Below are 57,671 nucleotides of genomic sequence, written 5' to 3'. Positions count from 1 at the left end.
CGGCACTTTTCTAGGGAACCTCTGAACAACGCACCACAGATACGCGACACTACCCGCCTGATGTTGAGGAGTGATCCATGCAACTGACGTTCGGTGACGCTGAGGGCCTGGGCAAGCGCAAGCAGACCCGGCGCGAGATCTTTCTGGCCGAGATGGAGCAGGTGGTTCCGTGGCAGCAACTGCTCGGTCTGATCGCGCCGCACTATCCGGTATCGGGCCGGCCAGGTCGGCAGCCGTACGCACTGGCGACGATGTTGCGGATTCATCTGCTGCAGCAGTGGTATGCGCTGAGCGATCCGGCGATGGAAGAAGCACTGCACGAGATCCCGACCTTGCGGCGGTTTGCCCAGCTCGGTGGCTTGGACAACGTTCCGGACGAGACCACGATTCTCAACTTTCGGCGCCTGCTGGAGACCCATGGCCTTGCCGCGCGGATGCTGGAAGCGGTCAACGCGCATCTGGCGCGCAAGGGCCAGAGCCTGCGGTCGGGCACGATCGTCGATGCGACGCTGATCGCGGCGCCCAGTTCGACCAAGAATGCCGACAACGCGCGCGACCCTGAGATGCATCAGACCAAGAAGGGCAATCAGTGGTATTTCGGGATGAAGGCGCACATCGGCGTGGATGAATTTTCCGGGTTGGTGCACCACGTCCATTGCACAGCCGCCAACGTCGCCGATGTCACGGTGATGCACACGTTGCTGCATGGCAAAGAAGACAGCGTGTTCGGCGATAGCGGCTACACCGGTGCGGACAAACGCGAAGACCTGCAGGCCTGCAAGGCTGCATTCTTCATCGCCGCCAGGCCCTCGACGATGCAAGCCCTCGGCAACAAACGCGAGCGTGCTCGGGAAAGACGTTGGGAACACTTCAAGGCCAGCGTGCGCGCGAAGGTGGAGCATCCATTCCGGGTGATCAAGCGCCAGTTCGGCTACACCAAGGTCCGCTATCGCGGCCTGGCCAAGAACACCGCGCAGGTGCTGACCTTGTTTGCGCTATCGAACCTGTGGATGAAGCGAAAGCAGTTACTGCCGACGATGGGGAACGTGCGCCTGTAACCCGGGCAACACCCTGCAAACGCGCCGGAAACGGCAAAAAAATCGAGGATCTGAGCGCCGTCAGCCTGGTCGATGTGGTTAGGCTCATCCTCCGATGCCGTTGATCAGACCATCCCTAGCGCTGCTACAGGCAGCCAATGCACTATCGCGTGTCGCGGCTACGCTCGTTCAACGCAGCGACAATGCGTGGCACAGCCTGTTTGCGTCGTGCGTGATAAGCCTGCAAGGCCGACTGCAACGCCACGAAGTCGCGTCGTTGCCAGTGATGCTCTAGCGCCACCAGCTCGTCGTCGACCGCGTCGAGCATGCCCTGTTTGGCACGGCGTATTGGCGCCAGCCGGTCGTTGGCCTGTTTGACAGCACGGTGCAGTGACCAGTGGGAGGTGCCGCGCGCGATCGCGTCGAACAGTTTCCAGGTCTGCTTCACCACATCGTCCTGCGTGGTGGTCGATTCCGGCGCTATGATGATGCGTGGCACAGGTGCCGTGCCGATATCGCAGGCCATCGACAACAGGCGCTCCATCCAGTCGTAGAGATCGCGCAACGCTACTTCGGTGAGCAACGGCACCTGCAGGCCATAGCGTGCGTGATCGGCAACCAGCCCTTCGCCGACCAGGCGATACAAGGCAAAACGCACCGGGGTAGCGCTGGTGTTGAATTCGCCAGCAAGCTTGCCTGGATCGATCCGTTGACCGGGCAGGTAGCGCCCGGATTGCAGCGCACGTCTGACCTGCTCATAGACGAACGCACTCTTGGAATGAATCGCACTCATCGCCGAACTCCTTGTCTGCGTACGATGGCTGGATCGTACATGGAATGCAGAGGTGCACGAGGGCGGTCGTGTGCGTTTTTTCAATCCATCGCAGATATAGCATTACAGGCATGGTGCAATATCACTGCACCATGCCATGCAAACGCGCCTGCACCATTGTTCAAATCTAGCTGCGATTAAATTGCGGCTTGTTCACCAATCCGTCGGCGCATAGTCCTTCAGAAACTGCCCCCACACATGCTCGCCGGTGTTGGCGCCGTGGATGATCGGGTCGACGATGCGCGCGGCGCCGTCGACGATGTCCAGTGGCGGGTGGAAGCGTTCCTGCTGCACCTTGAGCGCGGCGATGTCGGCCGGATCCTCGTCGGTCACCCAGCCGGTGTCGACGCTGTTCATGTGGATGCCGTCGTTTTGATAATCGGCCGCCGAGGTGCGCGTCATCATGTTCAACGCGGCCTTGGCCATGTTGGTATGCGGGTGCCGGGTGGTCTTGAAGTTGCGGTAGAACTGCCCTTCCATCGCCGAGACATTGACGATGTGTTTGTCGCGCTCGGGTGTGCGCAGCATCAGCGGCTTGAGGCGCGCGTTGATGATGAAGGGCGCGATGGCGTTGACCAGTTGTGTTTCCAGCAGCTCGACCGACGGCACTTCGGCCATCAGCAGGCGCCAGGAATTGCGGCCGCGCAAGTCGACTTGCTGCAGATCCTGATCGAGACGGCCTTCGGGAAACAGATGTTCCTGGGCCACCAGCTCGTCGTCCAGCAACGCGACCTGCGACAGCTCGGCGGCGCGGGTGAGGCCATCGGCATCGGCGAGGCCGCGCCCGTGCACGGCCGGCAGCGCGGTGGCCGAGGCTTCGCGCAACAGCTCGGGCGTGCGCAGGCCTTCGTAGTGACCAACGAGCTTTTGTACGGTGTCGGGTAACGCATCCAGCGCGGCGGTTTCGTTGGCCATCATGTGCGCGTAGAACTGCGGCGGGCGGCGCACGGTCTGGCAGGCGTTGTTGATGATGAAATCCAGCCTTTCGCGGGTGGCCAGCAGCTGGCTGCAGAACGCTTCCACGCTGGGGGTGTGGCGCAGGTCCAGGCCGAATACCTGCAGGCGATGGCCCCACTGCGCAAAGTCCGGCTCTTCCGCATAACGCGCGGCCGAATCGCGCGGGAAGCGTGTGGTGACGATCAGCTCGGCCCCGGCGCGTAACAACTTCAAGCCAGCCTGATAGCCGATCTTGACCCGCCCACCAGTGAGCAATGCCACGCGGCCGCGCAGGTCGGCGGTTTCGGTGCGCTTGAAGAAGTTGAGCTCTGCGCAAGCCGGGCACATCTGGTCGTAGAAGTGGTGCAGCTGGGTGAACTTCTGCTTGCACACATAGCAGTGACGCAGCTCGGGCGAATGCATCGGCTCCGGCGTGGCGGTTGCGTTCTCGCCGTTATGCGCATCGTGCAGACCAGCGGCATGCGGCGGGAAGACGTTTGGCGTGCTGAACACCGGTTTGCGCCGCAGCGCACGGATACCGCGTTGCTCGAGCAGCGCCTCGGCCTTGCGCACCTTCTCCTGATGCCGTTCGCGCTCGCGTTGCTTGAGCAGCTGCCGCCGCGCCTTCGGCTCGGGGTGATAGACCTTGGCCACCACCTGGTGTAGGCGCACGCGGTCGGCTTCGGGCAGCGCGTCGAGCACGCTGCGGTCGGCCTCGATGGCCTCCAGCAGGTCCAGCGCCACGCGCAGGCGGTCGGTGAGGGGCAGGTCGTCGGCGGGCAGGGGCGGGGCGTTGGTGTTCAAGATGGATCCGAAAAGAGCGGCAGAAAGCGAAGCGAACGCAGCGGGCAGCTGATGGCGGACCGCGATGGACAGCTGGACCAGCGACCGCGACGGCCCGGGACCCTGCTGCAGCAGGCCGGAACAGCCGGCTGGCGGCTATTTTCGCCGATCCTGGGGTGTCGACGCCAATGGGGTGCCAGGCCAGACTGCAGTTGTCGCCAGCCAGTACGCCTCCATCGTGCGCGATCAGGTCAAGCGCTACGACATGACCAAGATGATGAGCGATCCGGACACCGTGAGTGCGTTGGTCAAGCAACAAGGCCTGCCGATCCAGATCCAGAACATCACGCTTGGCCGTGCGCGTCCCAATCCGGATGTGTTGCAGCAGATGAATCTCACCGCTGCGCAGCAGCAGCGAGTCAAAACCTTGGTCGAGGCGACGACTGCAGAACGGCAGCGCGAGCAGGAACAGGTCGCCAAGGCGGATGCCGACAACGCCTACCGCAATCGCATGGAGCTGACGCCTGAGCAGTACCTCGCCAGCCAGATCGCCGAGCTCAATGCAGAGGCCTGCAAAAAGGCGCAGGCGTGTTACATGGTGCCGTCCGGCACATCTGTGATTGCTAAATAGCGTGCGGTATTGATAGACGGCAAGCCAACGCGCTTGTTGCCTTGCTGTGTGTCTTCGATATTCAACAGCGCATGGCTTGGTGCGTTTGCCCAAGCCACCAAGGCTGCTCACGCACTCTCCAAATCGGGTGAGCTAGGGTTGGTTCTTACTGTTGTTGTGGGAGAAGACACCATGGGCCTGTTGGTCGACGGCAAGTGGCAAGACGGTTGGTACGACACAGACAAGAGCGAGGGGCGTTTCGAACGCTCGCAGTCGCGATTTCGTAACTGGGTGACACGCGATGGCAGTGCAGGGCCGCACGGTGACGGTGGCTTTCAGGCCGCTCCGAGGCGTTATCACCTGTATGTGTCGCTGGCCTGCCCTTGGGCGCATCGCACGTTGATCTTTCGTCGCCTGAAAGGCCTGGAGGCGATGATTGATGTCTCCGTTGTGCATTGGCTGATGGGCAAGCACGGCTGGACCTTCGCGCAGGGCCCGGGTGTGGTGGGCGATGCGATTCATCATGCGCAGCATCTGTACGAGGTCTATCTCAGCGCCGATCCTCACTACTCAGGGCGCGTGACCGTGCCGGTGTTGTGGGACCGCGAGCGCAATACGGTGGTCAGTAACGAGTCGGCCGACATCATCCGCATGTTCAACAGCGCGTTCGACGAGATTGGCGCTGCAGACGGCGACTTCTACCCAGAGCCGTTGCGCGAGCAAATCGATGCGGTCAATGCGCGCGTGTACGACACCGTCAACAATGGCGTGTACAAGGCGGGCTTTGCGACCACGCAAGCTGCGTACGAAGAGGCGGTGGTGCCGTTGTTCGAGACATTGGATTGGCTTGAAACGCGTTTGAGCCAGCAACGCTATCTGTGCGGCGAGCAACTTACCGAAGCAGACTGGCGCCTGTTCACCACGCTGGTGCGCTTCGATGCTGTGTATGTGGGGCACTTCAAATGCAATCTACGGCGCATTGCCGACTATTCGCAGTTGTCCGGCTTTCTGCGCGAGCTCTATCAGATGCCGGGAATCGCCGGGACGGTCGACTTCCAGCACATCAAGAATCACTATTACCAGAGCCACGACATGATCAATCCCACCGGCATCGTTCCGGTGGGGCCGGTGCTGGATCTGGATGCGCCGCATGGGCGTGGTGGTTGATGTATCTCCCAGCCGCGCGCCGCCGCGCTCAAGCACGCTGCCGCGTTGACCGAAGCGCGATTGCGGCAACCGTATGTACTGCCAAATGCTCAGCGTTTGGCAGCGCTACGCATGATCAGCGTTGCCGCACCCACCGAGATGGCGTCTTCCACTACGCCGGTGCTGGTCTGGCCATAGCGTTCGATTGCGCGCATGCGTGCGTTGAAGGTGAGATAGGCCGCAGCGACGGCAGTGGTAGCGCCGAGCAGTGCAGCGATGCCGCGTTGCTCGCGTGGCGCCAGTGCCGTGCCGACGATCACACCGGTGGCGATGCGGGCGATCATGCCGGGCAGCACGATGCGGTCGGGTGCGGTCTTCATCTTGTCGCCGGCCAGCTCACCACCGGCGAGCGCGAGCATGCCGGCCGATGCGAGCGGATTGGCAAGCAGCTTCGGTGCGCCGTTGTTGGCGGGGAGGTTGCCAGTGCGGGCCGCATTGGCGACCGCCGCCAGCGGTGTCATCGAGCGCATGCCTGCAACCGCGGCCATCAGGATCGAATGAATCAGGGACATGTGGACCTCTGCAGTGATGCGCTTCAGTCGATGCAGGTTGGGATCCTGCAGCCAGCGCTGACGTGAGTGGGAGCGCAAAGCCTAGGACGTCACATGTGTGCGAGATGGCAAGGTGGTGCCCGCAATGTGCAGGCACCTGGGCAGGGCATGCAGTGCCGGCCTTGGCGTCACGCGATGTGTGGGATTACCGCGGACGCTCAGACTGCGCGATCAGACCGATAGGGACACGCCCGGGTCTTGAGCCTGTTGGCGCTGACCGAAACTGATGGCGGCCGGTACCGCCAGTCAGTGAGCAAAGTGGCGTGGTGGGTGCATTCGATGCGCTTACGGTTGCTTTGCAAGCTTGCCCGTACGCCACGCCATCCACAGAACCGTGACGCCTACGGCCAAGCACACCAGCACGCCCGGCAGCGATGCTTCTGGGCCAAAGGGGCCGCCGGTGAGCCATTCGGCGATGCCAGGGCGAGCGGTGCTACGAGCAATCGCCGGACCCATGTCGGTCCCTGACACGGCTGCACCGAAGACATAGCCCTGGGTGAAATTCCAGGCGATATGCACCCCGATCGACATCCAGACCCGGCCGGTCAAGGCATAGAACGCGCCCAGCAGGATGCCGGCTTCCAGCGCGATGCAGATCGCAGCAAAGACCGTGGCGTGCGGATTGGCGATATGGCCGAAGCCGAACAGCGCCGCAGACGCGGCGAAGGCGATCCAGGGACCGAACGCGCGCCAGATCAGGCGCAGGAAAATCGCGCGGAACATCAATTCTTCGATCACGCCCGCCTGCAAGGCCTTGCGGACTGCCGTCCATGCCGGTGCCATGCCCAGTGCCTGGATGTCGTACAGCCCGAACACCGCCATGATGCCCATGACCGTGGCGAACATGGCCGCACCGATCAGCAGGCCGACGATCACCTGGGGCAGCATCGGTCGCACGGCGAGCTCGCTGGCGCGCCGACCTTCGGCCAGGCGCACTGCAAGCACATAGACACCCAGCCCGACCGCGATACCGACAAGGCTGGCGAGCAGTTGCAGGGGGCCGGAGTCCTTGGGGAACAGGCCGCCGACAAACCTGCCGGCCATGGGCGCCAATGTGGCAACCACGACAAGCAACACCACCGCCCAGCCGATCGCGCGGAGCCAACGCAGGCGCCCAGGGTGCAGAAACTTGCGATCACCCAGTTCGATCTGGTGCGTCGTGGGTCCGTTCCCGATGAAGGAACGTCCGGCAACCGGTTGCAGTGGTGCGTGCATGTACGACTCCATGTGGTGTGGTTGCTAGAGAGTGGGTGGGTGAGGCAGGGCGGCGGCTGCCGCGGCGCCCGGTTTCAGGTGGGTGAGACGCTGTCACGCAACAGATGCTTCAGCCCATGCGTGATGCCGCGCGGCGCAACGCTCAGGTGATCTTCGTCGTTGAGCACCTCCAGTTCGATCTGCAAGGATGCATAGCCGCGTGCGCGCAAGCGCCGCACCATGGCCTGGGCATCGGTGACCATGTCGTAGTTCTGGTGGTAACGCCGTTGTTCGTACTCGCCCACATACAGGTAGACCTGCGCGGGGAGATCCTTGCGCTTGGCTGCGGATGCGGCTTCCAGCGCCGTCATCGCATGCTTGCCGTACCAATAGGACGGGCTGCCGAGGAGGTAGCCGGAAAACATCTCGGGCGATTGGAGCAGGATCTGCGTGCCCAGCAAGCCGCCGTAGGAGTGGCCGTAGTACAGGCGCTTGTGCTCGTCGGTGCGATAGCGTTTGGCAACGAATGGCAGTACGTGATCACGCAGGTAGGCGATGTAGGCGGCGCTTTTGCCATGTGTCGCAACGGGTGGAGCGCCTTCACCATCCTCGGGTGTGGGCGTGTAATCGCGCCGGCGGCCGGGCATCGGCTCATCGCCCACCGCGTACGACAGCCCAACCAGAATGAAATCTTCGATCGCCGGGCCTTCGCCATTCAAGCGGCGTGCGATCTGTCGCACCACCGGAAACGCGTAGTCGCCGTCGGTGGCGTAAAGCACTGGATAGCGACGACCCGGGTTGTCCGCATAGCCGCGTGGCAGCGCGACGAACACTTGGTAGTTGCGTCCGGAGGCCGGATCCGGGACATCCCAGACCTGAGTGTCGACCATTTCATACGGCTTGCCTTCACCACGTTGCCTGGCTGGAATCGCGGCTTTTGCAGCTGCTGCGGGAGCCGGTTTTGGTCGCTGCTCCACACGCTTGGCCGGCGGCGTTGGCGGTGCATCGGTGCAGCCAATGAACAATAAGGCGAACAGCCCTGTCAGCAGTAACTTACTCAACGTGGTCTCCTGGCCGCACTTGGCCGTCTTGCAGGCGGCCAACGTAAGTCAGCGCGGACGCGCTTGCCATGTCGTTGGGATTGGTGCCGGGCAGGCCCTGCGGAACTGCCATGCCTTTGCTGCGATAGAAATCCGTCCAATACGGTGAAATCTTGCCGGTTTGCAGGTTCTTGAAGTTCATCGGCTGCAGTGCGAAGACATGATGTGCACGGAACGCGCGTTCGATGAAATCCGAGCAGTAGTAGCTGTTGTCGTCCTGCACGTAGGTTTCGTTGTATGGCTTGCCGAGCATGCGCCGTGCCTGGGCGATGGCGTCGGGGATCGCAGCGCGATAGGGCTCGGTGAGCCGATACACGCTGATCTGCCGATGCTTGGCGTTGGCTTCGTCGACGAAGTCGCTCAGTGCTTGCTGCCGCGAGCCTTTGTCGTCGGCGTGCAGCACCACTTGTGTGTCGCCTTGATGGGCGACTAGCGCCACATGGTCGAAGCTGGGTGCGTCCTGCTTGGCGGTGGCATCGTCAATGGCGCCGCTCAGGCCGGTGCGGGCTGCGGTGACGAACAACAGATCGCCGTCCTGTAGCTGCACTGCGATGGAGGTTGCGGGCAGCAGTGCCAGTGCAAGCACGGCAAGCAAGAGGAGGGTGCGCATGGGCGGCCGGCAGGTGATGCAAGGGGCGACCATTATCGCCAAGAACGGCGGCGCGCTGCCGATGCGGTAAGCGCTCTGTAGAATGCAGCTGCCAGCGGGCGTCGCCGCCGCCATCGCGTCGCGGCAATCCTTGTCCGTCTGGAGTCTTGCATGCGTGCTTCTTCTGCGTTGTCGCCGATGGGTCGGCTGTTTGCCGTGGCTGCGTTTTTCGAGGGGTTGACCTGGGCCGGGTTGCTGCTCGGCATGTTGCTCAAGTACGGCACACACACCACCGAGGGTGTGGTGTGGCTGTTCGGGCGCCTGCATGGCGCCGCGTTCCTGTTCTATGTGGCGGTCAGCGTACTTGCCGCGTTGCGTTTGCGCTGGCCTTGGTGGGCCTGGGCGCTGAGCTTGTTGGCCGCGTTGCCGCCGTTGGTGACGGTGCCGTTGGAGATGTGGTTTCGGCGCATTGGTTTGTTGGGTCAACGCACACGCAGCGGTGTCTGAGCGCATCAAGGCAAACTAGGCACTGCGGAGAATGCCGTGCATGGCACGCGGCATGTCGCTACGCAACGCCCCCGATGTCACGCCAGACCATGGACTCAGCAAACGGCCTTTGCCACCATAGGCATACCAAGGAAGAAGCGGAGTGCAGCAATGCGTTATTGGACGATGGTGGCGACTGCCGTGCTGGCAGGCGTGATGGCGGTGCCGTTGCACGCGCAAACCCCGCAGGAACCGCTGGATCTGACGCCGTATCTCAGGAACGACCAGTTCGAGCGCATCAAGATTTCGCCCTCGGGCGCGTATTACGCCATCACGATGCCGTTGGAAGATCGCACCGTGTTGGGTGTGGTGCGGCGCGAAGACAAAGTGGCCACGGCCAAGGTGACCGGCGGCGCCAATAGCGTGGTGGACGATTTCTGGTGGGCCAACGACGACCGCATTGTGGTGTCGATGGCGCAGCGGCTGGGCTCGCGCGATGAGCCGATGGCCATCGGCCAATTGCATGCGATCGATGCCGACGGCAAGAACGGGCGGCTGTTGGCCAGCCCCTACGGCACCAACGATGAGATCAATGGTGCGCAGTTGAAGATGGAGTTGGATCCGGGCACCTTCATGCTGGACACCTTGCCGGGCGATCCACGCAACATCCTGGTGTCGTCGATTCCGTTCGTCGGCGACCCGAACATCCGCATCGACAAGCTGGACATCTACACGCGCCGGCGCAGCACGGTAGCCACTTCACCGGTGCGCCGCGCCAGTTTTGTCACCGACCGGCAGGGGCGCATCCGGTTTGCGCACGGTGCGGACGTGGAAAACGCCAGCAAGCTGTATTACCGCGACAACGACCAAGCGCCGTGGAAGTTGATCAACGACTCGGCCACCAGCCACCATCGCAAATTTCCGCTTGGCTTTTCTGCCGATGGCACGCAGGCCTATCTGGAAGTGGAGCAGGCCACCGGCACCAATGTGGTGGTGGCGTGGGACCCGGCTACCGGCAAGTCGACGCCGCTGTTGCACGACGACACCGTCGACCCCTATCGGATCCTGCAGGATCTGGACGGCACCACGCCGATCGGTGTGAGCTACATGAGCGATCGGGTGCGCAACCGCTTCTTCGATGAGAAAGCGCCGACTGCGCGGTTGTATCGCAGTCTGGAAAAAGCCTTTGACGACAACGCGGTGTACATCACCTCGGCCACCAGCGATGGCCGCTTCGTGCTCGCCTATGTGTGGAGTGATCGCAATAACGGCGACTACTATCTGTTCGATACGGTGAGCAAGCGTGCGGACCGTGTGTTCAGCCGCCGCGAATGGTTTCCGCCCGATGGTGTTCCGGCCAGCAAACAGGTGAGTTTCAAGGCGCGCGATGGTCTGCAGCTGCATGGCTATCTGACCCAGCCGTTGAATGCCGAGCCCGGCAAGCCGTTGCCGCTGATCGTGATGCCGCACGGTGGGCCATTCGGTATCTTTGACAAGTGGGCGTTCGATGACGACACCCAGCTGCTGGCTGCGGCTGGCTATGCGGTGCTGCGCGTCAACTATCGCGGTTCGGCCAACTACGGGCGTGCGTTCACGCAGGCCGGTGCCAAGGAATGGGGCGGGCGCATGCAGGACGACCTCACCGATGCCACGCACTGGGCGATCACGCAGGGCGTGGCCGATGCATCGCGCATCTGCATGTACGGCGCCAGCTATGGCGGCTATGCGGCGTTGATGGGCGTGGCCAGGGAGCCAGGCTTGTACCGCTGCGCTGCCGGCTACGTCGGCGTGTACGACCTGGACATCCTGGCGCGCGACAACGCCAGTCGCGCGCGCTGGGCCAAGAACTGGACCGGTGATTGGCTGGGCGCACGCGAGACCTTGGCGGCACGCTCGCCTGTGACCTTGGCGCGCCAGATCAAGGTGCCGGTATTTCTGGCTGCAGGCGGCAAGGACGAGCGCGCGCCGGTGACGCATACCGAACGCATGGAGCGCGCACTGAAAGTGGCCGGTGTGCCGGTGGAGTCCCTGTATTTTCCCAACGAAGGCCACGGCTTCTATACCGAAGCGCATCGGCGTGAGTACTACACGCGCTTGCTTGCGTTCTTGAACAAGCAGCTGGGCGGCCGCACGGCGAAGTAAGCGCTTGGTGGTTGCATCCGGTTTTGTCCGGATGCAACGTGTGGCCGAGCAGCGTAGTGGTGGTGCGGGATGTTCAGGCTCCGGACAAGGCTGTGCCTGGTTGGCAATGTCGCCTGATATGCCTTGCGTATTTATCGGTAAGGCATCGCGGCCAGGGCCGCTCCTACGCGACAGGGTGCCTGCGTCAGCGTGCGCAGGTCGCCGGCGCTTGGTGCGGCGCCGGCGACCGTGTTGCCTGTGCGCCGCTCAGTTCCTCGGCATCGGCTTCATCTGATACTCCGCCGGCGGCGTGGCGCCGAGCAGGTACTGCACGAAATAATCCCATCGGCGGCGTGTGACATACGGTGTGAGATCGCCATAGCCATGTTTGGCGTTGGGCAGCATCAGCATGTCGAAGTTCTTGTTGGCCTTGATCAAGGCATCGGCCACTAGCAAGGTGAGATACGGCGGCACGTTGTCGTCCAGGGTGCCGTGCACCAGCATCAGCCGGCCCTTGAGGTTGCCGGCGCGGCCGGCGTTGGCCTGGTCGTCGTAGTTGGACGTGCCATCCTTGTTGACGATGTGTTCGCCGTGATACTTCTCGGCCCAGTCGTCTTCGTAGCCGCGGTTGTCGTGGTTGCCACTTTCCGACCAGGCCACCTTGAACAGATCGGGATAGCGCAGCATCGCGGCGGTGGAGGCGTTGCCGCCGCCGGAGTGGCCCCAGATGCCGATGCGGCTGGTATCGAACCAGGTATAGCGCTGGCCGAGTTCTTTGATCGCGGCGACTTGGTCGGGCAGCGTGTTGTCGCCCATGTTGGCGTACCAGGTGTCGTGGAAGGTCTTGCTGCGCCACGGCGTGCCCATACCGTCGATGGCGATCACGATGAAGCCCAGCTCGGCCAGCGATTGATTGTCGCCGTGGCCGGCAAGGAAACTGCGGCCACGTACCGATCCGGTCTGCGGGCCGGGATAGATGTAATCGATCACCGGGTATTTGCGCGCCGGGTCGAAGTTGCTGGGCTTGAACATCAGCCCGTACAACGTGGTCTTGCCGTCGCGCGCCTTGACCGTGATCGGCTCCGGCGGCACCCAACCGGCCGCCTTGAGGCGGGTGATGTCGGCAGTGGCGATCGTGCTGACGCTGCGTCCGTCGCCGGCATTGCGCAACAGCGTGATTGGCGGGGTGACTGAGGTGGAATAGGTATCGACAAAGCGCGCGCCATCGGGCGAGAGCGCAATGTGGTGATCGGCCACTTCGGGTGTGAGCAGCACCGGCTCACCGCCGTCCAGGCTCACCTTCCACAGCTGCTGGTAGTACGGGTCCACGCCCGGCGAGCGGCCCACGCCGACGAACCACGCCGTGCGCGTCACCGGGTCCACGCGCAACAACTCGGTGACGTTGCCCTCACCGGTGGTGATCGCGCGCTTGGGTTTACCGGTGCCCAGATCGTAGAGATACAGCTGGCCCCAATCGCTGCGTTCGGAGAACCACACCGCCTCGTTGCTGCCGGGCAGGTACGCCCAATTGGCGGCGACCTGGCCGCTTTCGTAATAGGTCTTGGCGGTTTCGTCGAAGGCGGTGCGCACCTCGCCAGTGGCGACATCGGCAATGCGCAACCAGGTCTGCTTGTGGAAGCGCGAGGTGGAGGCGAAGGCCAGCGTCTTGCCGTCCGGCGCCCACTTCACATCGTCCCACAGGCCCGGCGAGCAGCTCACGTCGTCGCACAGGGTGGAGCGGTGCTGATCCGGCGGCAGTTTCAGCCGCAGCACGCTGCGCGTGGGCACGTCGATGACCACGCGCTCGATCATGGTCACGTCCTTGTCGCCGGCCAGCGGGTATTTCCACGATTGCAGTTCCGGATGCCCGAGCTTGGTGCTGACCAGATACATGTCGCCGGTCTTGCGCTGGTCCTGCTGGAAGGTGGCGATCTTGCGCGAGTCCGGCGACCAGGCAACGATGGCGTTGTCGCTGTGCTGCCAGCCGGCGTTGTCGGTGGCGTAGCCGAAATTCTCCACGCCGTCGCGGGTGAGCTGGGTTTCCTGGCCGCTGGCCAGATCGCGTACCCACAGGTTCCAGTTGCGGATGAAGGCTTCGCTGCGCTTGTCCGGCGACGGCACGCCCGGCTCTGCCTTGTCCTTCGCATAGAGCTTGCCGCAGCGCGCACGCGTGTCGCAGACCACGGCGGTATCGCGGACGTTGAGGCGGTAGCGGCCATCGGCGGTGCGCTTGACCACCGGTGCGAACGTGTCGGCCTTGAGCGGTTTGTCGCCGGTCTTCAGCAGCGTATTGAGCGAGCCGACCAGCGCGGACTGCTTGAACAGCGGCGCGGTCTTGCCGGTGGCGGTATCCAGCTGCAGCAGCCGGTTGCCGGTGGCATCGTGATCGACATAGACCACATGGGTGGCGTCCAGCCAGTCGATGCGCGTGGCTTGGTGATCGACCAGCGGTTGCGCCAGATAGCTGGTGAGGCGCTCGGCGCGGGCGTAGTCGGCCCCGGTCACGCTGGGGACCTGTGCGCTGGCCAGCGCGGGCAGCGCGGCGATCGCCAGGGCGGTGAGCAGGTGGCGCATCGGCAACGGTGTGAGCATGTGGACCTCGTCGGAAGGGGCGCGCGTCGATGCGGTCGACGCAGCCCCCTGATGCTACCTGGGCCGGCGGTGCGTGTGCCTCTGCCATAGGTCGTGCCATGGCCGTAGACCAAGCCGTTGCGACAGGCGCAACGTGCGCCGACATCCGGGGTGTGCCGCGCGGCAGGGCGTGTGGCTACTTGCCCATGCAGCGCTTCCAGCGCTCGTTCACCCGCTGCGCGAACCAGGCGGTGGTGAGCGTGCGGGTGATCTTCGGGCTTTCCAGGGTGATACCCGGCAATACGGCGCGCGGCAACGGTTTGCCGGTGCTGCGCTCGGCCAGCGCGAACACCTGGCGATACAGATCGGTGTCCTCGAAATCGGCCGTATCGCCGGCTTCCAGCGCACGGCGGAGTTGCCGGTCGCTCATCGCCAGCTGGCTGCCCAGGGCGCGTGCGGCGCGTTCGGTGCCGCCGGGTGCCTCCAGGCTGGCGCCGGGTGTGAGCAGGTCGCCGTCCAGCGCGAGCGCGATGCCGCTGGCCTTGCTCAGCGCGGCCTGGAAGGCGGCATTGCGGCTGGCGTACCAACCGGCGTTGAAGTCGGCGAAGCGGTACAGCAGTGCGTCGTAACTGGCCGGATACCCGAGCAGATGTCTGGTGCCGAACCACAGCCCGCCGCGACGGCTGAAGACTTCATGGCGCATCGAGTCGCCCGGTGGATACGGATAGCGCTCGGCGTGCTGCTCGGCAAACGCGATGCTCACCTGCATCGGCCCGGCGGTGTGCACCGGATTGAGCCCGTCGAACAGGCGCGCGCCCAACGGCACGCTGCCGGTGAAATCCTCGAAGATCTTGCTCAACTCCTGCTCGGTGCGCGCGCTCGCAATGCGCGTGGCATAGCTGCGGCCATCGGGGGAGTCGATGCGCAGGGCGGCGTCGACCATGAAGCCGGGAATGTGGTGCGCACTGGCGCGGCGGTCGATCTCCGCGCGCGAAATCTTGCCCAGGTTGGGAACGACAGGGTTGGCCTGATAGGTTGACTCCTGCTCGGTCACCGCCAGCACCGCGCAGATGTGCTCGGGGCTGGTGTCCAGCGACTGCGAGGACAGCGCCACATACACATCGTTGGCCCAGCCGGCGCGATCGGTGAGGGTGGCCGGCAGGCGCCGGGCGATATCGGCCTTGACCGCATCCGGAGAGCGCTGCGGCGCACGCGGGGCCTGGGTGGCGCAGGCCGACAGCAAGGCGACGGCAAGCAACGTGAGCAGGCGGGGCAAGCAGGATGTCACGGTGTCTCCAGATCTCGGGCGGCGGCTGCCGTGCGGCAGTTTACGTCGCTGCCGGACAGGGATCAGCAGACACCGGCATACACCGGCACACACGGGATGCCGGCAGCTCGCTGCGTCGGTCGCTCCGATTCAAGCCAGGTGCGATCAGGCCGATAACGAGCTCGATCAGGAACGTCGCGATCACGGTGCCTGGCATGCCTGCCGCTCATCATTGCAGAGGTTGCTGCATCGATGTCGCGTTCAAGCAGACGCCGACCTTGCCCAATTCCACCGCTGTCCACCCATGGGAGTGCCTGAAATGCCGCAGCAACCAGCAAGCCCGGTTCGGGTCGGAGGTGTCGCCGTGGTCACGGTCCCGGCGCGTTGTGCCTTGTCGCCGTCATGAGTCGCCGATGAGCCTTCTTGCGGCACGCTGGCAACGGGTCTTCGCAGGGATCGCATTACTGCTGAGCAGCGCGGTGGTGTGGGCGCAGCCGCAGCCGTGGAAGGCGATCGAATCGGCCGCAATCGACGACCCCAAGGCCGCGTTGCAGACCGCACAGACCTTTTTGCAGCAGGCGCGCAGCAATGGCGACGCCGACGCGCAATTCTGGGCCTTGCTGGCCCAGGCGCGCATCCTGATCTCGCTGGAAGACAACGATCATCGCCAGCTGGTGCTCAGCCAGGCGCGTACCGTGTTGGAGCAATTGCATGGCAACGCCGCGCAGGCGCAGCTGTGGCTGGATACCGTGCAGGCACTGAGCGATGTGCGCGAGAATCCCAATCGCGGCATGGTGACGCGGCTGGAAGACCTGCGTCAGCGGGCGCGGGCACTGGGTCGCAACGATCTGCTGTGCGAAGTGGAAGCGGTCGACATGTGGAGCATGCTGGCCTCCAGCAGCAGCGATGAAGCATGGAAGGCGGCGCAGGCCAGCTACCAGTGTGCGGTACGCGAGCACACCTTGAGCCTGGAGCTGGACGCGTTGACCCAGCTGGGGTCGCTGGCCAGCCGTGTCGGTGGGCGCATGGCAGAGGACAGCGAAGCCGAAGATTATCTGCAGCATGCCCTGACGCGCCTGCACGGCCAGCCGGCACGCTTCCAGCGCAGCCTGATCGAATACGAGTACGGCACTTCGCTGGCCGCGCAGCAACCCGAGGCCGCCTTGCTGCACTTCAAGCGCGCGCTGGCGCTCAGCCGCGAGCTCGGCGATCAGGCCGGCGTGGCCGCGGCACTGACCAGCGCCAGCGAAGCCCTGAGCGAAACCGGCGATGCGAATGCGGCACTGGCAATGGCGCGCGAGGCACTGCCGCTGATGCAGAAACAAGGCAATGTTGGTCGTATCGCCGCGTGTCATGCGGTGTTGCTGCAGGCATTGACGGTGTTGAAGGCAGACAGTCTGGGGGCCGAGATCATCGCGGCCAGGGCGGCGGACGACCCGAACCTGACCTTGAGCCGGCGTGCACAACTGCTCGATGCCATTGCCCAGGCGCTGGCAGCGGAAGGCCGCCATGCCGAGGCGTACCAGGAACTACAGCGCGCCAACACGCTGCGCGCACAAAGCCTGGACCGCCAACGCGACACCGTGATGCTGCGCTTGCAGGCGCGCTACGAAGATGCCCGCCGTGGCGCCGAAACCGCCGAGCTGCGCCGCCGCAGCGAGACTGCGCAACTGGCCTTGCAGGCGCGCGAAGCCGGCCAACGCACGCTATGGATCGCGCTATGTGCGGCCTGCCTGCTGTTGCTGGGCGCCTTGGTTGTGCTGGCCTTCGGTGCGCGCCATCGCCGTCAGCTGTCGCGGCTGGCGATGCGCGACGAACTCACCGGCCTGCCCAATCGCCGCGCCATTCGCTCTGAAGCGCAACAGCAGATCGAGCAAGCGTTGCGCTCGCAGATCCCGTGCATGCTGGCGTTGATCGATCTGGATCACTTCAAGCTGATCAACGATGTGCACGGTCACGCCACCGGCGATGCGGTGCTCAAGGCACTCGCCAGCGCCTCGAAGCTGGCTTTGCGCACGCAGGATCGCCTGGGCCGCCTGGGCGGCGAAGAATTCCTGCTGGTATTGCCGGGCTGCAACGCGGAAGAAATTCCTGCGGTGTTCGCGCGCCTGCGCAGCGCCGTGGCCGCCATCCAGATTCCCGGCCTGCCGGCAGACCAGCCGGTGCGGTTCTGCATGGGCGCGGTCAGTGTCACCGCCGCCACCGGGCTGGACGTGCTGCTGAGCCAGGCCGATCTTGCGTTGTATGCAGCCAAGACTGCAGGGCGCGATCAATGGGCGGTGTGCTGAGCGTGCGTGCGTCGATCGCGTATTTGCGAATCGCGCTTTTTAAATCGCTGGGGTCTGCAGTCGCGCTGCAGCATCGATCAACGATGCCACCCTAAACCGCATGACGTTTTTCATCGCAGTGCGTTGTGCATCTGCGTGTGAGGTGACCAGTGCAGTGAAGCGAGCAGACTCGATCGCGCCTTGCGGACCACGTGTCGCGGTCCGCAAGGCGCCACCGACGATACCGTCGTGCTTACTGGCTGACTTCCTGCATCGGCACCTTGTGCTCCTTGGAATACGCGCGCTGCGCGGTATTCAGGGCTTCGATATCGACATTGAGCTGGGCCGACACGGTTTCCAGGTCCTTGGCCAGCGGTGCCAGCTCGGTATTGGTGTAGCCGTTGGGCAGTGCAGCAAAGCGCTCCAGCGCGGCCATCATCGCGTCGGCGCTCTTGAGGTAGGCCGACAACTTGCCGTCCAGGTCCTTGGCGTTATCCGGCACGCCCGAGGCCACGGCGGCATTGGCCTGCGCATTGGCGGCAAGCGCCTTGCGTTGGCTGCCCAGCGCGGTCTTGTAGCTGTCCAGCGGCTTGTGCGCGATGGCATCGTTCACCAGGCTCTGCCCGCGATCGCCGGACACCCACGGGTCGATGATGGTCACCGCGCCATTCCAGACCGAGATGTTGTGCAACAGGTACTCGCTGGAGGAGAGCTTGGAAGCGCCGGTAGTGGTGCCGCCGCCGCAGGCAGCAAGCAGCAGACTGAGAGAGACAAGCAGGAGTGTGGTGAACGTCTTCAAAGCGAAAGATCCTTGAGGGAAGACTGTTGCCGCCGTTGCATGGCGTCACAGCAAAAAATCCAAGGAAGCGTCCAGACAATCCGCGTGGCAGTGCTGCCGGCCATCTTCCTTGAGACGAATGCAGCGTGGAGCGTTCCATGTCACTCGATCGAGTGCGCTGCGCGGCGATTATAGCGGCTGCGACCAGGCTGCACGTGCATAGTGTCGTGTTGCAGTTGAAGGCCGCGTCCTATCTGCGCGATCACGCCGACAGGCGCCGATGCAAAGTGCCAGCGGTAAACTGCGTCGCACGATTGCAGAGAGGCCTGCTTGAAAAAGCGTCCCAAATCAGCACCACCACCGACGCCGGTACCTGCCAATTCCCGCATCGTCGACTGGCTTGTCCGCCTGGTGGTCCTCGTGATCGCGGTGGCCTGTTGCGGGCGGCTATGGTTGTTGCTGCAGGCGGTGATCAGCGGGCGCTATGTCAGCGTCGTCCGTGGTCGGCCGGCCAGGACGTTCTATGCCGAGACCGACCCGCAGCGCTACTGGATCTCGATCGGCTGGGACGGCCTGTTGACCACTGCCCTGTTGGCGATGGTGGGTGTGTTTGCGTATCTCGCATGGAAGGATTACCGGCGCGATCGTGCCGAGGCCATGCGGCGCGGCAGACGCTGATGGCAGGCTACGCCCACCGACCATCTCGACGGGTCCTTGCCCGCCCACCATCGCGGGACCTTACGCGGCATGGATGCCGCGTAAGAGCCTACATGGACGTACTTGCGGCGTGTCCCGCGATGGTGGGCGGGCAAGGGCCATGCAGCCAGGCCGCAGATCAGTGGCTGCGCACGCCTGGCAGTTCTTGAACAGACTTCACGGTGTCCCACGCTTGCGCGAAGGTTTGGCTGCGTTGCGCTTCGGCCAAGTGTCGTAGCTGTAGACGAACTCTTTCTGGTCGGCACCGCGTGTCGGGTCGCAATGCCAGGAGCTGGCGACGATGCCGGCCTCCAGCACATCGTCGACCTCGCGCACGGATTGCGATTCGAAGGCACAGATCGCCCCGTAGAGTTTGACGTCCCAGTCCGGGCTTGCCGTTTGATGGGCATGCTGCACCAGTACGATGTCGCTGCCTTGGAAGTGGTGCACCTGTGCGCTGCGGTCGCGCGCGATGCTGAAATAGCACGGCGCACCGATGCCCAGCGGAAACACTTCATCGTCGCGCAGCACGGCGCATTTTCCAGCGTGCTCGCCCAAGCGAATCGTGCGCCCGGCCAGTGTGGCGGTGGTGACAGGGTTGGAGAGCGTGACTTCAGACATGGGCTGCGCGGGCGGTGTCTGTGCCTGCGATTGCGTCTGTGCGCCTGCTGGCGTGCACAGCATCAGCACGAGTGGGGCCAAGCATAAAGCAGTGAGATGGAGGCGCATGCAACATCCTTGTCGAGGGCGGTGCAGTATCGCAGATTCATCCGCTATCGCTGTCTGCATGGCCCACGCGTCGAGGTGTCTCAGTGATGGCGGGGGCGGTTGTACCTGATCGCGCAGACGACACTCAGCGCCGCGCAGGCAACGTCGCCAGCACACCATCCAAGGCGAGTTGCGTGCTGAAACCAGCCTTGCTCAGACGCTTGCTCACTTCGTTGGGAACATCGCGCCCGCTGGTGAATTTGTTGGGCGCGCCGGTGTAATGGAACATGCGCCCGCCGCGGCGCAGCACGCGCGCCAGCTGGTCGTAGAACACCTGCGAATACAGCTCGCCGGCAATGCCGAAGCGAGGCGGGTCGTGCAGGATGGCGTCGACCGAACCGTCTGCGAGCGTGGTGACGTGCTGCGAGATATCGGCGTGTGTCAGCTGCAGACGCCCACCGCTGGCGTCGTCGTCCGGATCCGGCGACCACGGATTGAGGGTGCGCAGCCACAGCACGTCGGCGTTCTTTTCGAACGAGTGCAGTTGCGCCACGTTAGCCTCCAGGCAGCAGGCGGCGAAATAGCCCAGGCCACCACAGGTATCCAGCACGACCTTGCCGCGCGGATCCACCAGTGCCACCTTGCGGCGCGCATCGTCGAACGGCGACAGTTGTGCCGACGGCAGCATCTTGATGCCGTCGATCTCGAAGGTGGGCGCGCCCCATTCGGTCGGCACCAGCTTGATCAACGCACCGTTGAAACGCGAGATCGGCGCAAAGTCGTCGCCATCCCAGAAGTACAGCGTGCGCTCCTTGAGCTTGCCCGGATATGGGTAGCCCCTGCCGCGCCACTGCCAGGTCTGCGCATCCAGCTGCGCAGTGCCGGTACTGCGGCCCAGGTCCAGCGACCCGGTCCATTGAGTCAGACCATTTCCGCGCGCGGCAAGCAGGGCTTGGGCGTCAGAGAGAATGAGTAGTGGGCCGGAGTAATGGGGCACGGGTGACAGGTCTGGATTCGGGCGCGTAGCGCGCGCGTCGGTGTCAAGGAAGGAATCGGCATCGTAACCGACCCATAGCGTGCCGGCATCCTGTTGCCTGCAAGTAACCCGGGAGTGCGCAAACAGCGGCTGCGCGCAACGATTCCTCCAACGCATGGCGCACCGCATACTGTGTACTGCCAGCACCGACACCGCGTCGGATCGGCGCCAACCGTGGAGTGTCGGCAATGCTGAAGGGTGTGTTGTTGGGGTTCGCCTGTTACGCGGCCTATTCGATCAGCGATGCGTTCGTGAAGCTGCTCGAAGGCACGTTGCCGGTCTACGAAGTGCTGTTTCTCGGCGCGTTGCTGATGCTGGTGGCGGTGCCGTTCCTGAAGAAGCCCGACGACCGTCTGCGCGAGCTGGTGATGGCCAAGCAGCCCAGTCTGTGGCTGCTGCGCGCGCTTACCGGCGCGATCGGCAATCTGACCTCGGTGATCGCCTTTACCACCTTGCCGATGGCCGAGGCCTTTGCGCTGATCTTCTTGATGCCGATTTTCGTGACCGTGCTGTCGGTGGTGTTCCTCAAGGAAGAAGTGCATTGGCGGCGTTGGTCGGCGGTGATCGTGGGCTTCATCGGCGTGTTGATCGTGTTGCGTCCCGGCTTTCGGCATCTCACCCACGGGCATGTGGCGGCGATCGTCTGTGGCCTGGTGGGTGCGATCTCGGTGATCACCTTGCGCATGGCCGGCCATAGCGAGAAGCGTTTGACGCTCTATGGCGCCGGCGTGATCGGCCCGTTGGTGATGGGCGGGATCATGATGTTGCCGACCTTCGTCTGGCCCACGCTGTACCAGTGGTACTTGCTGGCAGGCTACGGCTTGCTCGCGGGTCTGGCGGCGATTTGCCTGATGTACGCCACGCGCATGGCGCCGGTGAGCGTGGTGGCGCCCACGCAATACAGCCAGATGTTGTGGGCGATCGCGTTCGGCTATCTGCTGTTTCACGACCATCTGGATTGGCCGATGGCGGTGGGCATCGCGTTGATTCTGGGCGCCGGTTTGTTCACGCTGGTACGCGAAGAACAGGTGTCGCGTTGGTGGCGACGGACCAAGATTGTTTGAAGGCGGTGGAGTCGGGATTGGGGATTGGGGATTAGCAGCAGCGCGTGATACTGATGGCGCCGCGCTTTGTCGCTATTACGAATCCCCAATCCCCAATCCCCAATCCCCAATCCCGGCTTTTATCACGGAGACGTAGTGGATTCCGGGCGCGGTGCGCGCCAGGTTTCGACGATGCGCGCGTACTCGCCGCTGGCCTTGCTCAGGTGCAGCCATTGGTCGACATAGGCCTTCCATGCGTGGTCGTCGCGCGGCAGCAGGAAGGCTTTTTCGCCGTACTGCAGCGGTTGCTCCGGCGCGATGGCGCATAGCGCGGGCAGGCGTGCCTGCTGGTACAGCGCCTCGGAGGCATCGGTGATCATCACGTCGGCACGCTGGTCCACCAGCTCCTGAAAGATGGTGGTGTTGTCGGCGAACAGGCGCAGGTTCGCGCGCGGCAATTCGCGCCGCGCGAAGGCTTCGTTGGTGCCGCCGGGCGGCTCGATCACGCGCACGTCGGGTCGATTGAGTTGCGCGATGCTGCGGTAACGCGTCTGATCGGCGCAGCGCACCAGCGGAATTTTGCCGTCCACGTCCAGCACCGTGCTGAAGCTGGCCTGGCGTTGCCGCTGCAAGGTCACCGAGATGCCGCCGACTGCAATGTCGCAACGATCGGCGAGTAGATCGGGCATCAATTGCGGCCAGCTGGTGCGTACGAATTGCACGCGTGCATCCAGGCTGGCGCCAAGCGACTGTGTCAGCGCGATGTCGCTGCCTTCGAATTGCCCGTCTGCGCGCAGCAACGAATAAGGACGATAGTCGCCAGTGGTGCATACGCGCAGCACGCCGGCCCGCAGCACTGCATCCAGACGTGAGGCAGGCTCGGCAGCCTGCGCACTGCCGCAGGTCAGCAGGAATGCGAGCAGAGCGCGATAACGCATGGTTTTTGCCTCGAAGATAAGTCGTCATGATAACCATGGGCTGCACGGCTGGCTTCGGCGCGTTTTCAGCGAACGCACGTCAACAGCGTGTCAGCGCGGCGATGCTCAGGCTCACGGTGCACTAGCGTTGCGCGGCCTAGCGTTGACGCACCACTGAACGCAACGGAGTCGTCCATGCATCTCAATCCACGTACTGCTCGCCCGATGACCACGTTCACCACAGGCGTGGCCGCGCACGGCACGCCCGATCCGGATACCAACGAGGAAGAAATTCCGTTGGAAGAGCAGGCGCCGCAGCAAGGCGGTTTGCGCGAGGAGGTGGGCGATCTGGAAGAGGATGACGATCAGGCACTACCGGGCCGTGTAGGCGGTGGGCTTGCTGGGGGCTAGTAAGTGTTGGTTGCTGGGCAGCGTTTTGCGAGTTGATTAACACGTCAGGGGAACTGCACGTTGCCCGGTTCGAAATACACCGGCTTGTTGCCGTCTTCGGGCAGCGCGGGAATGGTATCGAGGATGGCCTTGCCGCGGATGTCGGTGATGCGGATGGACAGTGGCTGGTTGCCCAGTTGTTCGCCCAGGAAGTGGTTGTAGTCCATCTTCTGCAAGCTCTTCCAGGTGCTGCCTTGCTTCACTTCGAACTTGACGACCGGGTAGGCGTGGTTACGCACCTGGATCGCCGCCCACCAGCGTGAGCTGCCTTCCTTGATGCGGTATTGCACGTTGCCGGTGATGGGTGCGCGCACGATCTTCCAGCTGATCGGGATGCGCCCCTGCACCATGTCGCCGATTGCAGAAAAGGCATTCGGTGATAAATCCAGGCCGCCGGATGCGCCGTCCGGATACAGGTCGGTGACATAGACGACGGTCTTGCCCTTGGGGCCGGTCACTTCCAGATACGCGCCGGCAAGTGCGGCTTTGACCCCACCGAAGTTCATCTGCGTCGGGTTGAGTGCGGTGATGAACGCGTTGCTGGGAATCGGATCCAGCAGGACCGCACCGCCGGAATAGCCGGAGCCGGTGTAGGTCGCTGTGCCGCTGAAGGTGCTGTTCCAGGTGATCGCCTTGCTCGCATCGGCGGCGCGCGCGCTTTTTGTAGATGCGCTGGCAGATGTAGCTGTCGCCAATCCCCATGCTTGATGCAGGATCTGTAGCTTGTCGCTGCGCGGGCTGCCATCGCTGGCGAGCAGGCCGCCATTGTTGGCATTGCCTATTTCCCAGCTGCCCAGAAAGGCACTGTGCATGCCGGTGTTTGTCAGATAGCCGCTCAATGCCTGTTGCCACGCGGGATCGCGCGGGTCGCCATCGCCCAGGCCGCCGCCAATGCTGACCGGCAGCACCGCATGGTCGGCGGCAAACGTGCCGAAGTCGCGTTGCCAGCTCGCTGGCAGACCGCGTGGAAAGTCGGCGGCTGCGAAGGTATCTGCCGCATCGCGATCCGGCCCCGCCAGTTTGGGCATCAATACCAGTTGCTTGGCCGGGATGCGCAGCGGCACGCAGGCAAGCGGCTGCAGATTGCTGCCGGGCGCCTTGCGCGCGGAGTCGCTGCAGAGCGCATTGTTGCCCACGCCTTCCACGCCCACCACCCAGCGTGGTGCCTGTTTGAGGACAGTGCCCGCCGTGCGTGAGGCAATGCGATTCCAGTCGGCGTCTGCGCTATTTCCGGCCCAGTTGGCATTGCGGTAACCGCTGCTGCCCAGATCAATGCCGATCACACCGGTGGTGGTGCCGTAGCGGGCGGCGAGCGTGGTCAAGCCGTTCGTCCAGGCTTGCTGCTGCGCGCCCAGCTGCGGTGCGGAGTCATCGCACCCGCCATCGGCAAATGCCAGCAGGACCTGCATGCCGCGTTGGGTGCTGGCGCGCACGACCGCATCGAGCAGCTGCAACGAAGTCAGGTCGCGCAGTGCGGGGTCGCCTGCGATATCGGCCGCAGCGACGGGCTTGGCTTGCAGCGTTGCCGTGCAGATCGGCACACGCAGCGCATTGATATCGGCTGCCTGCATCTGATCCAGCGTCTGTTGCAGCGTGCTGTTGCGCAGACCCGCCGCAACCAGCGAAGCGCGGTCGAAGCCCGGCCAGGTCACGCCGCGCAGTTGCAGCGCCTGACCGCGCGCGTCGATCAGTTGCCCGTGTGCATCGACCTGCACGGCCAATGCAGAGACCGGAGCCAGCAACGTCATGGCCAGCAATAGATGGGAGCGTGAGTACATGGGAGTGTCCTGAGGGTTGGGCCCGCGCAGGAGACCAGCAATCGCCACGTGCGGTCCGTGCGCGCAGTCAAGGAAGCGGGCAGGAGCGCGTGCTGCAGCCAGCGCAACGAGCGCGCTGGGACGCGGATCGCTGTTTGTGCGAGATGCCGCACGCTTGCCATCTTGGTCGCGGCAGTGCATGCCGCTCCCAACGCGCAGCCCTAGCTGCATGGCGCAACACGCGGCGCGCAACCCGCACTGTGCGCACCGCAGCATGGCGCTGTCCGCTCGGCATGCGCCGGCGTATTTGCCGGCCCACCCGGCGTTGCTGTTCAAACCGCTGGTGCGCGCTGCCGCGATCTCGTATTTTTGACGGCTTGTTCACTTGCCGGTGCCGTGCCCATGTCTGACCCGTCCGCGCCCGATCATCTGCAACGCAGTCTCTCCAATCGCCACCTGCAGCTGATCGCCATCGGTGGCGCCATCGGCACCGGGCTGTTCATGGGCTCGGGCAAGACCATCAGTCTGGCTGGCCCGTCGATCCTGTTCGTCTATCTGATCATCGGCGCGATGCTGTTCTTCGTGATGCGTGCGATGGGCGAGCTGCTGCTGTCCAACCTGGAGTACAAGTCGTTCATCGACTTCTCCACCGATCTGCTCGGGCCCTGGGCTGGGTTCTTCTGCGGCTGGACGTACTGGTTCTGCTGGATCATTACCGCCATCGCCGATGTCATCGCGATTGCGGCGTATGCGCAGTTCTGGTTTCCGGGATTGGCGCCGTGGATTCCGGCCATCGCGTGCGTGTTGTTGTTGCTGAGCTTGAACTTGGTGACGGTCAAACTGTTCGGCGAGATGGAATTCTGGTTCGCGCTGATCAAGATCATCGCCATCGCTGCGCTGATCATCACCGGCGCCGGGCTGGTGGCGTGGGGCTTCCGGTCGCCGTCTGGCAATGTGGCCTCGCTGTCGAACTTGTGGAACGACGGCGGCATGTTCCCGATGGGCATTGGCGGGTTCTTCGCCGGTTTTCAGATCGCGGTATTTGCCTTCGTGGGTATCGAACTGGTCGGCACCACCGCGGCGGAAACTGCAGACCCGCGCCGCAATCTGCCCAAGGCGATCAACTCGATCCCGGTACGTATCCTGATTTTCTACGTGCTGGCGCTGATCGCGATCATGGCGGTGACGCCTTGGCGGCAGGTGGTGGCCGACAAGAGCCCGTTCGTGGAGTTGTTCGTGCTGGCCGGCGTGCCTGCTGCGGCCAGCCTGATCAACTTCGTGGTGCTGACCTCTGCTACCTCCTCGGCCAATAGCGGCATCTTCTCCACCAGCCGCATGCTCTACGGCCTGGCCGAAGAGCAGCATGCGCCGAAGGGCTTCGCCAAGCTGTCGCGTGCGGCGGTGCCGGCGCGCGGGTTGCTGTTCTCCTGCGTGTGTCTGTTGCTGGGCGCGATGCTGGTGTATCTGATTCCCAACCTGGTTACTGCGTTCACGCTGGTCACCACGTTGTCGGCGGTGCTCTTCATGTTCGTGTGGTCGCTGATCCTGTGCGCCTATATCGCGTATCGGCGCAAGCGCCCGGAGCAGCACGCGGCCTCGGCGTTCAAGATGCCCGGTGGCGTGTTGATGTGCTACGTGTGCCTGGCGTTTTTCGCCTTCGTCATCGTGCTGCTGACCTTGCAGGCCGACACGCGCCAGGCTTTGCTGGCCAGCCCGGTGTGGTTCCTGCTGCTGGCCATCGGCTATGCGGTGAAGCGGAAGCAGACGCGCACAGGCTGAGCGCACGCAAGACCGACCGAAGACATCACCAAGGCCCCGCACTGCGGGGCTTTGGCGTCTGTGGCTGCACGGCGCCGCGATAAAAGCCACTGGCAGCTAAGCGCGTTTTGCGCGCGACGTTGACGCCGATCGGATGGAACGGGATGCTCGCCGCCATCCATCGCCACGGCCCGCCGCATGATCACGACACACCCGATTGCCGGAACGCAGCACACGCAAGGTTGCTGGGTCGACCTGTGCCAACCCAGCGCACAGGAGCTGGCGCAGGCTGCAGAAAAGGTGGGGTTTGCGCTGCCGGATCGCGCGGCGATCGGCGAGATCGAATTCAGCAGCCGGGTGCGGCGCCAGGGCGATGTATTGTTTCTCAACGTGCCGCGCTTTCAGGACGACGATGGCCCGACCGCGCCGCTGGGCTTTGCGGTGTCGCCGACCATGTTGGTCACCTTGCGCGAGCAGCGCTTGGGCTCGCTGGAGGCGGTGGCCGCGCGGCTTGAACACGAGCCCTGCCACAGCGCCGACGATTTGTTGCTGCGCATGTTCGACCAGTTGGTGGGCCGCCTGGCAGACCGGCTGGAATCGCTGGAAGCCGAGGTCACCGACACCACCCGGCAGGTGTTCGACGAGCCGCACAAGACCAAGGATCTGGAGCGCATGCTGCATCAGGTGGGCGGCATGGGCCGGCGCCTGGGCGGGCTGCACAATGCCGGTCAAGGCCTGCTGCGCCTGGTCACCTATCTGGATGACCAAGCACCGGACTGGTTTGGCGAGGATGCGGCCAAACGCATCGGATTGCTGCACAAGGACCTGACCACCTTGAGCGAATTTCAGCAGCACATGGACGACCGCATCGAGTTCCTGCTCGACAGCGTGCTGGGCATGATCAACATGGACCAGAACAACGTGATGAAGGTGATGGCAGTGGCCTCGGTGGTCGGCATCCCGCCCACGGTGCTGGTCGGCATCTGGGGCATGAATTTCGCCTACATGCCCGAACTCAAATGGCACGACGCCTATTTCTGGGCGTTGGGCGTGATCGTGCTGAGCATGGTGGTGCCGCTGGTGTGGTTCCGCAAACGTGGCTGGGTGTGATGCATCAGAGCTGAAAAATCGTAGGAGCGCACCAGGGCGCGATGCGGGTTACCGGTAAGGCCCTCGCGCCCAGGGGCGCTCCTACAGGGTGGGCTGGGATGCGCAGCAGTCACTGCGCACTGCGCCGTGACTGGAAAACTGCCCAGCTGCGTAGCTTGCAACCAGGCGATGCGCGTTGTTGATTGCTGCCGGGCGGCCTGGATCAGCCCTTGGCCTGAAAGCTGGCTTCTTCATACGGCTGCACCACCACCCAGCCTTCGCCGGCAAAACGCATTTGCAGGCTTTCGCCCGAGCCGCGGCCGAACAGGGTGCCGATCGACACGTCGGTGACCAGCTCCGGGGTCAGCGTGCCCGACCAGGCCACGGTGGCGTTGGGGTCGGTGAACACTGGACCGCTGGCGGCGGTGACCGGCAGGGTCAGCGGCTCGTAGTGCGAGGTGATCGCCACGATGCCGTGGCCGCTCAGGCGCACGTTGAACAGGCCGCCGGACAGCATGCCGGCCACTTTGCGCATCATGGTGATCTTGTGCTCGACACCGGATTCGAACGCCAGCACGTCGTTGCCGTTGACGAAGATCGCCTCGCCATTCAAACGCAGCAGCGTCACCAGCTTGCCGAGGTCGGCCAGATACACCCGGCCCTGGCCTTCGGCCTTCATCAGCTGCATGCCTTCGCCGCTGACGGCCTTTTTCAGCAGGTTGCCCAGACCCTGTTCCAGCAGTCCTTCGCGGGTGAACTTGACGTTGCCGGTGCGCGCGACCATGGCGCCGGCCTTGGACCACACCATGCCGTTGAGGCGCACTTCCAGCAGGTGCGGGTTTTCCAGTTCGAACGGATCGGGGCTGACGTCCTTTTCCTTGGAATGGGCGAGAAATTCGTTGAGCGTGCGTACGGCCATGGGTCCATCCCTGTGCGTGAAAGAGTGCGCATGATACGCGGCAGGCCGGTGTCTTCGAAGCGTACTGATGTGTGAGCCGCTTTGCGTCTGCAGAGATGGCGCGCCGATCGGCACGAAGGCGCGTCGCAAATAAAACAACTGCTCGGCCTGCGCAATGCTTCTGAGATCAGCGTCGGATTCACGACACTGCTGCCGGGCTAGATTGCTCCTACAGATAACGTCTTTACGTTGTTCAAGGAGTTGGCCGATGCGCGTTGTTCGTGGCAATCGAGTAGCAGGGGGCTGGTCTGGAATGTCGCTGCGCCATGGCGCGATCGCATCGCTGCTTGCCATCGTCGCCAGTGTGATTGGCGTGCACGGCGCACCTGCGCAAGCGGCAGTGGGGCCGGGCGTGGTGAGCGGCGACACCATCGTGCACGATCCTTCGATGCTCAAGCTCGGCGATGGGCGTTACTACGTCTATGCCACCACGGGCGTGGTCACCAGTACCGACCGGACCAGATTCAGCAATGCGGGTGCGATCTTCAGCACCACACCGAGTTGGGTGCGCAACTACAACGCAGACAATCAGGTGTGGGCGCCGGATGTGTCCTTCCACGGCGGCAAGTACCTGATGTATTACACCGCGTCCAAATTCGCCACCAACACCTCGGCGATTGGCTTTGCCAGCAGCAGCACCGGCAAGCCTGGATCATGGAAGGATCAAGGCATTGTCTACACGTCAAAGAGCAGCGACGACTACAACGCCATCGACGGCAATCTGGTGGTGGATGGCGGCGGCAAATGGTGGTTGGCGTTCGGTTCGTTCTGGTCGGGGATCAAGCTGATCCAGCTCGATCCCGGCACCGGCAAGCAACTGTCCAGCAACACGGCACGCTACAGCCTGGCGAGCCGGCCGTATCCGGGTGCGGTGGAGGCGCCTTTCATCCAGCAGGCCAATGGCTGGTACTACCTGTTCGTGTCGTTCGATGCGTGCTGCAAGGGCGCCAGCAGCACCTACAAGATCGCGGTGGGGCGTGCGCGCTCGGTGACCGGGCCGTATCTGGATCGCGCCGGTGTGGACATGCGCAACGGTGGCGGCATGGTGATCCAGTCCGGGTTGGGCAGCATGCATGGGCCGGGCGGGCAATCGGTGTTTCGCGATGGCGATGGCGACATTCTGGTCTACCACTACTACGACGATCGCGGCGATGCGCGCCTGGGCATCAATCGGCTCAGTTACGACGGTAGTGCGTGGCCGGTGGTGCAGTAGCAGCGATCACTGCAGCGCGCGGTGGGCTCTGCAATGACGCAACGATCAGGCGATGCCTGTTGCAGTGATTTGCCAGCGATGCCGACTACCAGAAATGCGATGCCGCCAACGATGCCGAGCAATGCCCGGCATCAACGATTGCACACTCAGCGTGTCGCCGCTTCGGGCTTGCGCGCGCGTTTGGCCGGCGCCGCCTTGGTCGCTGTGTCCGGATACAGATTCAACAGCATCAAGGTGACACCGTTGGTCCAGCCGAAGCCGTCCTGCAGTGCGTATTCGCCACCGCCGCCGCCGGCTGCATCGGCTTCCAGACCGTATTTTTCGACCAGCTTGTGTTCGCGCGCGAACAGCGCCTGGACCTGGGTGAGAAAGCGCTCGCCGATGGTGCGCGCCAGCGCGTCTTCGCCGTAACGGCGCAGGCCGTCCACCGCCACCCATTGCAGCGGCGCCCAGCCATTGGGCTCGTCCCATTGCTGGCCGGTCTTCACTGCGGTGGTGGCCAGGCCGCCGGGACGCAGCAGACGCGCACGCACGCTGCTGGCGGTGCGCTTGGCATGGTCGTCCGACGACAGGCCGGCAAACAGCGGATACAGCGCAGCGGCGGTGACCTGGTCGCTCAGCTTGCGCGTCTGCCAGTCGTAGTCGGCGTAATAGCCGGCCTTGTTCCACAGATGCGCATCGATGGCCTGCTTGCGCTGCAGTGCCAGCGCCGCGTAGTCCTGCGTGCACTCGGCACCCGGCTGCGCGCAGGCCTGGGCCAGGGTGCGCTCCAGGTGATAGAGCAGGCTGTTCAGATCGATCGGGATGATGGCGGTGGTGCGGATGGTGCGCAGGTTCTGGCCATCGGCCAGCCAGCGGCTGGTGTAGTCCCAGCCGCTTTCGGCACCGGCGCGCAGGTCGCGGTAGACCTCGGCGGCGGGGCGGTCGCTCGCTTCGGCGGCAGTGCGGGTGTCGTGCAGCCAGGCTTCCGGGCGCGGGGTGTCGCGCTCGTCCCAATAGCGGTTGAGCAGGCTGCCGTCGGCCAGGCGCACCACGTGGCGCGCGGCCTGGCCGGGCTGTAGGTCATCGCTGCCCTGCATCCAGTAGGCGTATTCCTTCTGCAACTGCGGCAGGTAGCGCTGATACACCGCTTCGCCTTCCACGCCGGCCTGCAGTTCCACCATGTAGGAGAAGAACGGCGGCTGCGAGCGGCTGAGGTAGTAGCTGCGATTGCCGTTAGGGATGTGCCCGTAGGTGTCGATCAGGTAGGCGAAGTTGTCCAGCATCTGGCGGCTGAGCGTGGTCTCGCCGCTCTTCACCAGGCCGAGCATGGTGAAGTAGGAATCCCAGTAATACACCTCGCGGAAGCGCCCGCCCGGCACCACATACGGATGCGGCAGCGCCAGCAGGCTGCTGTACGGCGGCACGTGGGTCTGGCTGCGCACCAGCTTGGGCCACAGGTCGTCGATGTGTTCGCGCAGCGCGGTGTCCTGGCGGATCGCATCGGTCTGCACCGGCGGCGACTCTTCGAAATTGGCGTCCACGAACTTGCGCAGGTCGAAACCGGGGTGATCGTGTTGCGCCAGATAGTCGGCGTTGATCAGTGCCGGGTCGCGCAGCGGCAGAAAGTCGACGAAATGCTTCTGGTCGTCGAACAGCTCGCCGCGCTGCACCGCCTGGAACAGTTCCGGGTAGGCCAGGTCGGGCGTGGGCGGTGTGGCCGCCGGCGCATTGACGACCGGAGTGTCCATCGGCGCGGCAGTCAGCGTGCACGGCGCAACGAACATGCTCAGCGACAGGCCAAGCAGCGACGTGCAGCACGGGGGCGCGGCAGAACTCATGGCATCTCCAGAACGGGCAGTGGCGTAGGGCATGGTAAACGACCGAAGTGGCGGGCGGGACCGGACGATGGTGTCGGCAGGCCGACAGGCTTCGCACGGAGACGACAAGATTCAGCAAGGTGATCCGGCGCGGTGTCGCAGGTTGTTGCGCCAATTCAGGCCTATCGGCGCGGATTGAGGCAGCTTGAGCAGGTGCGGTTCGGCGTAGTCAGCCTGTTCACTGCAAGATGCGCACCAGCCGTAGCGGGCTGAGCTGCGATTGCAAGCGGTGGCCGCACCCGTCTGGCGGCTGCGTAGTACTTTTGATAGCCGCTCCAAACCGCTGAATGCGTGGGTAGATGGCAATCCAGACCACCGCTTGCGTTGATTCGGTTGACCGGGCGTGTTGTTGGACGCGCCGCCGCCCGTAGATGGGACGTGGTTTCACACGCTCCATCAACGCGGGCTAGCGCTTGCGGTCGGTTCCCAGCAAACGCTGCAGCTGCAGCGCGTTGGGCACCGCCAGCCCGGCGGCAGTGTTGTCGAAGATCACCCAGCGTTCGGCCTGCGGATGCGTGCCGTCGTGCGGGGTATGACGCACCGCGTCGGCCAATGCCTGCAGCGCGCTGTCGTCGTAGCTGCTGTAGTAGATGCGCGGTGCGCCATGCCAGCGCCAGTAGTACGGCCCGGCGGTAGGGCTTGGTATGGCGGCTTCGGGAACCGGCGCCGGGTCGGCGGCGCAGCGTGCGATGCGGTGGCGCGTCAGCAGCGCCTGTGCCTGCGGCAGAAACCAGCTGGCGTGGCGCGGCTCGCACACCACGCCGCCGTCCCAGCGCCGCCGCAGCGTCGCGAAAAAGCTGGCTGCCACGCGCGCATCGAAGGCGGCGCTGGGCGGCAACTGCAGCAGCAGGCAGCCCAGTCGCGTGCCCAGCGCGCCGGCCTGGGCCAGAAACGCATCCAGCAACGGACCGGCCGCATGCAGGCGCGCGTCGTGGCTGATGCTGCGCGGCAGCTTGACCGAAAAACGGAAATCCTCCGGCACGCTGTCGGCCCAGCGCGCATAAGTGCCGGCGCGGTGCGGCCGATGGAACGAGGAGTTGATTTCCACCGCATCAAAACGCGTGGCATAGCGCTGCAATACGCTGGCGCCGTCGCCAAACGCCGCGCGGTCGGCGGCCGGAATCGACCAGCCTGCACAGCCACAGCGCACACGCGGCACGGCGATGGACGAACGAAACGACATGACGGGGAGCGATGCGATCGGGCAGCACTCTATGCATGCGCGCGCGTCAGCATTGCGTGTGCAGTGCGATCACGGCCGACTCACCCGCTACTTCGATACTGGGCGTATGCCAGAAGGCCCGTCCCTTGTCATCCTGCGCGAACAAACCGAGGCGTTTGTCGGTCGCAAGATCCTGCGTGTCTCCGGCAACAGCAAGCAGGACATCGCGCGCCTGGATCAGCAGAAAGTGCTGGCACTACGCAGCTGGGGCAAGCACTTTTTGATCGAGTGCGCGCAGTTCAGCGTGCGCATCCATTTTCTGTTGTTCGGCAGTTATCGCATCGACGAAGACAAGCCCAATGCAGTGCCGCGTTTACGTCTGGAATTTTCCAAGGGCCAGCGGCTGAACTTCTACGCCTGCTCGGTGCAGTTTATCGATCGCCCCTTGGACGAGGTGTACGACTGGACGGCGGATGTCATGCATCCACGTTGGGATGGCGCACAGGCGCGGCGCAAGTTGCGTGCCGCGCCATCCATGCTTGCCGCCGATGCATTGCTGGATCAGAGCATCTTTGCCGGCGTCGGCAACATCATCAAGAACGAGGTGCTGCACCGCATCCGGGTGCATCCGGAGAGCGCAGTGGGCGCGTTGCCAGCGCGCAAGCTTGGCGAACTGGTCACGCAGGCGCGCGAGTACAGCTTCGATTTCTACACCTGGAAAAAGGCCTTCGTGCTGAAGAAGCATTATCAGGTGCATACCAAAACCAGCTGCCCGCGCGATGGCGCGCCGCTGCAGTATCGCAAGCACCTGGGCAAGGCCGGGCGGCGTGCCTTTTTCTGCGAAGTCTGCCAACGGCTTTACCCGGGCGAGGATGTGTGACGATGCGCTCAACGTGAATGGCGGCTGGCTCTTTCTGGCCAGACAACGAATTTCAAACGCGCGCAGGCGCAGCGCCCGCTAGATTTGCGCGTCCTACACCGGGTTCACGGTGTGGCGTGCGCATCTCTCATCTCATCGGTCTCCCGCATTGTGACTACCCGCAGGAAGGAAACGCTTGTCCCGCATGTCGCCGCAGTCGCATGCACGGGCGCCATTCTGTTCTTTCTTGCCTGTCTGTTGCTGTATATGCCGCCGCCGCGCGAAACCCTGCGACACGACGACAGTTTGCAGGTGTATTTCGTGCCGCGCCCGCAATTGACGCTGCCGGCACCGATGGAGCCGCCGCAACCACGCGAGCGCACACCACGCGCTGCGCCTGCCGCCGCATCGACATCGGCCGCCCGCAGTGCGCCGCCGCCGACACGGACCCCACCACCGCAGCGCCAGGTGGCCGCCGCCAACGCGCCGGCCAACGAATCGATGGCGGCCCAGCTCTATACCCGCGAAGGCCGTTTGCGCATGCCGCAAACGGCGCAAATAGATCCGATGGCGCAAAACGGTGCCGCCGTGCCGCCGGGCATGAGCGATGAGCGCGCGCAGGCCAAGGCGCGCAATGTGATGGAACGGGTCAACCCGGTGCAATACCAGGACACGCGCTTTGCCAAGGACTGGAAGAGCGACGGCACGCTGGGCGATGTGGCGATGCAGGAAATGAATCGCGGCATGAAAAAATTCAACGACATGCTCAACGGGCCGCAGACGCAGGTGGCCAAGGCGCGACCGCCGCCGGATGTGCGCTTCAATCCCGCGTTGGCCGGCAATCAGGCCGAGATGGGCAGCGAAGCGACCGGCGATGCCTACAAGGCCGCACCGATCGCGCACAAGACACCGCCCGATCTCAAGGGCGAAGCCAGCCGCCGCATCCGCGAGGCGCTGGCGGCGCTGGAGCAACGCAGTGCGCGTTGCGACGCGTCAAAACGCAAAACCCTGTTGTCGCCGGTGCGCACGCATCTGGGCGATCTTGAGCGCGCCGAGCACGCCTTGAACAACGGCGCCGACCCGGTAATGGCCGCGCAAATGCTGCCGCGCCAGGCTGACAGCGCCTACGATCTGGCCCGCCGCGCGCTGTGGTATGCCGATCGCCAGTTGAAGCAGTGCGCGACTGGGTGAGCGGGTTGGTTAGTGTGCAGCTGACCAAGAGCGACTAACAAAACCTCTCTGACGCTGTATCAATAGCGGCAACGTGTCGGCCACACGCGCAACGTTGATGCGTGAGGATGAGCAGGTCGAGTGTGCGGTGCACGCACCGCTTGCCGGACACGCCGTGAATCCGTCCGTGGAGGCTCGGTGGCGGCATCCATGCCGCCACACGGTCCCGCAATCGGTGAGGACACCACACCAGGAAGTTGGTCGGTTGCCGGATATAAACCTGCCTGTTGCTCGGCTTGCGATGAGAAGATTTTCGGACGCAACGTTATCCGACTAACGCACATCATGCATTGCTTGCACCAGGCACACCGACACTCTCGACTAGTCCTTGCCCGCCCACCGTCGCGGGACCTTACGCGGCATGGATGCCGCGTAAGAGCCTACACGGACGTACTTGCGGCGTGTCCCGCGATGGTGGGCGGGCAAGGGCCTTGCAGCCAAGCCGCAGATCATCCGCTCTAGAAACCGACGCATCCACACTGTTCAATCACTTTCCAGCCGCTCTAAATCGACGAGTGAGGGATTTGTTTTGGTTGGAGCCAGCCAGGGTTTTGTAGAAGCTTGCACACCAGGCGCCGCACGATCGCTTGGCAACCGCACCCTCATCCGGCGCTGCGCGCCACCTTCTCCCGGTGGGAGAAGCGGACCAGCCGCTCTTGCCCTTATGCCTGCATGCGCCCAACTGCCCAGCCCAGCCGCCCAGCCGCGTATGGCCGTCAGGAGTCGAATCACGGCGACGCCCGCCTCACAACAGCCCAATCCGAGCTCTACATAGCGCCAATCCCAGCGCTACATAAGGCCGATCCGAGCACTATCCCTACACACGGCCAACCCGAGCGCTACAGCAGGCTATGAGTCTGTCTACGCCATACTCTTACTGAGCAATACTCTTATCTGAGTCAGCCCTACGCCAGACTCTGCCGATAACGGTCTTTTTCGATACTCAACGCCACTTCCGCACGCAGGAATACCTGGCCGATCGGTTCATCGCCACGGGTTGCCTGTGCCTCGCCAATTAGCACGGTCAGCCCGAGCGCATGTTGTTGCTGGGCGATGTCACGCAGGCCCTGGAGCTTCTGTTCGGCCTCGGGGCCGCGCAGCACGGCGATGAACTCCGCGCTTTCGGTGACCCGGTCTACGCTGTCCCCGCTGGCTTGTACATGCGCGGCCAGGGTCTGATCGAGCTGTTGCAAGGCGCGGCCCAGTAGCCGCTCGCTTTGTTTTTCGGCCAGCGCGGCTAGTTCCTGCACTTCCAGGATGACCAGGTAATAACCAGTGTCGGCGCTGGTCCTGGTGGCAACCGGCGCCACCGGCTGCAAAATCGCCTCGCGCTCGAGCTGCAATTCGCGCTTGCGCTCGTCCAGCAGGCGCATGGTGACGCGCGCTAAGGCCTGCAGGCCGGTGCGTTGAATCTCGGTGAGCGTGCGCGGCTCGGTGTCGAGCACGCAGACCGTGCCCAATGCCACGCCGTCGGAGGTGACCAGCGGCATGCCGGCGTAGAACCGCGCACCGGTTTCGCCGGTGACCACCGACACATCGGCAAAGCGCGTGTCCTTGGTCAGGTCGTGCACTTCCATCAGGTGCTCGGGGCTACGGATGGCGTGATCGCACACTGCCTGGCTGCGATCGGTCTGCTGCATGCCCAGCCCCAGTTGGGCCTTGAACCACTGGCGGTCGCGATCGACCAGCGACATCAGTGCGATCGGCGTGCCGCATAACGAAGCCGCCACCTGCACGACGTCTTGATAGGTGTCCTCGGGCAGGCTGTCGACGATGCGGTAGCCATCCAGAACCTGTTGGCGAGAGGCTTCGTCAGCCATGGGCATTTCTTTCATTGAATAAGCCAGACAAGCGCGAGCGAGAAGGTGCCACGATACCGGCGTTGCCGATAACGCGGCGTGGATATTGGCCATGTGCGTCGGCGTGACCTGACACCGAGCATGGGAAGACGCAGCAACGCGGTTGCTGCGCGCGGCTGCGCGATGGGCAGGTGCATCTGTTCAACAATCTGCACCTGGGCGACAGCTCCGATGTGGATGATCTGCGCAACCACTACGCGCACGGCGAGCCACCAGCGGGCATGGATGCGGCAAGTTTGCCTGCCGCCGCCAAACGCCAACGCTTGCATGGCGGCGCGGATGTCACCTGAAGCTGCGGGCTGCGTCCTTGCAGTTCCTGATCGGCCTGCACGCAGTCACGTGCAGGCGTCCTGTCCGTGCGTCTGGAGACATCCCACCGCCATACAACCCGCCAACGCCGCACAACCCGACCGCGCCGCTTGGCAGCAGCGCAGCCGGTGGGTCAATCGCCCTCAGCGCTTGACCGGCTTGCCGTCCACGTCGAGCACCTGCACCTCGCCCAGCTTGAGCGCACGCACCGGAGCTTCGATCTTCTTCAGATCGCCCACGATCACCCAGGTCATCGCCTTGGGCGCGATGATTTCCTTGATGGCTTTCTGCGCGGCCGGCTGGTCGATCGCTTCCAGGCGCGGCTTGAGCGTCTGCACGTAATCATCCGGACGGTCGAACTGCACGATGCCTTCGATCGCACCCAGCACCGCGCCGGTGGTTTCGAAGCTGCCGGGCAGGGCGCGGATGCGCTGGTTCTTGATCTTCTCGATCTCCTCGGTGGTCAGCGGCTTGTCGCCGATGATCGCGGTGGCTTCCTTGAGAATCTCGTTGGCCGATTCGGCGGTCTTGTCGGTCTGCACCGGCGCGGAGAACAGGTACGGTCGCTGGCCCTGCGCATCCAGCATGCGGGTGCCGGCACCGTAGGCCCAACGCTTGTTCTCGCGCAGGTTCATGTTCAACCGCGAGGTGAAGGTGCCGCCGAAGGCGCCATTGGCCACGCCGATGGCCAGGTTGTCCTGCGCCTTGGTGGACGGTGCGAGCAGGCCTGCCAGGATCACCGACTGCGGCGCGTCCGGGCGATTGATCAGATACACGCGCGGCTTGGGCTGCGCAGCGACGTTGGCCAGGTTCTTCTTCGGCAACGGCGTGCTTGGTGCCTTCCAGTCGCCGAAGGCGGCATCGAGCTGCGGAATGATCTGCGCCAGCGTGGTATCGCCGGCCACCAGGATGCGCAGGTTGTCCGGGCGCAGCCACTGGCTATGGAAGGCCTGCAGGTCCTGGGCGTTGAGGCTCTTGATCGCCGCCTCGGTGCCGCTGCCGGTGAGCGGGATGCCGTAGGGGTGATTCTGGCCGAACAACAACGGCGGCAGTGCCCGCAGCGCCAGGCTGTTGGGCTGGGTCTTTTCCTGCGCGATGCCGGCCAGCCACTGGCTGCGGATGCGCTCGATGTCGGCGGACTTGAAGGCCGGGTTGCGCACGATGTCGGAGAACAGCTGCAGCGACGGCTGCAGCTGGTCGTTGAGCGCGTCCAGCGAGGCGCTGCAGCTGTCCAGATCGCAGCCGACCGCGGTAATCGCGCCCAGCCGCTGGCGGCGCTGCGCCACTTCCACCGAATCCAGCGCGGCGGTGCTCTCGTTCATCAGCGCGGCGCTGAAGCTGGCGGTGCCCAGCTTCTTGCCCTGGTCGGCCGCATAGCCGGCATCGAACAGCAGTTCCACCTGGGTCACCGGGATGGTGTGGCGCTCGGCCAGGATCACCTCGATGCCGTTCTTCAACTTGCCGCGCTGCAACTGCGGGAAGCTCAGTTCGGGGAACTGGCTGGTTTCCGGCACGCCCTTGCTGCGGTCCAGCGTGGAGGCGGTGATGGTGTACTTGCCGGCGGCCGGCAGCTTGGGCGCCGGCTTGCCGGGTTCGTCGCCACGTGCGACCACCGCCTTGTCTTCGGCGGCGGGGTCGAAATCCTTGCCGGCCGGCAACACGGTAAGCAGATAGTCGCCCTTGCCGAACCAGCTGGCAGCGGCCTGCTTGACGCTGTCCACGCTGGCGGCCTGGCCGCGCTGCAGATCCTGCTTGTAGGCGCCCGGGTCGCCGCGATAGACCTGGCCCTCGGCCAGGATCACCGCCTTGCCGGTGAACCCGCCGACCTTTTCCAGCCCGCGCACGAAGCCGGCGCGGTAGGCCACCTGCGCGCGCTGCAGTTCGTCGGCGGTGGGGCCCTGGGCGATGAATTTCTTGAGTTCCTCGTCGATGATCGCCTCGACCTTGGCCGGGTCCACACCGTCTTTCACATCGGCCTGGATCTGTACCTGGCTGGACAAGGCGAAGGCCTGGATCGACGCCGACACGTCGTCGACCAGATTGTCCTGATAGACCAGACGCTGATACAGCCGCGAGGTCTTGCCACCGCCGAGCACGGTGGTGGCCAGGTCCAGCTGGATCGCCGCATCGCTACCGAGTTGCGGCGCGACCCAGGTGCGGTAGATGCGCGGTTGCGAGACATGGTCGTGCTGCACGCCACGCTTTTGCGCGGCCAGTGGGGTCACCCACGGCTGCTGGCGCGCCACCGGCTTGCCGGACGGGATGTCGCCGAAATACTGCAGCGCCTTGGCACGCGCCTGCGCCACGGTGATGTCGCCAGCCAGCACCAGGGTGGTGTTGGCGGCGCCGTAGTTGTCGTTGAACCACTGTTTGACGTCGGCCAGCGAGGCCGCGTCCAGGTCTTCCATCGAGCCGATGGCGTCGTGCTGATACGGATGGTTGGCCGGGAACAGGTTGGACAGGATGTTCTGGTCCACCCGGCCGTATGGGCGGTTCTCGCCCTGGCGTTTTTCGTTCTGCACCACGCCACGCTGGGTATCGAGTTCTTCCTGGCCGATCGCCCCGAGCAGGTGGCCCATGCGGTCCGATTCCATCCACAGCGCGGTATCCAGCGCGGTGGTCGGCACGGTTTCGAAATAGTTGGTGCGGTCGAACCAGGTGGTGCCGTTCATGTCGGTGGCGCCGACCTTCTCGAACGGGGCGAAATAGCTGCCCTTGTTGTTCTCCGAGCCGGAGAACATCAGATGCTCGAACAAGTGCGCAAAGCCGGTCTTGCCGGCCGGCTCGTCGCCGGAACCGATGTGGTACCAGATGCTCACCGCCACCACCGGTGCCTTGTGGTCTTCGTGCACCACCACGGTCAGGCCGTTGGGCAGGGTGAAGCGGGTGTAGCCGATCTCGGGAATGGCGCTGCTGGCCGCGGGCTTGGACAGGCTGGCCGGGGCGGCTTCGACGACGGGAGCAACGGTACCGGCGGCGGCGCCGAGCACACCGGCGATCAACAGGGACAGCGGACGCAGCATGTGACACTCCAGAACAGGACAATCGGCCGAGGGTAGTGGCTGGTTGGCGGCGCCGCAAATGCTGTTTGGCAGTGTCGCTGCGGCTGCCGTGCCCGTTTCAGTGCAAGACAGGCGGCAGATCTGAAATGCGGTGTAAGCGAACCCGGCCGCGCTCGACTCAAGTTGATCCTCGCCTCGCCGTTACTTGGGGCGACCTACCTTGACCAGACGCTACCCGCCGATCACGCCATGACCGTCCTGTTGCCGCCCGTGCCGATGCCCGCCAACGACGCCTTGCGCGTGGAGGCCGTGCGTCGGTTGGGGGTGCTGGACACCGAGCCCGAAGCCGAATTCGACGACATCGCCTGGTTGGCCGCGCACGTCAGCGGCGCGCCGATGGCGCTGGTGTCGCTGCTGGATGCCGACCGTCAGTGGTTCAAGGCGCGCTGCGGCACCGATCTGGAAGGCACCCCGCGCAGTGTGTCGTTCTGTTCTTACGCGGTGATGGGCACCGAGCTGCTGGAGGTGCCCGATGCCGAGGCCGATCCACGCTTCGCACTGAATCCGCTGGTCACCGCTGCGCCGGGCATTCGCTCCTATGTGGGCGTGCCGCTGATCGGCCGCGAAGGCTATGCATACGGCACCTTGTGCACGCTCAGCACCAAATCGCGGGTCCTCGACGAAAACCAGAAACAGGCGCTGATCCGGCTGGCACGCCAGGCCGCCAATCAACTCGAGGCACGCCGCGACCGTTTGGCCGCGCAGGCGCAGCGGCAGACCCTGAGCCGTTTGCTGGAAGCCATGCCCGACGGCGTGGTTTCCTGCGATAGCGAGGGGTTGTTGCGCGAGTTCAATCATGCCGCGCGGCAGTGGCATGGCACCGATCCGCGCCTGTTGCCGCCGGTGCAATGGGCGCAGCATTTCGATCTCTACGCTGCCGACGGCAGTACCTTGCTGCCTACCGAAGCCATCCCCCTGGTGCGTGCCTGGCGCGGCGAGCACGTGCGCAATGCCGAGATGGTGATCCGTGCCACCGGCCAGAGCGCGCGCAGCGTGTTGTGCAATGCCGACCCGGTAGTCAGCGATCAGGGCGCCGCGTTGGGTGCGGTGTGCGTGATGCACGACATCACCCAGTTGCGCGATGCCTCGGCTGCGCTGGCGCGCGAGCGCGCGCGCGCGCTTGCAGTCGCTGGTGGATGCCTCGCAGGACGTGGCGATCATCGCCTTCGACCCGAACGGGCGCATCGAATTGTTCAATCCCGGCGCCGAGCGCCTGCTGGGTTACGCAGCGGACGAAGTGCTGGGTCGCTGCCCTGCGCAGTTCCATCTGCCGGCCGAGCTCGAACGGCACATGGCCACGCTTGCGTTGTCGCCGCCGTCGTACATCAAGCTGGCCGCCGCTGCCGCAGGCGATGTGCTCGAAGAAGAAATCTGGACCCTGGTGCGCAAAGACGGCGGGCTGCGGCGGGTACGGCTGTGCTTCAACGTCATCCACGACGCCCAGCAAGGACTGGCCGGCTACCTGGCGATGGCCATCGACGTCACCGCCGAGCTGCAGGCGCAGGCGGCCGCGCAGCTGGCGGCCGAGCACTTCAGGGGCGCGTTCGAAACCGCTCCGCAGGGCATGGCGATCGTCTCGCTGGACGGCGCCTGGCGCGACGTCAATCCGTCGCTGTGCAGCATCCTGGGGTATCCGCGCGAGCAGTTGCTGCGCACCACCTTCCAGACCATCACCCATCCCGATGACCTGGAGATGGATCTGTGCTTTGTGCAGGAATTGATCGACGGCAAACGCGACAGTTACAGCATGGCCAAGCGCTACATCAGCCAGCAGGGCGCGGTGATCTGGGCGCAGTTGTCGGTGTCGCTGGTGCGCGACAGCAGCGGTGCACCGGTGCATTTCGTCTCGCAGATCCAGGACGTCACCGAACGCCATGTCGCCGCCGAACGCCTGGCCGAAAGCGAGGCGCGTCTGCGCGCGATCAGCGATGCCACACCGACGCTGGTCAGCCAGTTCGATGCCGAGCAGCGTTGCCTGTTCGCCAATGAAGCGCATCGCCACTGGCTCGGCGTGGAGCCGTCCAGCCTGGTCGGCCGCCACCTCACCCAGGTGCTGGGCGACGACCTCAGCGCCCCAGCGCGCGCTGCGCTGGCGCAGGTGATCGCCGGGCAACGGGCCAGCTTCGAACACGTGCTACGTGGCGGCGCGACACCGCGCGATGTGGAAATCACCTTGGTGCCCGCGACGCAGAGCGCATCGACGCAGGCGCAAGGGTTCTTCCTGATGGCGCACGATGTCACCGCGCACAAGTCATTGCATCGGCTGATGCACGAACGCGCCACCCGCGATGCCTTGACCGGCCTGCCGAATCGCCACGCCTGGTCCGAAGCGCTGCAGCTCGCGGTGACCCAGGCGCAGCAACAACAGCGCGCGGTCGCCGTGATGTTCCTGGACCTGGACGGCTTCAAACGCATCAACGACGTGCACGGTCACCGCGCCGGCGACGCGGTACTGGTGGCCTTCGGCCGCTGCCTGCAGCAAGCGGCCGGCAGCCGTTATCTGGTGGCACGCCTGGCCGGCGACGAATTCGTGGTGTTGCTGGACGACCTGCAAGACCCGCAGACCGAATGCGCGGCAGTGGCAGAACGGATTCGCACCGCTGCCGCAGCGGGCGCCGTGTTCGGTGAGCAACACCTGCCGATCCACTCCAGCATCGGCGTCGCCTGGCAACACGGCCAAAACGCCGACGCGGCCAGCCTGATGCACGCGGCTGACGAAGCGATGTACGCCGCAAAACGTGCCCGCTGCGGCAACAACACACCTACTGCCGGGCGCGATGCCGCGCGGTAGTCAAGCGCGCGCCGCTCCCTTCTCCCACCGAGAGAAGGTGCCCGCAGGGCGGATGAGGGTACGGCCTACCCATAAAACCGCGTCAATCATGAACACTCCCTTCTCCCACCGGGAGAAGGTGCCCGAAGGGCGGATGAGGGTACGGCTTACCCATAAAATTGGATCAATCAGAAGTGCGCATTGCACTTCTGGATTTTGTGAGTAGCGATGCATTCGCATCGATCAATCTTCACTCCCCGCGATGAAGCTCACCACCTCGGTCGTCTTGAAAGGTGATAAAGGGTATGGATGCGTCGATTGCAGAGCGGGCGATCTGTGGCCTGGCTTCAGGGCCCTTGCCCGCCCACCATCGCGGGACACGCCGCAAGTACGTCCGTGTAGGCTCTTACGCGGCATCCATGCCGCGTAAGGTCCCGCGACGGTGGGCGGGCAAGGACCAGTCGAGATGGTCGGTGTGCATGCTTTTGAACAAAGCAACCTATAACTATCTGGTGCAGTGTCCTCACCGCTTGCGGGACCGTGTGGCGGCATGGATGCCGCCACCGAGCCTCCAGGGATGGGTTCACGGCGTGTCGCGCGAGCGGTGAGGGCACCGCGCCCTCGACTCACCTAGCTTTGATTGTTGATCCGTCGCTTGGCTGCAAGGACCAGTCGATTTGGTCGGTGTGCATGGTTTTCAACAAAACAACCGGCAACTGTCTGGTGCGGTGTCCTCGCCGACCCAGGCATGCGCATTAGTGGCGCGCATGCCGTGCCTTCTCGCCCCGCAGGGCGAGGGGCTATGCATCCATCAATCAAGCCGCCTGCACGACCGAACGCCGTTGCGTCAGTGCAGCTTGCTCAGGCACCAACCGGAACACCGCCACCGCGCGCGTCAGATCCGCGGCCTGATCTTCCATGCTGCGTGCGGCCGCCGTGGCTTCTTCCACCAGCGCGGCGTTTTGCTGGGTCATCTCGTCCAACTGCATCACCGTGGTGCTGACCTGCTCGATGCCGGCGCTTTGCTCGGTGCTGGCGGCGGTGATCTCGGCCATGATGTCGGTCACGCGCTTCACCGAGCTGACCACCTCGGTCATGGTGCTGCCGGCTTGTTGCACCAGGTTCGAGCCTTGCGCGACTTTTTCCACCGAGTCGGAAATCAGCTGTTTGATCTCCTTGGCCGCACCGGCCGAGCGCTGCGCCAGGGCGCGCACTTCGGTGGCCACCACCGCAAAGCCGCGGCCTTGTTCGCCGGCGCGTGCCGCTTCCACCGCCGCGTTCAAGGCCAGGATATTGGTCTGGAACGCGATGCCGTCGATGACGCCGATGATGTCGGAAATACGCGCCGACGATTGCGTGATTGCCTGCATGGTGCTGACCACTTCCTGCACCACGCGGCCGCCGCTTTCGGCGACATCGCCGGTGCCCTTGACCAACTGGTTGGCCTGGCGCGCGTTGTCGGCATTCTGGCGCACGGTGGAGGTCAGTTCTTCCATCGATGCGGCGGTTTCTTCCAGATTCGCCGCCTGATGCTCGGTGCGCGTGGACAGGTCGGCATTGCCGCTGGCGATTTCGCCGGCCGCCGTGTTGATCATCTCGGCCGAGTGCTGGATGCCCTGCACGATGCTGGTCAGCTGGATCGCGGTGCGGTTGGCCGCATTGGCCAGCCGGCCGAACGCGCCTTCGTAATGCGACTCCACCCGCTGCGACAGATCGCCATCGGCAATGGCGGCCATGATGCGGCCCACATCGTCCAGGCCGGCATCGGCCTGCTGCATCAGGCGGTTCAACGCCTGCACCATTTCCGCAAACGCGAACTGGTAGCGCGACTGCTCGCCACGTGCAGAGAAATCGCCACGCGCAGCGGCATCGGCCAGGCGCGCGATATCGCTGTTGATTGCCGACAGGTTGCTCTTCACCGTGTCCAACGCTTCGTGCAGCGCCGCGCGCTGGCCGGGCAGGCGGCGCATGTCGCGGCGCAGATCGCCACGGCCGTAGTCGCTCATCACATCCATCGCTTCGTTGATGGCATCCAGGTGTTCGAACACCACCGTGTTCACACCGTGCGCCAGCGTGCCGTAATCGCCGGGGAAATCTTCCGGGATGCGGTGCGCGATGTTCTCGCCCTGCTGCAAACGGATCATGGTCTGCATCTCGCCGTTGAAGCGCTGCAGCTGGTTCTGCATCTGCTGCATGCTGTGCATCAGCTGGCCGGTTTCATCGCGCGATTCGACCCGGATATCGTTGTCGAAGCGGCCGGAGGCGATCGCCTCTGCGGTGCGCGATGCGGCACGCAGCGGCGCGGCCATGGCCGAGGCGATCAACCAGCACAGGCCGATCACCATCGCCACCAACGCGCCGCCGATCAACGTCAAGGTGCGCGTGAAGCCCCAGGCCTGCACCTGGATGTCTTCGGCGTACACACCCATCACCAAGACCCAGTTCCAGGCCGGAAAGGTCTTGGCATAGCTGATCTTGGGCAGCTGTTCTTTTTTACCCGGCTTGGGTGCGTTGTAATAGCTGAAGCCGTCGCCACGCTCGATCGCGATCTTGATGTCGCGATACACGTACTGCCCGGCATCGCTCTTGTAATCGCTCATGTCGGTGCCGACGGCGCGCTTTGGATGCATCAGGATGCGCATCTGCGGATCGACGATGAAGAAGTAATCCACGCCATCGTTGGTGCGCATGTCGGCAAGCGTTGTACTTGCCGCTGCCTTAGCCTGTTCGACCGTCAACTCGCCAGCTTTGACCTTGTCGGCATAGTGCTGCATCACGGTGAGACCCATCTCGACCTCGGTCTTGACGCTGAGCTTGCGCGCCTCCACCAGATCCAGATATTGCAGGCGCGCCGCAGCCACCGCGAGCAGGATCACACCCACGGTCAGTAGCGCGCAGAGCAGGACGAACTTGCGGGTGAGCGGGAGATTGGCAACGTGACGACGCAATAGCGACACAACAGGCATGGCAACGACATCCAAAACGCGCGCAGGGCGCTATGGCATGGATATCGGCTGATTCACATCCGGGTTGAATGCTGATTGCGGCAGCGTCTGCTTGAGCGGGGCAGGTCATGCAGCAATGCGATAGCTGCCAATACAACGTAGGAGCGCCCTCGGGCGCGATGAAGCGTTATCGATAACGCTTCATCGTGCCCGAGGGCGCTCCTACATGAAGATGGCGGGCATCGATCCATCGATCGATGCATGACGCCGCATGCTTACATTGCAAACTGCCCGCAGCCCGCAGCCCGCAGCCCGCAGCGCGTAGCGCAACGGCGGACACGCGCGGCGTGCCCGCCTCACCGCACTCAGCTGGCCGCGCAGAAACCGAATTCAGCGGTTGCACCCGCTGCCAGGGTGCGATTGAAGTCCACGCCGCTGGCCCTGAGCGTGCTGCCGCTCTGCGACCAGGTGACATTCCAGGCATTGTTGACGGTGCCGCTGACCGGCAGCGAGATCGCCCAGGTGCCGCTACCGGTGCCGGTGTTGGTGACCTGCACGCGATTGCAGGAGCCGCCGCTCCAGCTGCTGTCCACGATCACCTTGGTGCTGAAGCTGCCCGTGGGGGTCGGTGTCGGAGTGGGCGTCGGGGTTGGTGTTGGCGTGGGAGTCGGTGTGGGGGTAGGCGTCGGCGTCGGCGTCGGCGTCGGCGTCGGCGTCGGCGTGGTGCTGCTGACCGTGCCCCACAGCGTGCGCAACAGGGTCATCTTGTCTTCGCGCACGCTGGTCCAGTCGTCGCGCAGGATGCCGCCGGTGTCGCCGCTATTGGGATTCCACGACCAGTAGAAACCTTCGTTGATGCCCTTGCTGCGCAGGTACTTCACCAGTGCGTCCTGCCACACCTTGTCGCGCGCATCGCCTTCGCCGTACTTGCCGCCGAATTCGCCCAGCAGCAGCGCATGGGTGCCGGCGAACTGGCCGAAGTGACGCTCCCAGATCGCGGGCATATTGTTGGGGAAGTTGCTGTCGTTGAAGTACGACTGCACGAACACGTCCGGCCCGTACACATGCGGTGCCAGCAGCAGGCGGTTGGCCGGGATGTTCAACGGCGTGCAGGCCAGCGGCTGCAGATTGCCACCCCAGAAGATGCCGCCATTGGTCGAGCACACCGGATTGTCGGTGATGCCTTCCACCGCAATGATCCACTTGGGCGCAACGGCCAGCACTGCGGCCGACCCGCGCTCGGCGGCCTTGTTCCAGTCGGTGGCCGCGTTGCCGGTGCCCCAGGTGGCGGCGCCGTGCGGTTCGTTCTTCAGATCCACACCGATCACGCTCGGCACGTTCTTGTAGCGGTTGGCGACAAAGCGCAGGTCGTCCAGCCATTCCGCTTCGGAATACGAACTGGTGTACCAGAGCTCGGAAATGGCGCCGCAATCGGGCGTGTGATGATCCAGCAGCACATAGATGCCGCGGGCGTTGAATTCGTTGATCACCTTGTCGAGGATCTGCAGCGAGGTCAGACCCTGCAGATCGGGGTTACGGCCATAGTCGATGCTGCTGGGCATGGTGGTGGCACGCAGCGTGGCCGGGCAGAACGGCAGGCGCACGGCGTTGAAGCCCAGGCCCTGTATCTGGATGATCATGTCCTTCCAGTTGCGCGCCCACAGACCATGGATGACATGGTTGCCGGTCTCGAAACCGAACACGTTGACGCCCTTGAGCTGGACCACCTTGCCGTTGTCGTCGACAACCTTGTTGTTGCTGATGGAATAGCTGAAGGCCGGTGCGGCGGCCAGCGCCAACGCCGTAGCCAGTGCGAGCGTGCTTGCAGTCCTGAAAATGGACATGGTGATCTCCCTGGGAAACCGACCCGACACCCGGGTGCGGTGAGGGGGGCATCTTGGTCCGCGGCCGTTTTATGTGGCGTGACCCCAGCCACAGAAAAGCGCATTGCCGCACCGATCACGCGCAGGCTGCGGGCGGGGTCGCTTTCCCGCACACTATTGCCGCTGCGCAGTGTCCGCAGGCTGTCCCTTCTGTCCCCGGAGTGTCTTCCAATGTCCTTCTTGCGTGCCGAACTGGCGCAATGGCGCGCCTCACCCGCGCGCGAACTCATGGCCGGTGCGGTCGCAACATTTGCCCTGATTCCCGAAGTGATCGCGTTCGCGTTCGTGGCCGGCGTGGACCCGCAGGTCGGCCTGTTCGCCTCGTTCGTCATCGGTATCGTGATTGCGTTTTGTGGCGGACGCCCGGCGATGATTTCTGCTGCGGCCGGCTCGGTGGCGTTGGTAGCTGCACCGCTGGTGGCCACGCACGGGTTGCCGTATCTGCTGGCGGCCGGGTTGCTGGCTGGTGCGGTGCAGATCCTGTTCGGCTTGCTGCGGCTGGGCGTGCTGATGCGCTTTGTCAGCAGCTCGGTGCGCACCGGTTTCGTCAATGCGTTGGCGGTGCTGATCTTCGCCGCGCAGCTGCCGCATCTGCACGGTGCCAACCTGACCACCTGGGCGATGTTGGGCGTGGGCCTGGCGATCATCTACGGCCTGCCGCGGCTGCGCCTGCCGGGTGTCTCGGCGATTCCCTCGCCGTTGCTGTGCATCCTGCTGCTGACGGTTGCAAGCACGGCCTTGCATCTGCCGCTGAAGACCGTGGCCGATCTGGGCAAGCTGCCGAACGCGCTGCCGTTCCTGCAATGGCCGTCGGTGCCGTTGACGCTGGAAACCTTGCGCATCATCGCCTTGCCGGCCTTGGCCATCGCGATGGTAGGCCTGCTCGAATCGCTGATGACTGCGCGCGTGGTCGACGAACTCACCGACACCCCGAGCGACAAGAACCGCGAATGCACCGGGCTGGGCATCGCCAATGCCGCGGCCAGCCTGTTCGGCGGCATTGCCGGCTGCGGCATGATCGGGCAGACCGTGGGCAACGTAAAATACGGCGGGCGTGGGCGCTTGTCGACCTTGTTTGCCGGCGTGTTCCTGCTGATCCTGATGGTGGCGCTCAAGCCGTGGGTCTCGCAGGTGCCGGTGGTGGCGTTGGTGGCGATCATGGTGATGGTCTCGGCGGAGACCTTCGACTGGCGCTCGTTACGCACCGTGGTGACCCATCCGCGCACTTCCAGCGTGGTGATGCTGGCCACCGTGGCGGTGACCCTGCTCACCCACAACCTCGCCGCGGGTGTCGCAGTGGGCGTGGTGCTGAGCGGGGTGTTCTTTACCTTCAAGGTGGCCGGGCTGCTGCAGATCTCGCACAGCGACGACAATGGCGTGCGCACCTACAGCGTGCGCGGGCAGGTGTTCTTCGCCTCGGCTGACGTGTTTATCGATGCTTTCGACGCACGCCAGGTGCCGGGCCGCACGGTGCTGATCGATGTGAGCCGCGCGCATTTCTGGGATATCACCGCAGTGGCGGCGCTGGACAAGGTGGTGCAGCGGCTGCGTCACCATGGCCTGGAGGTTCAGGTCACAGGCTTGAACGCCAGCAGCCGGAGGCTGATGCAGGCGCACGCGCTGGGCGAAGACGCGCTGGAATCTTCGCTGCCCTGAGCGCAGCAGGGCGGGTGGGCGCATTCGGCCTAGCCGCACATAGCAGACACGCAGGCGGCCGACATGCAACCGGCTCCCGGGCTGGCTGGCCGCACGCTGAGCGTGGCCGGGCAGCGACCTCAAGTTCGCCTGAATAGCGCCGATGAACCGACATCAAAGATTGCCGGTGATCGTCGTGATGCCAGTGCGTTCCAGCCCGAGATGTCTGCCTGCGTGCCGCCAGCGGTGCTGCGGGCTTGCGTCCGTGCACGGGATGGCGCGGCGATGACCAACGAACCGTTGCTGGAACGGATGGTGGACCTGACCGCCATTCGCGACGCCGATCTGCTCGATCTGAGCCTGCTGCGCACCGTGCGCGAAGTCTGTGCAGCTGAAGAACTCTCACTGCTGCGCATCGCTCCGGACGGCCGCACCATGGCCGAAACCCGGCTGCGCGAGGACGGCCGGCTGTCGTTGACGGTGGCCGAGATCCGCGACGTGCAACTGCGTGCGCAGCTTGCCGACGCACGCGGGGCGGGCGATGTGGTGCAGATGGAGGAAGACGGCCGTGCGCTGCTGGTCTACCCGATGATGGAAGCGCGCGGCATCCGCACGTGCCTGCGCGTGGGCGGTTCGCGCATTCCCGGGACTGCCGAGCAGGCGATGCTGCAGGGCTTTGCGCGCTTCTTCCAGAATTACCGCAGCCTGCTCGACGATGCCCAGCGCGACGCGTTGACCGGGCTGCGTAACCGCAAGACCTTCGACGATGTGATCCTGCGCTTGTTCGCAGGCGCTGCGGCGGATGCGTCGGCAGGCGAAAGCGTGTGGCTGGGGATCGTGGACATCGATCACTTCAAGCGCGTCAACGACAGCTTCGGCCATCTGTACGGTGACGAGGTGTTGCTGCTGGTTGCCCAGCTGATGCAGCGCGCGTTCCGCCAGGACGACCTGCTGTTCCGCTTTGGCGGCGAGGAGTTCGTGATCGTGCTGCGCGGGGTGGATCGCGATACGGCGGTGAGCCTGTTCGAGCGCTTCCGGCTGGCGGTGGCCGAGTACGCCTTCCCGCAGGTGGGCAAGGTCACGCTCAGCACCGGCATCGTCGAATTGACCCATGGCCGCTTGATCAGCCAGATGATGGACGAGGCCGACAAGGCGCTGTACTGGGCCAAGCAGCACGGTCGCAACCGTGCCGAGGTCTACGCCGAGTTGATCGCCAGCGGGCAGATGCAGCATCTCACCCAGCAAGTGGGCAGCGTCGATCTGTTCTGATCTGTGTCATCTATGGATGGCAACGCAGTACCGCGCTGCGTGATGCAGCCGCACTGCCAATGCACACACCCGGTCAAACGCCGCAGTGGCTACACTCCAGGGCTGTCTGGACAACACCTGGGTGCTGCAGTGAAGCGAGCTGTGATGAAGCAAGTTGTGACGAAGCGAGCCGTGATCGAGCGACTTGCGATGGGAATGCTGGCCATGGCGGTCTCGACTGCAGTCATGGCAGCGACCCCCACCTTCGATGGCGCGCGCATCTCGCGCGACGTCAAGGAACTGGCCTCCGATGCCTACGAAGGCCGCGGTCCGGCCACCGCCGGGGAAGAAAAGACCATCGCCTACCTGAGCAAACAGTTTGCTGCCGCCGGCCTGCAGCCGGGCGGTGATCTCGCCAACGGCAAGCGCGCGTGGACCCAGGCGGTGCCGCTGCGCCGCGCCGATATCGTCGGCACACCCACCATCGCTTTGCAGAATGCCGGCAAGCCGCAAACCCTGACCCAGGGCAAGCAGATCGCCATCCGCGCTGCGCTGGATGGGTCATCCACCGTCGACATCGCCAACGCACCGCTGGTGTTCGTCGGCTACGGCGTCAAGGCGCCGGAGCGCGACTGGGACGACTTCAAGGGCGTGGATCTGAAGGGCAAGATCGCGGTGGTGCTGATCAACGACCCGGATTTCGAAACCGGCAAGGGCGCCTTCGACGGTGCCGGCATGACCTACTACGGCCGCTGGACCTACAAGTACGAAGAAGGCGCGCGTCAGGGCGCACTCGGCGTGCTGGTCGTGCACGAAACCGCGCCGGCCTCTTACGGCTGGGACACGGTGGCCAGCTCCAACACCAACACCATGTTCGATGTGGTGCGCGACAACCCGCGCAGCGCCCATCCCACCCTGGAAGGCTGGATCCAGCGCGATCTGGCCAGCGAGTTGTTCAAGCATGCCGGGCTGGATTTCGACACCTTGAAGAAGCAGGCGCAAACGCGCGGCTTCAAGCCGGTCGAGCTCAAGGGCCAGGGCCTGAGCGCCAGCTACCAGGTCAAGTCCGATGTAATCACCTCGCACAACGTGGTCGCGCGCCTGGAAGGCAGCAAACGCCCCGACGAGACGCTGATCTACAGCGCGCATTGGGACCACATCGGCGTGGGCAAGCCGGACGCACGCGGCGACACCATCTTCAACGGTGCGCTGGATAACGCCAGCGGCACTGCGGCGTTGCTGGAACTGGCACGCGGTTTTGCCGCCGGGCCCAAGCCGGAGCGCTCGGTGGTATTCCTGGCGGTGACCGCCGAAGAAAAGGGCTTGCTGGGTTCGGAGTTCTATGCCTCCAAGCCGCTATACCCGCTGGACACCACGGTGGCGGTGATCAACATGGATGGCATGAACCCGTTCGTGCCCGCGCGCGATTTCGGCATCTACGGCACCGCCAAGCTGGAATTGCTCGACCAGCTCAAGAGCGTGGCCGGCCAGTGGAAGCTGCGCTACACGCCCGATCCCAAGCCGCAGGCGGGGTACTTCTTCCGCTCGGACCATTTCTCCTTCGCCAAGCGCGGCGTACCGGCGTTGTCGTACGCCTCCGGGCAGGACTGGGAAGTGGGCGGCGTGGCCGCAGGCAAGGCCGCCTCCGACGACTATACCGCCAAGCGCTATCACCAGCAGGGCGACGAGTGGAAGCCGGACTGGACCTTCGCCGGTGCCGCGCGCGATCTGGGCGTGCTGTACGCGCTGGGCCAACAACTGGCCGATTCGCGCCAGTGGCCGAACTGGAGTAGCGACTCTGAGTTCCGTGCCACCCGCGACGCCAGCGAGGCGGCACGCAAGTAAGAGGGTGTGCGACGGACAGCGTTTCAGCCAGTGACCGACTAACGTTCTGGTGAGGGTGCCGAGCCCTCGACTAGCTGCGTTTCTGTCAGTCGTAGAGCGGCAGATCTTCGGCTTGGCTGCAGGGTCCTTGCCCGCCCACCATCGCGGGACACGCCGCAAGTACGTCCGTGTAGGCTCTTACGCGGCATCCATGCCGCGTAAGGTCCCGCGACGGTGGGCGAGCAAGGACCAGTCGAGATGGTCGGTGTGCATGGTTTTCAGCAAAGCAACCGACTGACTTCTGGTGCGGTGTCCTCGCCGCTTGCGGGACCGTGTGGCGGCATGGATGCCGCCACCGAGCCTCCCGGATGGATTCACGGCGTGTCCCGCGAGCGGCGAGGGCACCGCACGCTCGACTCACCAAGCTTTTGATCGCATCTAAACGACCCTAAGACTCGAAATCTCGGTTGTCTTGAAACGCATGGAGAGTGCGGATAGATCAGTTACAGAGCGGCTGATCTGGGGGTTGGGTGCAGGGCCCTTGCCCGCCCACCATCGCGGGACACGCCGCAAGTACGTCCGTGTAGGCTCTTACGCGGCATCCATGCCGCGTAAGGTCCCGCGACGGTGGGCGGGCAAGGACCAGTCGAGATGGTCGGTGTGCATGCTTTTGAACAAGGCAACCTATTAACTGTCTGGTGCGGTGTCCTTACCGATTGCGGGACCGTGTGGCGGCATGGATGCCGCCACCGAGCCTCCAGGGATGGATTCACGGCGTGTCCCGCGAGCGGTGAGGGCACCGCGCCCTCGACTAACCAAGCTTTTGATCGCATCTAAACGATGCAACGACTCGCAATCCCGGTTGTCTTGAAGTGATAAGTGTGCGCGGAACGCACCGTTCGTGGCCTGCATTGAAGTTGGTGCAGGATCCACATCGCTGATTCCGATACACCATGACGCGCACGCTGCCTTCAGTTCCGGTCACCGTCATCGACGCGATCGCCAGCGTCAGCACGCCGGCGATGCAACCGATTGCACTTCCTGGCACATCACTTGCAGTTGTCTTACATGACAGCGTGGTTCGTCGCCCGTGACAGCGCGCGCGTCAGGCTGCAATCTGTTGGGGTTGTGTTCGGTCGCTGCGGCGTAGTCTGCCGCGCTGTCCTCGTCGGGTGGGGCGAAGACGACAGAAAGCGGCCTTCGCTTCCTTAACGATCGATTCTTTAGGATGAGCCGCGACGTGAAGTTGCAGCCAGGAGAGCTTGTGCATCGGAGTGGTCTTAGAGCTGCCAAACCCGCGACGTGGTCGCACACCGTCGGGCTCGCCCACGACACGGTGCGTGTGGCAACAGCATTTTACATAGCGGGGATGGATCTCCCGTTTCAGCTCGCGCTGTCGCCTTCGCGCGACGGGCAGCCTTGATGGACGGCATTGTGACTTCTTCTCCCGCACCTACCGAATTTCCCTCCATCTCCGCCCTCGACGCCGGCCAGCCCACGCTGCCGCCTGAAGCGCCGCTGGCGATGCCCGAACAAGACCTGCGCAAAGGCAGCCTGCAGGTGCCGCATCAGCGTACTGCGCCGGTCGGTATCGGCGTGCGGCGTTTCTATCTGATCGGCGGCACCTTTGCCACCACTGCCGTGGCGGTGTGGGTGATGCTCAGCGTGCTGTGGCCCGGCGGCATCAGCGTGCTGGAAGGCTGCCTGCTCGGGCTGTTCATACTGTTGTTTGCCTGGATCGCGATGTCCTTCGCCAGCGCGGTGGCCGGCTTTGTCACCGTGGTAGCGCGCGCCGGACGGAAGCTCGGCATCGACCCGGATGCACCGCTGCCGACATTGCACACGCGCACCGCGTTGCTGATGCCCACCTACAACGAAGACCCGCGCCGGCTGCTGGCCGGCCTGCAGGCGATCTACGAATCGGTGGCCGAGACCGGCCAGCTGGAACATTTCGACTTCTTCGTACTCAGCGACACCACCCGCGAACACATCGGCGCTGCCGAAGAACTGGTCTACAACGAGCTGTGCGATCGCGTCGACGGGCATGGGCGCATCTTCTACCGGCGCCGCGCCGACAACGCCGCGCGCAAGGCCGGTAACGTGGCCGACTGGGTGCGTCGTTTCGGCGGCAGCTACCCGCAGATGCTGATCCTGGACGCCGACAGCGTGATGACCGGCGACACCATCGTGCGGCTGGTCGCCGGCATGGAAAACAACCCGGATGTGGGGCTGATCCAGACCCTGCCGGCGGTGGTCAACGGGCAGACCCTGTTTGCCCGCATGCAGCAGTTCGGTGGGCGCGTGTACGGGCCGATCATCGCGTTTGGCGTGGCCTGGTGGCATGGCGCCGAGAGCAATTACTGGGGCCACAACGCCATCATCCGCACCCAGGCCTTTGCCGATCACGCCGGCTTGCCGGCGCTGCGCGGGCGCAAGCCCTTCGGCGGGCATGTGCTCAGTCATGATTTTGTCGAAGCGGCGCTGATGCGGCGCGGCGGCTGGGCCATGCACATGGTGCCGTACCTGCAGGGCAGCTACGAAGAAGGCCCGCCCACGCTGACCGACCTGCTGATCCGCGACCGTCGCTGGTGCCAGGGCAACCTGCAGCATGCCAAGGTCGTCGGCGCCAAGGGTCTGCACTGGATCAGCCGCATGCACATGATGATCGGCATCGGCCATTACTTCACCGCGCCGATGTGGGGCATGTTGATGCTGATCGGCATCGGCATTCCGCTGGCCGGGGCCGGCATCGACCTGGCCCAGGGCCTGCCGTTCTCGCCTGCGCGCTATTGGCACGGCAGCAGCGAAGGCAACGCGATCTGGATCTTCGCCTGCACCATGTTCGTGCTGCTTGCGCCCAAGCTGCTGGGCTATATCGCACTGCTGCTCAACCCGCGCGAACTGCGTGCCTGTGGCGGTGCGTTTCGCGCCATGCTGAGCATCCTGCTGGAAACCGTGTTGGCGGCCCTGATGGCGCCGGTGGTGATGTATCTGCAGTCGCGCGGCGTGTTCGAAGTGCTGGCCGGCAAGGATTCGGGTTGGGATGCACAGGTGCGCGACGACGGCAAGCTGGCGTGGCCGGCGCTGCTGCGCAGCTACGGCGGGCTGACCATCTTCGGCCTGTTCATGGGCTCGATGGCCTACGTGGTCTCGCCGTCGCTGGCGGCCTGGATGGCGCCGGTGATCATCGGTATGGCCTTGTCCATTCCGGTGGTGGCACTGACCTCGTTGCGCCGCACCGGCCTGGGTCTGCGGCGGGCCGGCATCTTCTGCATTCCCGAAGAACTCGACCCGCCCAAGGTGCTGGTGCGTGCGGCCGAACTGCGCCGCGCCGCCGCGCTGGAGCCCTCGCTGATCTAGCGAGGCACGCTGCGCGGGCGATCGGCACATGTCGCGCCACGCATGTCGCGCTGAGCAAGCTGCAGCAAGCAGGACGCCCACGCCTGCAGACGGCAATCGGCACGCATGGCCCGGCCAAGACGTGATCGGCTCGGCCGATGGCGCAAGGCATAATGCCCAGCCCGCAAGCGGAGCTGGACGATGTTGGAAGTGATCGAACGCGAGACCGGACCGAACCCGCAGTGGACCGTGCTGTGGCTGCACGGCCTGGGTGCCGATGGCAGCGACTTCGCCCCGATGGTGCCGGAACTGGTGCGCCCGCATTGGCCGGCGCTGCGCTTCGTGTTCCCGCACGCGCCAATCCGCCCGATCACCATCAACAACGGCGTGCGCATGCGCGGTTGGTACGACATCGTCGGCATGGATTTCGCACATCGTGCCGACAAGGCCGGCATCGCCGAATCGGTGGCCCAGATCGAGGCGTTGATCGCCCATGAGCAGACCCGCGGCATCGCCCCCGAGCGCATCCTGCTGGCCGGATTCTCGCAGGGCGGCGCAGTCACCCTGGCGGTCGGTCTGCAGCGCAGCGTTGCGCTGGCCGGGCTGATCGCCCTGTCGACCTATCTGCCCGACCCGACTGCCGCCGCCAGCCAGGTGCAGCCGGCTGCCACTCGCCAACCGGTGTTCATGGCGCATGGCAGCGCCGACCCGGTGGTGCCGTTCGGTGCCGGCGAACAGAGCGCACAGACCTTGCGCACGCTTGGCTTTGAACTGGAATGGCACACCTACCCGATGGGCCATCAGGTCTGCCTGGAAGAGATCGAGGCGCTGCGCAACTGGATGCAGGCGCGCTTCACCGCCGCCTGAGTGCATGGCCCCGCGCGCGCCACAGATCGCCTGGATGCCGGACCTGTGCCGGCTGCCACGGTTGGGCGCGATGCTGGGGCTGGCCGAACTGGTGGTGCTGGTGGTGACGCTGGTGCCCGATGCCGGCGCGGCGCGCAGCATCACGCTGTCGCGTTTTGTGTCGGCCAGCGGTCTGGCGTTGTGGTTGGCGCTGGCCGTCACCGTGCTGCTATGCGTCTTGCGGCCAAGCCTGTCGCGGCTGCCGCCCAAGCTGGGCGGCTTGACTGCGTTATCGATCGCCGCCGTCGTGGCGATGCTCGGCGCCGGTATCGTGCACGGCCTGTATGCGGTACTCGGGCAGGCGCCGTTGGGGCCGTTGGTCGGCTTCTGGCGGTTCACCCTCGGTAGTGCCGCCACGGTGGTGCTGATCACCGCGCTGGCGCTGCGCTATTTCTATGTCAGCGACCGCTGGGAAGCGCAGGTGCAGGCCAATGCGCGCGCGCAGGCCGATGCCTTGCAGGCGCGCATCCGCCCGCATTTTCTGTTCAACAGCATGAATCTGATCGCCAGCCTGTTGCGGCGCGACCCGGTGGTGGCTGAGCAGGCGGTGCTGGATCTGTCGGATCTGTTCCGTGCCGCGCTCGGTGCCGGCGAAGGCCTGTCCACCTTGCGCGCCGAATGCGAACTGGCCGAGCGCTATCTGGCGATCGAATCGCTGCGCCTGGGCGACCGCCTGCAAGTGCGCTGGCATCGCCAGGAACCCTTGCCGTGGGAATTGCCGATGCCGCGCCTGGTGCTGCAGCCGCTGGTGGAAAATGCGGTATTGCACGGAATTTCGCGCCTGCCCGAGGGCGGCACGCTGTACCTGTCGTTGCGCCAGCGCGGCAA

Annotated in this window: 41 protein-coding genes and 2 pseudogenes (1 of these 43 running past the window's edge); 23 read left to right on the top strand and 20 right to left on the bottom strand. The window is 64.4% G+C overall.

The window, feature by feature from the left end:
• Positions 1 to 77 precede the first annotated feature (77 nt).
• The gene (locus NMB96_RS02305) at positions 78 to 1,058 is read left to right on the top strand and encodes an IS5 family transposase (RefSeq protein ID WP_255086129.1); all 981 of its coding nucleotides are present in this window, start codon (positions 78 to 80) and stop codon (positions 1,056 to 1,058) included.
• A 142-nt stretch (positions 1,059 to 1,200) separates the two neighbouring features.
• On the opposite strand, the gene NMB96_RS02300 is transcribed toward NMB96_RS02305, so the two are convergent.
• Both NMB96_RS02300 and NMB96_RS02295 read right to left on the bottom strand, forming a co-directional pair.
• Positions 1,201 to 1,830 carry a GntR family transcriptional regulator gene (locus NMB96_RS02300; RefSeq protein WP_255086128.1) on the bottom strand — a complete coding sequence of 210 codons (630 nt, stop codon included), beginning with the start codon at positions 1,828 to 1,830 and terminating at the stop codon, positions 1,201 to 1,203.
• 192 nt (positions 1,831 to 2,022) lie between these two features.
• Positions 2,023 to 3,609: an SDR family NAD(P)-dependent oxidoreductase gene (locus NMB96_RS02295; protein WP_023905245.1), complete on the bottom strand. Its 1,587-nt coding sequence runs from the start codon at positions 3,607 to 3,609 to the stop codon at positions 2,023 to 2,025.
• 193 nt (positions 3,610 to 3,802) lie between these two features.
• Here NMB96_RS02295 and NMB96_RS02290 point away from each other — a divergent pair.
• Positions 3,803 to 4,219, top strand: a pseudogene (locus NMB96_RS02290) (SPFH domain-containing protein); the annotation flags it as partial.
• A 171-nt stretch (positions 4,220 to 4,390) separates the two neighbouring features.
• A complete protein-coding gene (locus tag NMB96_RS02285) occupies positions 4,391 to 5,365 on the top strand; it encodes a glutathione S-transferase family protein (RefSeq protein ID WP_183086639.1) in 975 nt (324 codons plus the stop codon).
• 89 nt (positions 5,366 to 5,454) lie between these two features.
• Here the strand turns inward: NMB96_RS02285 and NMB96_RS02280 are convergent, their stop codons facing one another.
• From NMB96_RS02280 to NMB96_RS02265, 4 genes are all read right to left on the bottom strand, one after another.
• Entirely contained in the window at positions 5,455 to 5,916 is a 462-nt protein-coding gene (locus NMB96_RS02280) for a DUF4126 family protein (protein ID WP_043889465.1), read from the bottom strand.
• A 324-nt stretch (positions 5,917 to 6,240) separates the two neighbouring features.
• A complete protein-coding gene (locus NMB96_RS02275; protein ID WP_023905241.1) occupies positions 6,241 to 7,182 on the bottom strand; it encodes a CPBP family intramembrane glutamic endopeptidase in 942 nt (313 codons plus the stop codon).
• A gap of 62 nt (positions 7,183 to 7,244) precedes the next feature.
• Positions 7,245 to 8,210, bottom strand: coding sequence for an alpha/beta hydrolase (locus NMB96_RS02270; RefSeq protein ID WP_023905240.1), 966 nt, complete (start codon positions 8,208 to 8,210; stop codon positions 7,245 to 7,247).
• Positions 8,203 to 8,859: a YiiX/YebB-like N1pC/P60 family cysteine hydrolase gene (locus NMB96_RS02265; RefSeq protein WP_255086126.1), complete on the bottom strand. Its 657-nt coding sequence runs from the start codon at positions 8,857 to 8,859 to the stop codon at positions 8,203 to 8,205. The genes NMB96_RS02270 and NMB96_RS02265 overlap by 8 nt, the downstream gene beginning before the upstream one ends.
• Positions 8,860 to 9,009: 150 nt before the next feature.
• Here NMB96_RS02265 and NMB96_RS02260 point away from each other — a divergent pair, with 150 nt between their 5' ends.
• Both NMB96_RS02260 and NMB96_RS02255 read left to right on the top strand, forming a co-directional pair.
• A complete protein-coding gene (locus NMB96_RS02260) occupies positions 9,010 to 9,345 on the top strand; it encodes a DUF3817 domain-containing protein (protein ID WP_255086124.1) in 336 nt (111 codons plus the stop codon).
• Between the two features lie 150 nt (positions 9,346 to 9,495).
• Complete coding sequence (locus NMB96_RS02255) at positions 9,496 to 11,466, top strand: alpha/beta hydrolase family protein (protein WP_255086122.1); 1,971 nt, start codon at positions 9,496 to 9,498, stop codon at positions 11,464 to 11,466.
• Between the two features lie 246 nt (positions 11,467 to 11,712).
• Here NMB96_RS02255 and NMB96_RS02250 read toward each other — a convergent pair whose 3' ends face one another.
• Positions 11,713 to 14,037, bottom strand: coding sequence for a S9 family peptidase (locus NMB96_RS02250; protein ID WP_255086120.1), 2,325 nt, complete (start codon positions 14,035 to 14,037; stop codon positions 11,713 to 11,715).
• 175 nt (positions 14,038 to 14,212) lie between these two features.
• The gene (locus NMB96_RS02245) at positions 14,213 to 15,304 is read right to left on the bottom strand and encodes a DUF1615 domain-containing protein (RefSeq protein ID WP_255086119.1); all 1,092 of its coding nucleotides are present in this window, start codon (positions 15,302 to 15,304) and stop codon (positions 14,213 to 14,215) included.
• 392 nt (positions 15,305 to 15,696) lie between these two features.
• Between NMB96_RS02245 and NMB96_RS02240 the strand changes: the two genes are divergently transcribed.
• Positions 15,697 to 17,571 (top strand): GGDEF domain-containing protein, encoded by a 1,875-nt coding sequence (locus tag NMB96_RS02240; RefSeq protein WP_255086118.1) that lies wholly within the window; start codon positions 15,697 to 15,699, stop codon positions 17,569 to 17,571.
• A gap of 232 nt (positions 17,572 to 17,803) precedes the next feature.
• Here NMB96_RS02240 and NMB96_RS02235 read toward each other — a convergent pair whose 3' ends face one another.
• Entirely contained in the window at positions 17,804 to 18,349 is a 546-nt protein-coding gene (locus NMB96_RS02235; protein WP_006452317.1) for a hypothetical protein, read from the bottom strand.
• A gap of 309 nt (positions 18,350 to 18,658) precedes the next feature.
• Here NMB96_RS02235 and NMB96_RS02230 point away from each other — a divergent pair, with 309 nt between their 5' ends.
• Positions 18,659 to 19,006, top strand: a complete 348-nt coding sequence (locus NMB96_RS02230; protein ID WP_255086116.1) for a hypothetical protein — start codon at positions 18,659 to 18,661, stop codon at positions 19,004 to 19,006.
• A gap of 195 nt (positions 19,007 to 19,201) precedes the next feature.
• On the opposite strand, the gene NMB96_RS02225 is transcribed toward NMB96_RS02230, so the two are convergent.
• Entirely contained in the window at positions 19,202 to 19,753 is a 552-nt protein-coding gene (locus NMB96_RS02225) for a hypothetical protein (protein ID WP_043889461.1), read from the bottom strand.
• A 124-nt stretch (positions 19,754 to 19,877) separates the two neighbouring features.
• Positions 19,878 to 20,729 (bottom strand): class I SAM-dependent methyltransferase, encoded by an 852-nt coding sequence (locus NMB96_RS02220; protein ID WP_043889460.1) that lies wholly within the window; start codon positions 20,727 to 20,729, stop codon positions 19,878 to 19,880.
• 227 nt (positions 20,730 to 20,956) lie between these two features.
• Between NMB96_RS02220 and NMB96_RS02215 the strand changes: the two genes are divergently transcribed.
• Complete coding sequence (locus tag NMB96_RS02215; RefSeq protein ID WP_023905229.1) at positions 20,957 to 21,832, top strand: DMT family transporter; 876 nt, start codon at positions 20,957 to 20,959, stop codon at positions 21,830 to 21,832.
• 122 nt (positions 21,833 to 21,954) lie between these two features.
• Here the strand turns inward: NMB96_RS02215 and NMB96_RS02210 are convergent, their stop codons facing one another.
• The gene (locus NMB96_RS02210) at positions 21,955 to 22,749 is read right to left on the bottom strand and encodes a transporter substrate-binding domain-containing protein (RefSeq protein ID WP_023905228.1); all 795 of its coding nucleotides are present in this window, start codon (positions 22,747 to 22,749) and stop codon (positions 21,955 to 21,957) included.
• Between the two features lie 174 nt (positions 22,750 to 22,923).
• Here NMB96_RS02210 and NMB96_RS02205 point away from each other — a divergent pair, with 174 nt between their 5' ends.
• Positions 22,924 to 23,139 carry a hypothetical protein gene (locus NMB96_RS02205; protein WP_023905227.1) on the top strand — a complete coding sequence of 72 codons (216 nt, stop codon included), beginning with the start codon at positions 22,924 to 22,926 and terminating at the stop codon, positions 23,137 to 23,139.
• Between the two features lie 44 nt (positions 23,140 to 23,183).
• On the opposite strand, the gene NMB96_RS02200 is transcribed toward NMB96_RS02205, so the two are convergent.
• A complete protein-coding gene (locus NMB96_RS02200; RefSeq protein WP_255086115.1) occupies positions 23,184 to 24,956 on the bottom strand; it encodes an expansin EXLX1 family cellulose-binding protein in 1,773 nt (590 codons plus the stop codon).
• A gap of 381 nt (positions 24,957 to 25,337) precedes the next feature.
• Here NMB96_RS02200 and cycA point away from each other — a divergent pair, with 381 nt between their 5' ends.
• Positions 25,338 to 26,714: a D-serine/D-alanine/glycine transporter gene (gene cycA / locus NMB96_RS02195; RefSeq protein ID WP_006448608.1), complete on the top strand. Its 1,377-nt coding sequence runs from the start codon at positions 25,338 to 25,340 to the stop codon at positions 26,712 to 26,714.
• A gap of 177 nt (positions 26,715 to 26,891) precedes the next feature.
• A complete protein-coding gene (locus tag NMB96_RS02190) occupies positions 26,892 to 27,803 on the top strand; it encodes a CorA family divalent cation transporter (protein ID WP_255086113.1) in 912 nt (303 codons plus the stop codon).
• Positions 27,804 to 28,005: 202 nt separating this feature from the next.
• Here the strand turns inward: NMB96_RS02190 and NMB96_RS02185 are convergent, their stop codons facing one another.
• Entirely contained in the window at positions 28,006 to 28,701 is a 696-nt protein-coding gene (locus NMB96_RS02185) for an AIM24 family protein (RefSeq protein ID WP_023905222.1), read from the bottom strand.
• Positions 28,702 to 28,948: 247 nt separating this feature from the next.
• On the opposite strand from NMB96_RS02185, the gene NMB96_RS02180 reads away from it, so the two are divergent.
• A complete protein-coding gene (locus NMB96_RS02180; protein ID WP_255086111.1) occupies positions 28,949 to 29,953 on the top strand; it encodes an arabinan endo-1,5-alpha-L-arabinosidase in 1,005 nt (334 codons plus the stop codon).
• 146 nt (positions 29,954 to 30,099) lie between these two features.
• On the opposite strand, the gene treA is transcribed toward NMB96_RS02180, so the two are convergent.
• On the bottom strand, positions 30,100 to 31,773 hold the full coding sequence (treA, locus tag NMB96_RS02175) for an alpha,alpha-trehalase TreA (RefSeq protein WP_043889457.1): 1,674 nt from the start codon (positions 31,771 to 31,773) through the stop codon (positions 30,100 to 30,102).
• 445 nt (positions 31,774 to 32,218) lie between these two features.
• Positions 32,219 to 32,995, bottom strand: coding sequence for a DUF72 domain-containing protein (locus tag NMB96_RS02170; protein ID WP_255086110.1), 777 nt, complete (start codon positions 32,993 to 32,995; stop codon positions 32,219 to 32,221).
• A gap of 106 nt (positions 32,996 to 33,101) precedes the next feature.
• Between NMB96_RS02170 and NMB96_RS02165 the strand changes: the two genes are divergently transcribed.
• Together NMB96_RS02165 and NMB96_RS02160 are read left to right on the top strand one after the other, a co-directional pair.
• A complete protein-coding gene (locus NMB96_RS02165) occupies positions 33,102 to 33,854 on the top strand; it encodes a DNA-formamidopyrimidine glycosylase family protein (protein ID WP_255086108.1) in 753 nt (250 codons plus the stop codon).
• 150 nt (positions 33,855 to 34,004) lie between these two features.
• On the top strand, positions 34,005 to 35,024 hold the full coding sequence (locus NMB96_RS02160; protein WP_255086107.1) for a hypothetical protein: 1,020 nt from the start codon (positions 34,005 to 34,007) through the stop codon (positions 35,022 to 35,024).
• Positions 35,025 to 35,968: 944 nt separating this feature from the next.
• On the opposite strand, the gene NMB96_RS02155 is transcribed toward NMB96_RS02160, so the two are convergent.
• The gene (locus NMB96_RS02155; protein ID WP_343237621.1) at positions 35,969 to 36,898 is read right to left on the bottom strand and encodes a GAF domain-containing protein; all 930 of its coding nucleotides are present in this window, start codon (positions 36,896 to 36,898) and stop codon (positions 35,969 to 35,971) included.
• A 155-nt stretch (positions 36,899 to 37,053) separates the two neighbouring features.
• Between NMB96_RS02155 and NMB96_RS02150 the strand changes: the two genes are divergently transcribed.
• On the top strand, positions 37,054 to 37,212 hold the full coding sequence (locus NMB96_RS02150; protein ID WP_023905212.1) for a hypothetical protein: 159 nt from the start codon (positions 37,054 to 37,056) through the stop codon (positions 37,210 to 37,212).
• A gap of 162 nt (positions 37,213 to 37,374) precedes the next feature.
• On the opposite strand, the gene NMB96_RS02145 is transcribed toward NMB96_RS02150, so the two are convergent.
• Positions 37,375 to 40,254 (bottom strand): M16 family metallopeptidase, encoded by a 2,880-nt coding sequence (locus NMB96_RS02145; protein ID WP_255086105.1) that lies wholly within the window; start codon positions 40,252 to 40,254, stop codon positions 37,375 to 37,377.
• Between the two features lie 120 nt (positions 40,255 to 40,374).
• On the opposite strand from NMB96_RS02145, the pseudogene NMB96_RS02140 reads away from it, so the two are divergent.
• A pseudogene (locus tag NMB96_RS02140) lies at positions 40,375 to 43,084 on the top strand (PAS domain S-box protein).
• Between the two features lie 794 nt (positions 43,085 to 43,878).
• On the opposite strand, the gene NMB96_RS02135 reads toward NMB96_RS02140, so the two are convergent.
• Together NMB96_RS02135 and NMB96_RS02130 are read right to left on the bottom strand one after the other, a co-directional pair.
• Complete coding sequence (locus NMB96_RS02135) at positions 43,879 to 46,011, bottom strand: methyl-accepting chemotaxis protein (protein ID WP_255086920.1); 2,133 nt, start codon at positions 46,009 to 46,011, stop codon at positions 43,879 to 43,881.
• Positions 46,012 to 46,373: 362 nt separating this feature from the next.
• Positions 46,374 to 47,852, bottom strand: coding sequence for a cellulase family glycosylhydrolase (locus tag NMB96_RS02130; protein WP_255086104.1), 1,479 nt, complete (start codon positions 47,850 to 47,852; stop codon positions 46,374 to 46,376).
• Positions 47,853 to 48,062: 210 nt separating this feature from the next.
• Here NMB96_RS02130 and NMB96_RS02125 point away from each other — a divergent pair, with 210 nt between their 5' ends.
• The 7 genes from NMB96_RS02125 to NMB96_RS02095 all read left to right on the top strand — a co-directional run.
• Positions 48,063 to 49,547: a SulP family inorganic anion transporter gene (locus NMB96_RS02125; protein WP_023905207.1), complete on the top strand. Its 1,485-nt coding sequence runs from the start codon at positions 48,063 to 48,065 to the stop codon at positions 49,545 to 49,547.
• Positions 49,548 to 49,811: 264 nt separating this feature from the next.
• Positions 49,812 to 50,795 (top strand): GGDEF domain-containing protein, encoded by a 984-nt coding sequence (locus NMB96_RS02120; RefSeq protein ID WP_255086919.1) that lies wholly within the window; start codon positions 49,812 to 49,814, stop codon positions 50,793 to 50,795.
• A gap of 174 nt (positions 50,796 to 50,969) precedes the next feature.
• Complete coding sequence (locus NMB96_RS02115; protein WP_183086784.1) at positions 50,970 to 52,619, top strand: M28 family metallopeptidase; 1,650 nt, start codon at positions 50,970 to 50,972, stop codon at positions 52,617 to 52,619.
• A gap of 932 nt (positions 52,620 to 53,551) precedes the next feature.
• Entirely contained in the window at positions 53,552 to 53,692 is a 141-nt protein-coding gene (locus tag NMB96_RS02110; RefSeq protein WP_183086641.1) for a hypothetical protein, read from the top strand.
• Positions 53,693 to 54,020: 328 nt separating this feature from the next.
• Positions 54,021 to 55,958 (top strand): glucans biosynthesis glucosyltransferase MdoH, encoded by a 1,938-nt coding sequence (gene mdoH, locus NMB96_RS02105; RefSeq protein ID WP_023905203.1) that lies wholly within the window; start codon positions 54,021 to 54,023, stop codon positions 55,956 to 55,958.
• A 180-nt stretch (positions 55,959 to 56,138) separates the two neighbouring features.
• The gene (locus tag NMB96_RS02100; RefSeq protein WP_023905202.1) at positions 56,139 to 56,804 is read left to right on the top strand and encodes an alpha/beta hydrolase; all 666 of its coding nucleotides are present in this window, start codon (positions 56,139 to 56,141) and stop codon (positions 56,802 to 56,804) included.
• Positions 56,805 to 56,808: 4 nt separating this feature from the next.
• Positions 56,809 to 57,671, top strand: partial view of a sensor histidine kinase gene (locus NMB96_RS02095; RefSeq protein ID WP_023905201.1) — the 5' portion only. Its footprint extends 190 nt past the window's final position; only the first 863 of its 1,053 coding nucleotides appear in the window; its start codon is at positions 56,809 to 56,811; its stop codon lies off the right edge, out of view.

The sequence above is a fragment of the Xanthomonas hortorum genome, assembly GCF_024339125.1.
GTDB lineage: Bacteria > Pseudomonadota > Gammaproteobacteria > Xanthomonadales > Xanthomonadaceae > Xanthomonas > Xanthomonas hortorum.
The sequence above is the reverse complement of the archived record's forward strand: the minus strand, read 5'-3'. Positions and strand labels throughout refer to the sequence as shown.

Coding starts and splice junctions, on each gene's coding strand:
- NMB96_RS02165 (WP_255086108.1), top strand. CDS start 33,102: ATGCCAGAAGGCCCGTCCCTTGTCATCCTGCGCGAACAAACCGAGGCG.
- NMB96_RS02275 (WP_023905241.1), bottom strand. CDS start 7,182: ATGGAGTCGTACATGCACGCACCACTGCAACCGGTTGCCGGACGTTCC.
- NMB96_RS02260 (WP_255086124.1), top strand. CDS start 9,010: ATGCGTGCTTCTTCTGCGTTGTCGCCGATGGGTCGGCTGTTTGCCGTG.
- NMB96_RS02240 (WP_255086118.1), top strand. CDS start 15,697: ATGAGCCTTCTTGCGGCACGCTGGCAACGGGTCTTCGCAGGGATCGCA.
- NMB96_RS02155 (WP_343237621.1), bottom strand. CDS start 36,898: ATGAAAGAAATGCCCATGGCTGACGAAGCCTCTCGCCAACAGGTTCTG.
- NMB96_RS02280 (WP_043889465.1), bottom strand. CDS start 5,916: ATGTCCCTGATTCATTCGATCCTGATGGCCGCGGTTGCAGGCATGCGC.
- NMB96_RS02265 (WP_255086126.1), bottom strand. CDS start 8,859: ATGCGCACCCTCCTCTTGCTTGCCGTGCTTGCACTGGCACTGCTGCCC.
- NMB96_RS02215 (WP_023905229.1), top strand. CDS start 20,957: ATGCTGAAGGGTGTGTTGTTGGGGTTCGCCTGTTACGCGGCCTATTCG.
- NMB96_RS02250 (WP_255086120.1), bottom strand. CDS start 14,037: ATGCTCACACCGTTGCCGATGCGCCACCTGCTCACCGCCCTGGCGATC.
- NMB96_RS02255 (WP_255086122.1), top strand. CDS start 9,496: ATGCGTTATTGGACGATGGTGGCGACTGCCGTGCTGGCAGGCGTGATG.
- NMB96_RS02180 (WP_255086111.1), top strand. CDS start 28,949: ATGCGCGTTGTTCGTGGCAATCGAGTAGCAGGGGGCTGGTCTGGAATG.
- NMB96_RS02130 (WP_255086104.1), bottom strand. CDS start 47,852: ATGTCCATTTTCAGGACTGCAAGCACGCTCGCACTGGCTACGGCGTTG.
- NMB96_RS02300 (WP_255086128.1), bottom strand. CDS start 1,830: ATGAGTGCGATTCATTCCAAGAGTGCGTTCGTCTATGAGCAGGTCAGA.
- NMB96_RS02205 (WP_023905227.1), top strand. CDS start 22,924: ATGCATCTCAATCCACGTACTGCTCGCCCGATGACCACGTTCACCACA.
- treA (WP_043889457.1), bottom strand. CDS start 31,773: ATGAGTTCTGCCGCGCCCCCGTGCTGCACGTCGCTGCTTGGCCTGTCG.
- NMB96_RS02170 (WP_255086110.1), bottom strand. CDS start 32,995: ATGTCGTTTCGTTCGTCCATCGCCGTGCCGCGTGTGCGCTGTGGCTGT.
- NMB96_RS02100 (WP_023905202.1), top strand. CDS start 56,139: ATGTTGGAAGTGATCGAACGCGAGACCGGACCGAACCCGCAGTGGACC.
- NMB96_RS02185 (WP_023905222.1), bottom strand. CDS start 28,701: ATGGCCGTACGCACGCTCAACGAATTTCTCGCCCATTCCAAGGAAAAG.
- NMB96_RS02200 (WP_255086115.1), bottom strand. CDS start 24,956: ATGTACTCACGCTCCCATCTATTGCTGGCCATGACGTTGCTGGCTCCG.
- NMB96_RS02120 (WP_255086919.1), top strand. CDS start 49,812: ATGACCAACGAACCGTTGCTGGAACGGATGGTGGACCTGACCGCCATT.
- NMB96_RS02210 (WP_023905228.1), bottom strand. CDS start 22,749: ATGCGTTATCGCGCTCTGCTCGCATTCCTGCTGACCTGCGGCAGTGCG.
- cycA (WP_006448608.1), top strand. CDS start 25,338: ATGTCTGACCCGTCCGCGCCCGATCATCTGCAACGCAGTCTCTCCAAT.
- NMB96_RS02125 (WP_023905207.1), top strand. CDS start 48,063: ATGTCCTTCTTGCGTGCCGAACTGGCGCAATGGCGCGCCTCACCCGCG.
- mdoH (WP_023905203.1), top strand. CDS start 54,021: ATGGACGGCATTGTGACTTCTTCTCCCGCACCTACCGAATTTCCCTCC.
- NMB96_RS02285 (WP_183086639.1), top strand. CDS start 4,391: ATGGGCCTGTTGGTCGACGGCAAGTGGCAAGACGGTTGGTACGACACA.
- NMB96_RS02110 (WP_183086641.1), top strand. CDS start 53,552: ATGACGCGCACGCTGCCTTCAGTTCCGGTCACCGTCATCGACGCGATC.
- NMB96_RS02305 (WP_255086129.1), top strand. CDS start 78: ATGCAACTGACGTTCGGTGACGCTGAGGGCCTGGGCAAGCGCAAGCAG.
- NMB96_RS02145 (WP_255086105.1), bottom strand. CDS start 40,254: ATGCTGCGTCCGCTGTCCCTGTTGATCGCCGGTGTGCTCGGCGCCGCC.
- NMB96_RS02225 (WP_043889461.1), bottom strand. CDS start 19,753: ATGCGCCTCCATCTCACTGCTTTATGCTTGGCCCCACTCGTGCTGATG.
- NMB96_RS02190 (WP_255086113.1), top strand. CDS start 26,892: ATGATCACGACACACCCGATTGCCGGAACGCAGCACACGCAAGGTTGC.